Source organism: Litoreibacter ascidiaceicola, assembly GCF_900129235.1.
GTDB lineage: Bacteria > Pseudomonadota > Alphaproteobacteria > Rhodobacterales > Rhodobacteraceae > Litoreibacter > Litoreibacter ascidiaceicola.
This window is the reverse complement of the sequence record NZ_FQUV01000005.1, coordinates 54,831-109,287: the sequence shown is the minus strand read 5'-3', so window position 1 is coordinate 109,287 and position 54,457 is coordinate 54,831. Positions and strand designations below refer to the sequence as shown.

General features: G+C 60.8%; 61 protein-coding genes and 1 riboswitch (2 of these 62 only partly in view). Of the genes, 31 read left to right on the top strand and 30 right to left on the bottom strand.

Going from position 1 to position 54,457, the window contains the following annotated elements; all coding sequences use genetic code 11:
* Positions 1-209, top strand: partial view of an HAD-IA family hydrolase gene (locus BUB72_RS11510; RefSeq protein WP_073143869.1) — the 3' portion only. It extends 478 nt beyond the left edge of the window; the window shows 209 of its 687 coding nt (coding positions 479-687); its start codon lies beyond the left edge, outside the window; the stop codon is at positions 207-209.
* Positions 210-297: 88 nt separating this feature from the next.
* On the opposite strand, the gene smpB is transcribed toward BUB72_RS11510, so the two are convergent.
* The 3 genes from smpB to dapA are packed head-to-tail and all read right to left on the bottom strand — an operon-like array spanning position 298 to position 2,634.
* Positions 298-783 carry an SsrA-binding protein SmpB gene (gene smpB, locus BUB72_RS11505; RefSeq protein ID WP_073143867.1) on the bottom strand — a complete coding sequence of 162 codons (486 nt, stop codon included), beginning with the start codon at positions 781-783 and terminating at the stop codon, positions 298-300.
* Between the two features lie 55 nt (positions 784-838).
* On the bottom strand, positions 839-1,753 hold the full coding sequence (locus BUB72_RS11500) for a glutaminase (protein WP_073143865.1): 915 nt from the start codon (positions 1,751-1,753) through the stop codon (positions 839-841).
* A gap of 8 nt (positions 1,754-1,761) precedes the next feature.
* On the bottom strand, positions 1,762-2,634 hold the full coding sequence (dapA, locus tag BUB72_RS11495; RefSeq protein ID WP_073143862.1) for a 4-hydroxy-tetrahydrodipicolinate synthase: 873 nt from the start codon (positions 2,632-2,634) through the stop codon (positions 1,762-1,764).
* Positions 2,635-2,779: 145 nt separating this feature from the next.
* On the opposite strand from dapA, the gene BUB72_RS11490 reads away from it, so the two are divergent.
* Positions 2,780-4,720: a lytic transglycosylase domain-containing protein gene (locus BUB72_RS11490; protein WP_175549155.1), complete on the top strand. Its 1,941-nt coding sequence runs from the start codon at positions 2,780-2,782 to the stop codon at positions 4,718-4,720.
* Here the strand turns inward: BUB72_RS11490 and BUB72_RS11485 are convergent.
* Positions 4,710-5,579 carry a DMT family transporter gene (locus tag BUB72_RS11485; RefSeq protein WP_073143857.1) on the bottom strand — a complete coding sequence of 290 codons (870 nt, stop codon included), beginning with the start codon at positions 5,577-5,579 and terminating at the stop codon, positions 4,710-4,712. The two genes, BUB72_RS11490 and BUB72_RS11485, sit on opposite strands and share 11 nt — an antisense overlap.
* Positions 5,576-6,223: a tRNA (5-methylaminomethyl-2-thiouridine)(34)-methyltransferase MnmC2 gene (gene mnmC2, locus BUB72_RS11480; protein ID WP_073143856.1), complete on the bottom strand. Its 648-nt coding sequence runs from the start codon at positions 6,221-6,223 to the stop codon at positions 5,576-5,578. The genes BUB72_RS11485 and mnmC2 overlap by 4 nt, the downstream gene beginning before the upstream one ends.
* Positions 6,224-6,274: 51 nt before the next feature.
* Here mnmC2 and BUB72_RS11475 point away from each other — a divergent pair, with 51 nt between their 5' ends.
* A complete protein-coding gene (locus BUB72_RS11475; RefSeq protein ID WP_073143855.1) occupies positions 6,275-7,309 on the top strand; it encodes an NAD(P)/FAD-dependent oxidoreductase in 1,035 nt (344 codons plus the stop codon).
* 2 nt (positions 7,310-7,311) lie between these two features.
* Here the strand turns inward: BUB72_RS11475 and BUB72_RS11470 are convergent, their stop codons facing one another.
* Positions 7,312-8,097: an HTD2 family dehydratase gene (locus BUB72_RS11470; protein ID WP_083588659.1), complete on the bottom strand. Its 786-nt coding sequence runs from the start codon at positions 8,095-8,097 to the stop codon at positions 7,312-7,314.
* A 43-nt stretch (positions 8,098-8,140) separates the two neighbouring features.
* Here BUB72_RS11470 and BUB72_RS11465 point away from each other — a divergent pair, with 43 nt between their 5' ends.
* Entirely contained in the window at positions 8,141-8,557 is a 417-nt protein-coding gene (locus tag BUB72_RS11465; RefSeq protein ID WP_073143853.1) for a VOC family protein, read from the top strand.
* Here the strand turns inward: BUB72_RS11465 and BUB72_RS11460 are convergent.
* The gene (locus BUB72_RS11460) at positions 8,548-9,087 is read right to left on the bottom strand and encodes an NADPH-dependent FMN reductase (protein ID WP_073143852.1); all 540 of its coding nucleotides are present in this window, start codon (positions 9,085-9,087) and stop codon (positions 8,548-8,550) included. The genes BUB72_RS11465 and BUB72_RS11460 overlap by 10 nt on opposite strands.
* An 85-nt stretch (positions 9,088-9,172) precedes the next feature.
* Here BUB72_RS11460 and BUB72_RS11455 point away from each other — a divergent pair, with 85 nt between their 5' ends.
* Positions 9,173-10,837 (top strand): thiamine pyrophosphate-binding protein, encoded by a 1,665-nt coding sequence (locus BUB72_RS11455; protein ID WP_073143851.1) that lies wholly within the window; start codon positions 9,173-9,175, stop codon positions 10,835-10,837.
* A gap of 271 nt (positions 10,838-11,108) precedes the next feature.
* Here the strand turns inward: BUB72_RS11455 and cobO are convergent, their stop codons facing one another.
* A complete protein-coding gene (cobO, locus tag BUB72_RS11450) occupies positions 11,109-11,729 on the bottom strand; it encodes a cob(I)yrinic acid a,c-diamide adenosyltransferase (RefSeq protein ID WP_073143850.1) in 621 nt (206 codons plus the stop codon).
* Positions 11,730-11,860: 131 nt separating this feature from the next.
* Here cobO and BUB72_RS11445 point away from each other — a divergent pair, with 131 nt between their 5' ends.
* Positions 11,861-12,151, top strand: a complete 291-nt coding sequence (locus tag BUB72_RS11445; protein ID WP_073143849.1) for a hypothetical protein — start codon at positions 11,861-11,863, stop codon at positions 12,149-12,151.
* 24 nt (positions 12,152-12,175) lie between these two features.
* Here the strand turns inward: BUB72_RS11445 and cobN are convergent, their stop codons facing one another.
* From cobN to BUB72_RS11420, 5 genes are all read right to left on the bottom strand, one after another.
* Entirely contained in the window at positions 12,176-15,859 is a 3,684-nt protein-coding gene (gene cobN, locus BUB72_RS11440; RefSeq protein WP_073143848.1) for a cobaltochelatase subunit CobN, read from the bottom strand.
* Positions 15,860-15,920: 61 nt separating this feature from the next.
* Positions 15,921-16,367, bottom strand: coding sequence for a GNAT family N-acetyltransferase (locus BUB72_RS11435; RefSeq protein ID WP_073143847.1), 447 nt, complete (start codon positions 16,365-16,367; stop codon positions 15,921-15,923).
* On the bottom strand, positions 16,364-17,425 hold the full coding sequence (gene cobW / locus BUB72_RS11430; protein WP_073143846.1) for a cobalamin biosynthesis protein CobW: 1,062 nt from the start codon (positions 17,423-17,425) through the stop codon (positions 16,364-16,366). The genes BUB72_RS11435 and cobW overlap by 4 nt, the downstream gene beginning before the upstream one ends.
* Before the next feature lies 1 nt (position 17,426).
* Positions 17,427-18,110 (bottom strand): CbtA family protein, encoded by a 684-nt coding sequence (locus BUB72_RS11425; RefSeq protein ID WP_073143845.1) that lies wholly within the window; start codon positions 18,108-18,110, stop codon positions 17,427-17,429.
* 15 nt (positions 18,111-18,125) lie between these two features.
* Positions 18,126-18,314 carry a CbtB domain-containing protein gene (locus BUB72_RS11420; RefSeq protein ID WP_073143844.1) on the bottom strand — a complete coding sequence of 63 codons (189 nt, stop codon included), beginning with the start codon at positions 18,312-18,314 and terminating at the stop codon, positions 18,126-18,128.
* A 35-nt stretch (positions 18,315-18,349) separates the two neighbouring features.
* Positions 18,350-18,566: riboswitch (cobalamin riboswitch) on the bottom strand.
* Between the two features lie 195 nt (positions 18,567-18,761).
* On the opposite strand from BUB72_RS11420, the gene smc reads away from it, so the two are divergent.
* Positions 18,762-22,217, top strand: a complete 3,456-nt coding sequence (gene smc / locus BUB72_RS11415) for a chromosome segregation protein SMC (protein WP_073143843.1) — start codon at positions 18,762-18,764, stop codon at positions 22,215-22,217.
* Positions 22,218-22,276: 59 nt separating this feature from the next.
* Here smc and BUB72_RS11410 read toward each other — a convergent pair whose 3' ends face one another.
* From BUB72_RS11410 to BUB72_RS11385, 6 genes are all read right to left on the bottom strand, one after another.
* Positions 22,277-23,089: a PRC-barrel domain-containing protein gene (locus tag BUB72_RS11410; protein WP_073143842.1), complete on the bottom strand. Its 813-nt coding sequence runs from the start codon at positions 23,087-23,089 to the stop codon at positions 22,277-22,279.
* Between the two features lie 181 nt (positions 23,090-23,270).
* The gene (locus BUB72_RS11405; protein ID WP_073143841.1) at positions 23,271-23,597 is read right to left on the bottom strand and encodes an H-NS histone family protein; all 327 of its coding nucleotides are present in this window, start codon (positions 23,595-23,597) and stop codon (positions 23,271-23,273) included.
* Positions 23,598-23,676: 79 nt separating this feature from the next.
* Positions 23,677-24,840: a lytic murein transglycosylase gene (locus BUB72_RS11400; RefSeq protein WP_073143840.1), complete on the bottom strand. Its 1,164-nt coding sequence runs from the start codon at positions 24,838-24,840 to the stop codon at positions 23,677-23,679.
* Between the two features lie 31 nt (positions 24,841-24,871).
* Positions 24,872-25,771, bottom strand: a complete 900-nt coding sequence (gene cbiB / locus BUB72_RS11395) for an adenosylcobinamide-phosphate synthase CbiB (protein WP_073143839.1) — start codon at positions 25,769-25,771, stop codon at positions 24,872-24,874.
* Positions 25,768-26,706 carry a threonine-phosphate decarboxylase gene (locus BUB72_RS11390; protein WP_073143838.1) on the bottom strand — a complete coding sequence of 313 codons (939 nt, stop codon included), beginning with the start codon at positions 26,704-26,706 and terminating at the stop codon, positions 25,768-25,770. Before BUB72_RS11390 ends, cbiB begins: the two co-directional genes overlap by 4 nt.
* Entirely contained in the window at positions 26,699-27,073 is a 375-nt protein-coding gene (locus tag BUB72_RS11385) for a DUF1636 family protein (protein WP_073143837.1), read from the bottom strand. Before BUB72_RS11385 ends, BUB72_RS11390 begins: the two co-directional genes overlap by 8 nt.
* Positions 27,074-27,280: 207 nt before the next feature.
* On the opposite strand from BUB72_RS11385, the gene BUB72_RS11380 reads away from it, so the two are divergent.
* The gene (locus tag BUB72_RS11380; protein WP_073143836.1) at positions 27,281-27,643 is read left to right on the top strand and encodes a response regulator; all 363 of its coding nucleotides are present in this window, start codon (positions 27,281-27,283) and stop codon (positions 27,641-27,643) included.
* Between the two features lie 3 nt (positions 27,644-27,646).
* Here the strand turns inward: BUB72_RS11380 and BUB72_RS11375 are convergent, their stop codons facing one another.
* Positions 27,647-28,621: a glutathione S-transferase family protein gene (locus tag BUB72_RS11375; protein ID WP_073143835.1), complete on the bottom strand. Its 975-nt coding sequence runs from the start codon at positions 28,619-28,621 to the stop codon at positions 27,647-27,649.
* A gap of 296 nt (positions 28,622-28,917) precedes the next feature.
* On the opposite strand from BUB72_RS11375, the gene BUB72_RS11370 reads away from it, so the two are divergent.
* The 8 genes from BUB72_RS11370 (at position 28,918) to BUB72_RS11335 (ending at position 35,954) form a co-directional block, all read left to right on the top strand.
* The gene (locus BUB72_RS11370) at positions 28,918-29,139 is read left to right on the top strand and encodes a DUF6732 family protein (protein ID WP_073144371.1); all 222 of its coding nucleotides are present in this window, start codon (positions 28,918-28,920) and stop codon (positions 29,137-29,139) included.
* Positions 29,136-30,362 (top strand): sirohydrochlorin chelatase, encoded by a 1,227-nt coding sequence (locus BUB72_RS11365; RefSeq protein ID WP_073143834.1) that lies wholly within the window; start codon positions 29,136-29,138, stop codon positions 30,360-30,362. The genes BUB72_RS11370 and BUB72_RS11365 overlap by 4 nt, the downstream gene beginning before the upstream one ends.
* Positions 30,363-30,424: 62 nt before the next feature.
* The gene (locus BUB72_RS11360; RefSeq protein WP_073143833.1) at positions 30,425-31,063 is read left to right on the top strand and encodes a precorrin-8X methylmutase; all 639 of its coding nucleotides are present in this window, start codon (positions 30,425-30,427) and stop codon (positions 31,061-31,063) included.
* Complete coding sequence (cbiE, locus tag BUB72_RS11355) at positions 31,060-32,262, top strand: precorrin-6y C5,15-methyltransferase (decarboxylating) subunit CbiE (protein ID WP_073143832.1); 1,203 nt, start codon at positions 31,060-31,062, stop codon at positions 32,260-32,262. The genes BUB72_RS11360 and cbiE overlap by 4 nt, the downstream gene beginning before the upstream one ends.
* Positions 32,259-32,960 carry a precorrin-2 C(20)-methyltransferase gene (gene cobI, locus BUB72_RS11350; RefSeq protein ID WP_073143831.1) on the top strand — a complete coding sequence of 234 codons (702 nt, stop codon included), beginning with the start codon at positions 32,259-32,261 and terminating at the stop codon, positions 32,958-32,960. The genes cbiE and cobI overlap by 4 nt, the downstream gene beginning before the upstream one ends.
* The gene (gene cobJ / locus BUB72_RS11345) at positions 32,951-34,762 is read left to right on the top strand and encodes a precorrin-3B C(17)-methyltransferase (RefSeq protein WP_073143830.1); all 1,812 of its coding nucleotides are present in this window, start codon (positions 32,951-32,953) and stop codon (positions 34,760-34,762) included. The genes cobI and cobJ overlap by 10 nt, the downstream gene beginning before the upstream one ends.
* Positions 34,759-35,529, top strand: coding sequence for a precorrin-4 C(11)-methyltransferase (cobM, locus tag BUB72_RS11340; protein WP_073143829.1), 771 nt, complete (start codon positions 34,759-34,761; stop codon positions 35,527-35,529). The genes cobJ and cobM overlap by 4 nt, the downstream gene beginning before the upstream one ends.
* Before the next feature lie 74 nt (positions 35,530-35,603).
* A complete protein-coding gene (locus BUB72_RS11335) occupies positions 35,604-35,954 on the top strand; it encodes a hypothetical protein (RefSeq protein ID WP_073143828.1) in 351 nt (116 codons plus the stop codon).
* On the opposite strand, the gene BUB72_RS11330 is transcribed toward BUB72_RS11335, so the two are convergent.
* Complete coding sequence (locus BUB72_RS11330) at positions 35,951-36,820, bottom strand: LysR substrate-binding domain-containing protein (protein WP_083588641.1); 870 nt, start codon at positions 36,818-36,820, stop codon at positions 35,951-35,953. The genes BUB72_RS11335 and BUB72_RS11330 overlap by 4 nt on opposite strands.
* An 80-nt stretch (positions 36,821-36,900) precedes the next feature.
* Between BUB72_RS11330 and BUB72_RS11325 the strand changes: the two genes are divergently transcribed.
* The 5 genes from BUB72_RS11325 to BUB72_RS11305 all read left to right on the top strand — a co-directional run bounded on the left by BUB72_RS11325 (position 36,901) and on the right by BUB72_RS11305 (position 41,691).
* The gene (locus BUB72_RS11325) at positions 36,901-37,884 is read left to right on the top strand and encodes a fatty acid desaturase (RefSeq protein ID WP_073143827.1); all 984 of its coding nucleotides are present in this window, start codon (positions 36,901-36,903) and stop codon (positions 37,882-37,884) included.
* A complete protein-coding gene (locus tag BUB72_RS11320) occupies positions 37,881-38,723 on the top strand; it encodes a sugar phosphate isomerase/epimerase (RefSeq protein ID WP_073143826.1) in 843 nt (280 codons plus the stop codon). Before BUB72_RS11325 ends, BUB72_RS11320 begins: the two co-directional genes overlap by 4 nt.
* A gap of 126 nt (positions 38,724-38,849) precedes the next feature.
* Positions 38,850-39,851 (top strand): N-acetyltransferase DgcN, encoded by a 1,002-nt coding sequence (gene dgcN / locus BUB72_RS11315; protein ID WP_073143825.1) that lies wholly within the window; start codon positions 38,850-38,852, stop codon positions 39,849-39,851.
* Positions 39,852-39,863: 12 nt separating this feature from the next.
* A complete protein-coding gene (dgcA, locus tag BUB72_RS11310; protein WP_073143824.1) occupies positions 39,864-40,829 on the top strand; it encodes an N-acetyl-D-Glu racemase DgcA in 966 nt (321 codons plus the stop codon).
* A gap of 4 nt (positions 40,830-40,833) precedes the next feature.
* The gene (locus BUB72_RS11305) at positions 40,834-41,691 is read left to right on the top strand and encodes a D-amino-acid transaminase (protein ID WP_073143823.1); all 858 of its coding nucleotides are present in this window, start codon (positions 40,834-40,836) and stop codon (positions 41,689-41,691) included.
* Here the strand turns inward: BUB72_RS11305 and BUB72_RS11300 are convergent.
* The 4 genes from BUB72_RS11300 to BUB72_RS11285 are packed head-to-tail and all read right to left on the bottom strand — an operon-like array spanning position 41,688 to position 43,339.
* Positions 41,688-41,975: a hypothetical protein gene (locus BUB72_RS11300; protein ID WP_073143822.1), complete on the bottom strand. Its 288-nt coding sequence runs from the start codon at positions 41,973-41,975 to the stop codon at positions 41,688-41,690. The two genes, BUB72_RS11305 and BUB72_RS11300, sit on opposite strands and share 4 nt — an antisense overlap.
* Positions 41,972-42,232 (bottom strand): hypothetical protein, encoded by a 261-nt coding sequence (locus BUB72_RS11295; RefSeq protein WP_073143821.1) that lies wholly within the window; start codon positions 42,230-42,232, stop codon positions 41,972-41,974. The genes BUB72_RS11300 and BUB72_RS11295 overlap by 4 nt, the downstream gene beginning before the upstream one ends.
* Before the next feature lie 56 nt (positions 42,233-42,288).
* Positions 42,289-42,588, bottom strand: coding sequence for a DUF1244 domain-containing protein (locus BUB72_RS11290; RefSeq protein WP_073143820.1), 300 nt, complete (start codon positions 42,586-42,588; stop codon positions 42,289-42,291).
* Positions 42,589-42,601: 13 nt separating this feature from the next.
* Positions 42,602-43,339: an N-formylglutamate amidohydrolase gene (locus BUB72_RS11285; RefSeq protein ID WP_073143819.1), complete on the bottom strand. Its 738-nt coding sequence runs from the start codon at positions 43,337-43,339 to the stop codon at positions 42,602-42,604.
* Between the two features lie 123 nt (positions 43,340-43,462).
* Between BUB72_RS11285 and pyk the strand changes: the two genes are divergently transcribed.
* From pyk to BUB72_RS11260, 5 genes are all read left to right on the top strand, one after another.
* The gene (pyk, locus tag BUB72_RS11280) at positions 43,463-44,914 is read left to right on the top strand and encodes a pyruvate kinase (RefSeq protein ID WP_073143818.1); all 1,452 of its coding nucleotides are present in this window, start codon (positions 43,463-43,465) and stop codon (positions 44,912-44,914) included.
* A gap of 29 nt (positions 44,915-44,943) precedes the next feature.
* Positions 44,944-45,168 (top strand): hypothetical protein, encoded by a 225-nt coding sequence (locus tag BUB72_RS11275; protein ID WP_073143817.1) that lies wholly within the window; start codon positions 44,944-44,946, stop codon positions 45,166-45,168.
* Positions 45,169-45,299: 131 nt separating this feature from the next.
* The gene (gene rpmI / locus BUB72_RS11270) at positions 45,300-45,500 is read left to right on the top strand and encodes a 50S ribosomal protein L35 (RefSeq protein WP_073144367.1); all 201 of its coding nucleotides are present in this window, start codon (positions 45,300-45,302) and stop codon (positions 45,498-45,500) included.
* A 12-nt stretch (positions 45,501-45,512) separates the two neighbouring features.
* A complete protein-coding gene (rplT, locus tag BUB72_RS11265) occupies positions 45,513-45,875 on the top strand; it encodes a 50S ribosomal protein L20 (RefSeq protein WP_073143816.1) in 363 nt (120 codons plus the stop codon).
* A gap of 191 nt (positions 45,876-46,066) precedes the next feature.
* Positions 46,067-46,501, top strand: a complete 435-nt coding sequence (locus tag BUB72_RS11260) for a BLUF domain-containing protein (protein ID WP_073143815.1) — start codon at positions 46,067-46,069, stop codon at positions 46,499-46,501.
* Here BUB72_RS11260 and BUB72_RS11255 read toward each other — a convergent pair.
* Genes BUB72_RS11255 through BUB72_RS11245 form a run of 3 tightly spaced genes read right to left on the bottom strand, consistent with a single transcriptional unit; the run spans position 46,498 to position 47,817 of the window.
* Positions 46,498-46,719, bottom strand: a complete 222-nt coding sequence (locus BUB72_RS11255; protein WP_073143814.1) for a hypothetical protein — start codon at positions 46,717-46,719, stop codon at positions 46,498-46,500. The genes BUB72_RS11260 and BUB72_RS11255 overlap by 4 nt on opposite strands.
* 15 nt (positions 46,720-46,734) lie before the next feature.
* Positions 46,735-47,571, bottom strand: coding sequence for an OmpA family protein (locus BUB72_RS11250; RefSeq protein ID WP_083588640.1), 837 nt, complete (start codon positions 47,569-47,571; stop codon positions 46,735-46,737).
* Positions 47,572-47,592: 21 nt separating this feature from the next.
* A complete protein-coding gene (locus BUB72_RS11245) occupies positions 47,593-47,817 on the bottom strand; it encodes a hypothetical protein (protein WP_175549154.1) in 225 nt (74 codons plus the stop codon).
* 204 nt (positions 47,818-48,021) lie between these two features.
* Here BUB72_RS11245 and pheS point away from each other — a divergent pair, with 204 nt between their 5' ends.
* A complete protein-coding gene (gene pheS / locus BUB72_RS11240; RefSeq protein WP_073143811.1) occupies positions 48,022-49,095 on the top strand; it encodes a phenylalanine--tRNA ligase subunit alpha in 1,074 nt (357 codons plus the stop codon).
* A 1-nt stretch (position 49,096) separates the two neighbouring features.
* Positions 49,097-49,489, top strand: a complete 393-nt coding sequence (locus BUB72_RS11235; RefSeq protein ID WP_073143810.1) for a hypothetical protein — start codon at positions 49,097-49,099, stop codon at positions 49,487-49,489.
* On the opposite strand, the gene BUB72_RS11230 is transcribed toward BUB72_RS11235, so the two are convergent.
* Complete coding sequence (locus BUB72_RS11230; RefSeq protein ID WP_073143809.1) at positions 49,459-50,160, bottom strand: hypothetical protein; 702 nt, start codon at positions 50,158-50,160, stop codon at positions 49,459-49,461. The two genes, BUB72_RS11235 and BUB72_RS11230, sit on opposite strands and share 31 nt — an antisense overlap.
* A 61-nt stretch (positions 50,161-50,221) precedes the next feature.
* On the bottom strand, positions 50,222-50,416 hold the full coding sequence (locus BUB72_RS11225; RefSeq protein ID WP_073143808.1) for a hypothetical protein: 195 nt from the start codon (positions 50,414-50,416) through the stop codon (positions 50,222-50,224).
* A gap of 219 nt (positions 50,417-50,635) precedes the next feature.
* Here BUB72_RS11225 and pheT point away from each other — a divergent pair, with 219 nt between their 5' ends.
* From pheT to BUB72_RS11210, 3 genes are all read left to right on the top strand, one after another.
* Positions 50,636-53,026, top strand: a complete 2,391-nt coding sequence (pheT, locus tag BUB72_RS11220) for a phenylalanine--tRNA ligase subunit beta (RefSeq protein WP_073143807.1) — start codon at positions 50,636-50,638, stop codon at positions 53,024-53,026.
* A gap of 158 nt (positions 53,027-53,184) precedes the next feature.
* Positions 53,185-53,943 (top strand): calcium-binding protein, encoded by a 759-nt coding sequence (locus tag BUB72_RS11215; RefSeq protein WP_073143806.1) that lies wholly within the window; start codon positions 53,185-53,187, stop codon positions 53,941-53,943.
* A 175-nt stretch (positions 53,944-54,118) separates the two neighbouring features.
* Positions 54,119-54,457 carry the 5' portion of a YtoQ family protein gene (locus BUB72_RS11210; protein ID WP_073143805.1) on the top strand. 111 nt of this gene lie beyond the right edge of the window, so the window shows 339 of its 450 coding nt (coding positions 1-339); its start codon is at positions 54,119-54,121; its stop codon lies beyond the right edge, outside the window.

Sequence of the window (54,457 nt, the reverse complement as noted above, 5' to 3'; positions counted from 1 at the left end):
GAACGATTGAATTAGCTGGTGGACGTACTGATCTAGCCGTGATGGTCGGGGACACGATAACTGACATACTCGCCGCTCAGAATGCTGGTATTCCAGTGGTGGCGGTTGATTTCGGGTATTCAGATGTCCACGTCAAGACGCTCGCGCCAGATCGTGTGATATCCAGCTTTGATGACCTTTATTCGGAAGCAACTTCTCTGATAATCTAAGCTAGAAAATTCCTAAAGCAGACATTCGTCGTCGGCGCAGCATCGGTCAAAGTGGACTCAAAGCCGACATTTACCCCGAGCCCCGCCTCTAGCGGTTTTCCTTCATCAGCCGCGCCTTGGAGCGTTGCCAGTCGCGTTTGGCGGAGGTTTCGCGTTTGTCGTGTAGCTTCTTGCCCTTGGCGATGCCGATTTTGATTTTGGCGCGGCCCTTGTGGTTAAAGTAGAGCACCATCGGGACCAGCGTCATGCCCTCGCGCTGGGTGGCGGACCAGAGCTTGGCCAGCTCTTTTTGCTTCACCAACAACTTGCGGCGGCGGCGTTCCTCGTGCTGGAAGGTTTTGGCCTGCGCGTAGGGGGGGATATAGCTGTTCACCAACCACAGCTCGCCCTCCTCCACGGCGGCGTAGCTTTCCGCGATCTGGGCTTGGCCGGTACGAAGGGATTTGACCTCGGAGCCTTCGAGCATGATGCCACATTCGAGGTCATCCTCGATCGCATAGTCAAAGCGCGCGCGGCGGTTTTCCGACACGACTTTGTAGTTCCGCTCTTCAGCTGATTTGGGTTTATTTGCCATAGTGCTCTTTAGGTAGGGAGGGCGGGTCTTGGGGTCAATCCCAAGAGGCGTTTGGTCAGGTGGACTCGAACACCGACCAGCCCATCGTGCGGGACAGCTGCTCCAGCGCGATGGTGCCCAGCATGGAATTGCCGAAACTGTTGAGCCCCGGCGCCCAGACCGCGATGGAGGCGGTACCGGGCACGATGGCCAGAATGCCGCCGCTGACGCCGCTTTTGCCGGGGAAGCCCACGCGGTAGGCGAATTCGCCCGATCCGTTGTAATGGCCGCAGGTCATCATCAGCGCGTTGATGCTGCACACATGGCGCTTGGCGATCATGTCGTCATCGCTGCTGAGACCCGCCAGAAAGCGGCCTGCGCGGGCGAGTTGCTGGCAGTTCACCTCGATGGCGCATTGGTGGAAATAGGTGCCGAGGGTCAGGTCGCACTCATGCTCCAGATTGTCGGCGGATTTCAGGAAATGTGCCAGTGACCAGTTGCGGTGGCCGGTGATGTTCTCGGAGCGCGCCATTTCGTGGTTGATGTAGATTTTCTCGTCCCCGATGGCGGCCTTCACGAATTGCACGATTTCGGCCAGCGTCTCTTTCGGGCTGCGACCGGCGAGAAGCGCGTCGGTGACGACGATGGCACCCGCGTTGACGAAGGGGTTGGGCGGCCTGCCGCCTGCGAGTTCCAGATCAACCACGGAATTAAAGGCGTTGCTGGTCGGCTCCCGCCCGACACGCTTCCAGAGGCCGTTACCGAAACGGCCGAGCGCCATGGCCAGCGTGAACGCCTTGGACACGCTTTGCAGGGAGAAATCGGTGGTTGAATCGCCGCAGCTGATCTGCTGGCCGTCGGCCAGACAGATCGACATGGCAAACTGGTTCGGATCGACACCGGCCAGTTCGGGGATGTAGTTCGCGACGAGGCCCTTGTCGGGGGCCTCGCGCATGTCTTTTTCGATACGCGTAAGCGTCTGCTCAAGCATACCTGATCCTAATTGATCAGCCCTGCGTGGATCATCGCGTCTTTGATCATCAGGCGGGTGCCCTCTTCCAGCTTGGTCAGCGGGGAGCGCACCTCGTCAGAGCATTTGCCCAAGAGAGACAATCCGTATTTGGCCCCTGCAACGCCCGGTTCGGTGAAAATCGCCTTATGGAGCGGCATCAGGCGGTCGAGCTGGGTCAGCGCGGTCGCATAGTCGCCGTTCAGCGTGCTGGCTTGGAACTCGGCGCAGAGCTTCGGCGCGACGTTGGCGGTGACCGAGATGCAGCCGACGCCGCCATGGGCGTTGTAGCCAAGGGCGGTTGCGTCCTCGCCGGACAACTGGATGAAGTCGGTGCCGCAGGTCATGCGCTGTTGCGGGACGCGGGACAGATCGCCGGTCGCGTCCTTGACGCCGATGATGTTCGGGTTCTTCGCCAGCTTGCCCATGGTTTCCGGCGTCATGTCGACGACGGAGCGGGGCGGGATGTTGTAGATGATGATCGGCAGACCCACGGCGGCGGCGGCCTCGAAATGCGCGATCAGGCCGCGCTGGGTGGGCTTGTTGTAATAGGGCGTGACCACCAATGCGGCATCAGCACCGGCTTTTTTGGCGTGCTCGACCAAGCGCACGGTTTCGACCGTGTTGTTGGAGCCCGCGCCTGCGATGACAGGAATGCGGCCAGCGGCGGTTTGGACCACGGCGTCGACCACGGCGTCATGCTCGGCATGGGTCAGGGTCGGGCTTTCGCCGGTGGTGCCTACGGGAACGAGGCCGTTGGAGCCTTGTTCTATATGCCACTCAACCAAGTGTTTGAGCGCGTCAAAATCCACCGAGCCGTTTTTGAACGGCGTGACCAGTGCGGGCATTGAGCCTTTGAACATGACACGTTCTCCTTTGATTAAGATGTCTCTTTGCTCCGATACCGTTGGCGGAACGTCGCTGCAAGGGGGCAGATGCCATCTTAGTGAGTTGCAAGGGGCGGATACGCGCCTACCTAATGGGGATGAGTCGCGCGAAAGGTTGGTTGTGATTACACGGTTTTGTGGTGCTGTTCTGGCGGTCTGGATGGGCTGTGTGGGCGGCGTGGCGGCACAAGACGCGCCTCCTTTGGCCAAAGCGATTGAAGCCGCCGGATCCCGCGACTGGGACAAGGCGGCGGAGTTGCGGGCCGGACTCTCTGATCCGGTCTCGCGCGAGGTTCTGGACTGGATGCGGATGCGCGGACGGCAGGGCAGCTTTAGCGAATGCGTCGACTTTTTGAGCCGCAACAGCGACTGGCCCGGACTTCCTTTGCTGCGCTTGCGGTGCGAATATTCCATCCCCAGAAGCGGTGTTGCCCCACAGCTGGTGCTGGATTTCTTTGCCGCCACGATCCCGCAAACGGGCACCGGATCGCTGCGCCTGATCGAGGCGCTGAACGCATCGGGCCGGAAAGATGAAGCCGTTCAGGAGGCGCGTCGGGCGTGGCAGGTGTTCAACCTCGCACAGGTCGAGCATGACGCGTTTATCGAGCGCCATGGCGACCACCTGAAGGATTTGCACACGGTCCGGCTTGACCTGCTGCTGTGGCGCGGCGAGGAGAAAGCCGCGCGCCGGATGTTCAATCTGGTGTCCGAGGACTGGGCGAAGCTGGCGGTGGCGCGCCTTGGACTGCGGGGGCTGGATCGCGGTGTCGACAACATGATCGAAGCCGTGCCCGCGACCTTGGCAGAGGATGCAGGGCTTGCCTATGAGCGGTTCTTGTGGCGGGCGCGGAAGGGCCGGACCGAGGGGGCGGTTGAAGTTTTGTTGCAGCGGTCGTTGTCGGTGCAAGACCTTGGGCGACCGATTGAATGGGCGGACAGGCGGCGCTCGATTGCGCGCCAGCTTATGCGCGACGGAAAACATGCGGAGGCCTATGCCATCGCGTCCCAACACTTTCTGACGGCGGGGTCGGCCTATGCCGATCTGGAATGGCTGTCGGGGTTCATTGCGCTGCGGAAGCTGAACGCGCCGAAGCAAGCGCTTGTGCATTTCAATAGCTTTCAGGAAGCGGTGGAGACACCGATTTCCCTAGGCCGTGCCGGATACTGGCTGGGGCGGGCCTATGAGGCGGACGGGAACGCGGAACTGGCCAAGGCGGCGTATGAGTTCGGAGCGCTTTACCAGTCGTCATTCTATGGTCAGTTGGCGGCGGAGCGTGGGGGCGTCCCGCGTGACCCGAAGATGACAGGTGCGGAAGAGTTTCCGGACTGGCGCACGGGCGAATTCACCAAGTCCTCGGTCTATGACGCGGCGGTTACCTTGCATCTGGCGGGGCTGCTAAGCCTGTCGGAGCGGTTTTTGGTGCATCTTGCCGAGAGCCAGACACGTGACGGCATTGGCCAGATGATTGACATGGCGCTTGAATGGGACGAGCCGCATATCGCGTTGATGCTAGCCAAACAGGCGGCGCGGCAAGGCTACGAGATTTATCACGGCTATTTCCCGTTATCGGTGCCAAAGGGTATCAAAATGGAGATACCGGAGGAGTTCGCCCTGTCCATCGCGCGGCGTGAAAGCGAGTTCGACCCGTCAGTGGTGAGCGGCGCTGGCGCGCGCGGCTTGATGCAGTTGATGCCCGGCACGGCGCAGGAAGTGGCAGGCGAGATTGGCGAGGATTATGAGCGGTCCCGCCTGACGGACGACCCCACCTACAATGCACGGCTTGGCACGGCATATCTGCGGTCCTTGTCGGAGCGGTTCGGGGCCAATCCCGTCCTGATGTCGATCGGCTACAATGCCGGCCCAAGTCGGGCGGAGCGCTGGCCCGCGATGTTTGGCGACCCGCGCGGGTCAGATGTGGATGTGGTGGACTGGATCGAGGGCATTCCGTTCCGCGAGACCCGAAACTACGTGATGCGGGTGACGGAAAGTTTCGCCCCGTACCGTGCGCGGTTGAACGGCAAGGTGGACGACATCAAGCTGAGCGACCAACTCAAGCAGTAGCGCGGCGCGCCCGCCACAGAGTGAAAATCCCTGCCGCGATCACCAGACCCGCGCCGACGACCACATTGGTGCGCAGGTCCTCGTTGAACACGAACAGCCCGATCACCGAGACGAACACCAGTTGCAGGTAGGCGAAGGGCTGCACGGCGGAGGCCTCGGCCACCTCGTAGGTTTTGATCAGCAGGTAGTGGCCGGTGGCGCCGGATATGCACAGTGCCAGCATCCAGAGCCAGTCGCCGCGTGCCATGGGTTCCCAGAACCAGATGCCGATTGCCGAAATCGCCACGGCGCCAGCGACCCCCGTCCAGAAGAAACTGGTCGCGGCGGTATCCTTGCGGGCCACATAGCGGGTGAGCAGGGTGTAGAGCGCGAACATCATCGCCGACACAACCGCCAGCAGCGCGTAGGGGCTGAACACGCCCCCGCCGGGTTGCAGGATGACCAGAACCCCGATGAAGCCGATGCCAATCGCGGTCCAACGATAGAGGCCGACCTGTTCCCCCAGAATAGGGCCGGACAGGGCCGCGACGATGAGCGGGTAGGAGATGAAGATCGCCATGCTCTCGATCAGGCCCAGCAAGGTGAATGCGGCGACGAGGATGCAGACTTCCAGCGCAAGAAGCACACCGCGAAAAATTTGCAAAACGGGTTGCTTGGTGCGGGCGGCGTTGGCGATGGAGCCTGCACGTTTTGCCGAGACGGTCAGCACGAAGGCGGCGAAGAACCAGTAGCGGATCATCACCACCATCAGCACGTTGTATTCGCCCGCCAGATAGCGGGAGATGCCGTCTTGCGAGGCGAAGATCAGCATGGTCAGCGACATCAGCATGATGCCGCGTTTGGTGTCGTTGCCGCTCATCTCAGGCGCCCGACGCTCATATGACGTTTGCGCCCGAAGCCTTGCACGCGCTCCACGTCGAAGCCCGCATCGGTGAGGCTGCGGCGCACATGGCCTGCGGCGGTGTAGGTGGCGAATGTGCCGTTTGGGGCCGTGTGTGTGCCGACCTCAAGCATCAATTCGGGGGACCAGAGTTCGGGGTTTTTAGCGGGTGAAAAGCCGTCGAGGAACCACGCATCGGCTTTGCCAGTCCAGCTTGGCAGGGTTTCCCGCGCGTCGCCGATGATGATGTCGGCATGCAGGCGGTCGGTGCGGATCGAGGTTGCGGGCCAATGGTCCAGCAGGGGCGCGGGGTCAAGGTCCGGGAAGGCCTTTAGGGCGGCTTCGATGTCGGTGCGGGCCATGGGGTAGGCCTCGAAACTGGTGAAATGTAGCGTGCCATGGTCGAAGGCTTGCAATGCGGTCAGCATGGACAGGCCGGTGCCGAAGCCAAGCTCCGCGATATGGAAGCCGTCGCGGTAGCGGTTTGGCAAATCGTTTCCTGCGAGGAAGACGTGGCGGGTTTCGTCCAGCCCACCGGCAAGCGAGAAATAGGGATCGTCGAACCTGATGGACACGGGGATTGTGCCGTCGCGCCATTCGAGTTGTGCTGTCTGGTCGCTCATGCCGCTTTGCCTTAGGTTCCCGCAGGGCGACACTGAGTAAAGGGGACAACCTTGTCCAGAGCAGAAGTAACGGTGCTGGGGGCGGGTGCGTTCGGCCTGTCGATTGCATGGGTCTGCGTGCAGCGCGGCGCGCGCGTGCGGGTCATTGACCCGAACGGGGTCGCGGCGGGATCGTCGGGCGGGATCGTCGGGGCATTGGCGCCGCACACGCCGGAGAACTGGAATGACAAGAAGCAATTCCAGTTGGAAAGCCTGCTTATGGCTGGCCGGTTCTGGGCAGAGGTCGAGGACGCCTCGGGGATGACTGCAGGGTATGGCAGGCTTGGGCGGGTGCAACCCGTTCTGGACGCGGCAGGTCTTGCGTTGGCCAACCAGCGCGCCGAAAGCGCGCGGGTGCTATGGGGGGATGCTGCGGAGTGGCGTGTGGACCGCGCGCAGGGTGCTTGGTCGCCCGCCAGCCCGACGGGTCAGGTGATTTTCGATACGCTATCCGCGCGGGTGCATCCGCGTCAGGCTTGTTTTGCTTTGGCGGGGGCAATCGAGGCGTCCGGCGGAGAGATCGTGCGTGACGGTGCTGTAGAGGGCGCAGTGGTCCATGCCACAGGCGTGGAGGGACTGGCGGCCATGACCGCGCAGCACACGCGTCAGGTGGGCAACGGGGTGAAGGGCCAAGCGGTTCTGCTAGCGCATGAGGCGCGTGATCTGCCCCAGCTGTATTTCGACGGATTGCACGTAGTGCCGCATGCCGATGGCACGGTGGCCGTTGGATCTACGTCGGAGCGTTACTTCGAGGCGCCCGCGTCTACCGATGCGCAGCTTGATGACGTCCTCGCGCGGGCGGTGGCGGGCGTGCCGCTGCTTGGCGGGGCGAAGATCATCGCGCGCTGGGCCGGAGTACGCCCCCGTGCGCGGTCACGTGCGCCGATGCTGGGCGCGCATCCGTTCGAGGACGGGGCTTTCGTTGCCAACGGGGGGTTCAAGATCGGCTTTGGCGTTGCGCCCAAAGTGGCGGAGGTGATGGCGGATTTGGTGCTGGAGGGTGTCGACCATATCCCGCCGGAGTTTCAGGCCGCAGGTTGCCTGTAGCCCTAGCTTGCGGTTGCGGTCATGCATTGACGCCCGTCTTCCGCCCTTGCCCATAGGGTAAGGCCCCCGTCCACGGGTTTGGCGCAAAAGATGACCGGTTGGTGGTCCAGCAAGGGCGCGGTTGCGCGGAAGTCGAAGGCGGAGAGGCCGCCAAGCAAATCTTCCGCCATGATCATCAAGTATTGCGCCAGAAGTGGTCCGTGCACGACGAGACCGTCATAGCCCTCGACGTTTCGCGCGTAGTCGCGGTCGTAGTGGATGCGGTGGCCATTGAAGGTGAGTGCGGAATAGCGAAACAACTCGGTGGTGGTGAAGTTGTGCGATCTGACTTCGGTCTCGTCCGTTGCTGCGTGCGGTGGGGTGCCGGATCTGGCATCAGCCTCGCGGTAGATCAGGTCCTGCTCTTCCGAGACGAGGAGGGTGCCGTCTTGGGATATCTCGTGGTGCAAAGTGACAAGCCCAAGCGCGCCGGTGCGACCTTGCTTACGGTTTGCGTTTAGCAATGTGGTGGATTTTCTGGCGGTCTGACTCAGTTTCGGGGTTGTGTGGAACCGGAGCCTGCCACCCGCCCACATGCGGCGCGGCAGCCCCATGTCGGGGATGAGCGCGCCGGTTTTGGGATGGCCATCCACGCCAAGTTTGCTGCCGGGTTGCGCATCCCAGAAGTATATCTGGTGCCAGAACGGGCGTATTGCCTCGCCCGACAGACCAAGCGTCGCCGCAAGGGCCGAGAGGCGCGCGGGGTCCAGAATGTCGTCACGAACGGTGCGGTCTTGATCTTGGGTCATGGGCATATCATCCTCCGCTCGAACGGCGAAAGGCAAGCGTGTAATGACCCCAAAACTGACCGGGCTCGACCATTTGGTGCTGACGGTGCGCGACATCGGGAAGACCGTCGCGTTCTATCGCGATGTTCTTGGGATGGAGGTGCAGGAATTCCAACCTGCGGACGGCTCCACACGGACAGCCCTGCTGTTCGGGCAGCAGAAAATCAACCTTCACGTGGCCGGGGCCGAATTCCGCCCGCATGGCCGCTGCCCCATGCCGGGCAGCGCGGATTTGTGTTTGCTGACTGACGGGCCGTTGGAAAGTTGGGCGCGGCATCTGGACAATGCGGGTGTCGACATCGAGGAGGGGCCGGTGGCGCGGAGCGGGGCGCAAGGGCCGATCCAGTCCGTCTATATTCGTGATCCGGACGGCAACTTGATCGAAATCTCTGTGTATCTGCCCCAGGACGCTCAGGCCTGACCGCTCACCTCCGCCGCGAGGTCTGCCATCAACTGCGTCAGGGTTTTGACGTATAGGTCGTTGGTTAGCCTTCCGGCGTTATCAAACTCGTTTGACGCGCCGCCGACCAGAACCTCCGGCCCTTGCAGAATGCGCGGTCGAAACGCCACCATGCAGAGTCTTAGGTTGAACTGCGTCCGCTCCCCGCCTGCGCGGCCTGCAGTGGCCGACATGATCGCGACCGGCTTGCCGAGCCACGGGTTGCTTTCCGTCCGGCTGACCCAGTCGAGCGCGTTTTTCAGAACGCCCGAGATGCCCTTGTTGTATTCGGGAGTGGAGATGACGACGGCATCGGCATCCTTGATTTGACCGGCAAGGGTTTGGACACTCTCGGGGATGCCGCTGGCAGCCTCTAGATCACCGTCATAGAGCGGGACCCGCAAGTCTGCCTCGATGAAGCTTGCAGCGTTGCCAAGACGGGCAGCTTCACGGATGAGTTTTCTGTTGAAGCTGTCGCTGCGAAGCGATCCGGAGATGCAGAGTAAATTCATTCATCGCTCTCTTTCGTTATGGGATTGCCGTTGCAAATAGTGCTTACCTGTCGAAAGACTACGCGCAAATGACACGGAGGTTCCAATGGCGATCAGACATGGCGGCGCAATTCTTGCGGACCAGTTGAAAATTCAGGGCGTGACGCGGGTGTTCTCCGTCCCGGGCGAGAGTTTTCTGGCGGCGTTGGACGGGCTTTATGAAAGCGGCATCCAGAATGTGGTGTGCCGGCAGGAGGGTGGCGCGTCGATGATGGCGGAGGCGCATGGGAAGCTGACAGGGCGCCCCGGCGTGGCCTTCGTGACCCGCGGGCCGGGGGCGACCAACGCGTCGTCGGGGCTGCATGTTGCCATGCAGGACAGCACGCCGATGGTGCTGTTCGTCGGGCAAATCGCGCGGGATCATCGCGACCGCGAGGCGTTCCAAGAGGTCGACTACCGCCAGTTTTTTGGCGGGTTGGTCAAATGGGTTGCCGAGGTTGATCAAACCGAACGGCTGCCGGAATATATCTCCCGCGCGTTCCAGATTGCGCAGTCGGGCCGTCCGGGGCCGGTGGTTTTGGCGCTGCCCGAGGATATGTTGTCGGCGGTGGCAGACGTGGCCGATCGCCCCGAAGTTCAGGTGGCCCGCGCGATGCCGTCGGCGGGCGATGTTGCGCGGGTCATCGACATGCTGGGGCAGGCAAAGCGCCCCTTGGTAATTGCCGGCGGGCCAGGGTGGTCGGCGCAGGCCGCCGCTGATCTGGAGCGCTTTGCGGGTCGCATGGATTTGCCCGTCGCGGTTCCATTCCGGCGGCAGGATTACCTGAACAATGACAGCCCGAACTACGTGGGTGATCTGGGTGTAGGTATGAATCCGGCGCTGGCGAAGCGACTGCAAGCCGCGGACTTGCTGCTGGTGATCGGCGCGCGGGTTGGGGACATTCTGACAAATGGCTACGCGCTGCTGGACCCGGCGGATCATGGCAAGACCCTGATCCATTCACATCCCTGCCCGGACGCGCCGGGCCATGTGTATGCACCGGACTTGGCGCTGGCCTGCGACAGTGCGGCGCTGGTCGCGGCGCTTGCGGATGCTGGCCCGCAAGCGGGCGATTGGGCCGATTGGCGGGCGCAGGCGCGGGCCGAGTATGAGGCGTGGCAGGAGCCCAAGCAGACGCCCGGCCCCGTTAAAATGGAGCAGGTCGTCTTATGGTTGGCAGACCACTTGCCGCAGGACGCAATTCTGACCAACGGAGCTGGAAATTACGCAGCATTCGTCCACCGCTATCACCGGTTCCGGAACTACAAGACGCAAGTAGCCCCGACCTCCGGGTCAATGGGATACGGCTTCCCAGCGTCGATCGCCGCCAAGCTGGAGTACCCGGACCGCACGGTTATCTGCTTTGCCGGAGACGGCTGCTTCCAGATGACCTGCAACGAGATGTCGACCGCTATCCAGCATGGAGCAGCGGTGATCGTGATCGTGGTCAATAACGGCAAATACGGCACGATCCGGATGCATCAGGAAAAAACCTATCCGGGGCGGGTGTCCGGCACGATGATCGCCAACCCCGATTTCGCCGCCTTGGCCCGCGCTTATGGCGGAACGGGGCAGACGGTGACCCGCACCGAAGATTTTGCAGCGGCGTTTGAGGTTGCGCAGAATGCCGGTGTTCTGTCTGTGATCGAGTTGCAACTGGATGACGAGGTTCTGTCAACTGGCATGACCCTGTCAGAGACCCGCGCGCTGGGCGAACAACACCGTAAATGAGTGTCCTTCAGGGGGCGCACGTGGTCCCCCTGAAGCAGTCGAAGACACTCAAACCGAGGCTTCACCTTGGGCGGCCATCGGGTTTCCACCCTGTACCGCCCCGACAGTGAGCGCGATTCTGGTTTCATCTTGGTTAAAATATTCCCGCCGGAGGCTTTACCCTGTCAGCCAAGGTGTCGTTTGAAAGTCCGGGTGCCTCCGGCGGGAATATTTGGGCCAAGATGAAACATGACTTCTGTCACGCGCCGCGCGTGTTAACCTTAATATCCGGTTAGTATTCCACGCCGATCTGCGCCTTGATACCGGAGCGGAAGGGATGCTTGATCAGTTCCATCTCGGTCACAAGATCGGCCAATTCGATCAACTCGTCCTTCGCGTTGCGACCTGTCAGAACCACATGGGTCATGTCGGGCTTTTCTTCTGCGAGGAAGGTGACCACCTCATTAATGTCGATGTAGTCATAGCGCAGCGCGATGTTGATCTCGTCCAGTAGCACCATGTGGTTCGATGGATCCCGGATCAGCTCTTTGGCTTTCGCCCAAGCCGCCTGCGCCATTTCGATGTCGCGGGATTTGTCCTGCGTCTCCCATGTGAAGCCTTCGCCCATGGTGTGGAATTCGCAGATGTCCGAGAATTTTCCCAAGATCAGATCGCGCTCGCCGGTGCTCATGCCGCCCTTAATGAACTGCACCACGGCGCATTTCATGTCATGGGCGATACAGCGGAAGATCATCCCGAATGCGGCGGAGCTTTTGCCCTTGCCCTTGCCGGTATGCACGATGATCAGCCCGCGCTTGTCAGTCTTGGTCGCCATGATCTTGTCGCGCGCGGCCTTTTTCTTGGCCATTTTGGTGGCGTGGCGGGTTAGATCGTCTGGGGTCTCGTTGGTCATGATGCGCTCCGGAATTGGGTTGCGGGTAGCCTGTTGGACTGGCCTGCCTGATGCAAGCCTAAAGGCGGTAAGGGATTGTTAATCATGCAGGGCCTAGGATGGCCTTTTTCCGCCAATAACGGGACTTGGTCATGCGCTTGTTGCTTTGTGTTCTTTTGCCTCTTCTTTCGGCCTGCGCGGCGCCCGGCGTCGGCGCGATGGGCGGCTCCAAGGGGGCTGCGACCGTCGGGGCGTATTCATTTGACGTGAAATTCAGGGGCGGGCATGCCGAGGCGTATCGCTCCAACATTGCCCTTAAACCCAAGGCCCGTGAAGTGTTCGCAGCCGGGACCACTGCCATTGAGCGTGTTACCGGCTGCCATGTCGTCCGGAGTTCCGTTCGGGGCGATGTGGCTGTCATTCAAGCGGATATCCTGTGCTAGGCTGCCGTTGTCCTAGGGGGGTGCTCACAGCAGCCGGTCAATCAAGGCACGTGCAGAGTTTGATTTGGGCGTCCACAGCCCCCGCTCGATAGCTTCGGTCAGCCGTTCTGCCATTTCGCGCAATGCTGCTGGGTTATGCTCTGCGATGAACTCGCGGGTGTCGTCATCCTCCAGATAGGCCTGATGCACCAAATCGAAATGATGGGACTTTGCGGCCCCCGTGGTCGCGGCGAAGGCGAACAGGTAGTCGAGCGTCGCGGCCATCTCGAACGCGCCTTTATAGCCGTGACGTTTCACCCCTTCGATCCATTTAGGGTTCACCACGCGGGAGCGCACGACGCGGCCGATTTCGTCCTCCAAGGTTCGGATGACTGGGCGTTCGGGGCGCGAGTGGTCATTATGGTAGACGGGTCGCGCGCGACCTTGGAGGGTTTCGATGGCCGCCGCCGCGCCGCCTTCGAACTGGTAGTAGTCGTCGCTGTCCAGCAAATCGTGCTCGCGGTTGTCCTGGTTTTGGACAACCGCTTCGGCTTGGCGCAGACGCGCCTCAAAGCTTGCGCGATCACGGGTGCCTTCGGCGTCCTTGCCATAAGCGTAACTGCCCCATTCCAGATAGGCCTCGGCGAGATCGGATTTGTCCGCCCAGAGCCGCTCGTCGATCATCGCCTGCAAGCCTGCCCCATAGGCACCGGGCTTGGAGCCGAAAACGCGGTGGGTCGTGCCTTCGTCGCGGAAACGGGCGGCAGCTGGGTTGTCGGCCTCCGGCTCGTCCAGTTCCATGACCGCGCGGGCAGCGCTGTCGACCAAGGCGATTAGTTGCGGGAAGGCGTCGCGGAAGAAGCCGGACACGCGCAGAGTGACGTCGACGCGCGGGCGGCCCAACACACCCATGGGCAGAATTTCGAAGCCGGTCACGCGACGGTTGGCGGCGTCCCATTTCGGCTTGCAGCCCATCAGCGCCAGCGCCTGCGCGATGTCGTCGCCGCCGGTGCGCATGTTGGCCGTACCCCATGCGTTCAGCAGCAAGGCGCGGGGCCAGTCGCCGTGGGTTTGCAGGTGTTTTTCGATCAGCAGGTTCGCGGATTTCCACCCCAAGGCCCAAGCGGTTGGCGTTGGGACGGCACGGCTGTCGACGGAGAAAAAGTTGCGCCCCGTTGGCAACACATCCATCCGCCCGCGGGTTGGGGCGCCGGAGGGCGCCGGGGCGACGAAGTGCCCCTTGAGGGCGCTGAGAAGGCCCGCCCCTTCCATGGGCCCACAGGCGGCGACGGTTGGTTGCACCTGGGTTCGGATATGCTCCATCACCGTGGCACTGGCGGGGCCGGGGGGCGTTTCGCTGTCCATCAAGCGGATCGCCAATTCCTCCAAGCGTTCCACCGTGTCGCCAGTGCTGCGCCATTTATCACCCGATAAAACCTCTGGGCGGGGGCCGGTCCAGGGCTTCGCCAGATCAGCCGAGAGCGGGTCGAAATCCAGCTCCAAATCATCCGCCAAGGCACGGATCAATGATGCGTCCGCGCCTGTGCCATCGCCGCGGGCAGCGCGGGTCAGGGCGATGGTCAGATCGCGGGCCTGAACGCCCTCGGGCGAGACCCCGAAGATGTGCAACCCGTCGCGGATTTGCGCCTCTTTCAATTCGCAGAGATAGGAATCGAGCTTGGCCAGATCGCCATCCTCGTCACCGGAAAAGCCGACATCTTCGGACAGCCCTGTGGCGGAGGTCATGGACAGGATTTCGCGGCGCAGATGCGCGATGCGGCGGGGGTCAACGCCTGCGGCCTCGTAGTATTCGTCGACCAAGGCTTCGAGGTCTTTTAGCGGCCCGTAGGTTTCCGCCCGCGTCATGGGCGGGGTCAGGTGGTCGATGATAACCGCTTGCGCACGGCGCTTGGCTTGGGTGCCTTCGCCGGGGTCGTTTACGATGAACGGGTACACGTGCGGCGTGGGGCCAAACACGGCCTCCGGCCAGCATTCCTCGGACAGGGCGAGCGCCTTGCCGGGCAGCCATTCAAGGTTGCCGTGCTTGCCCATGTGGACGATCGCGTGCGCGCCGAATTCGTGACGCAGCCAGAAGTAGAAGGCGAGGTAGTTATGCGGCGGCACGAGGTCGGGCGAGTGGTAGGTTTCGGTCGGGTCAATGTTGTAGCCACGGGCAGGTTGCAACCCGACGACCACATTTCCGTAGTGTAGCACCGACAGGGCGAAGCGCCCGCAATCGACCTCGCCTGCGGTATAGAACGGGTCGGTTTCCGGCGCGCCCCAGCGGTCCTCGATCTGCTGGCGCAGGGCGTAGGGCAGTTGCGCGTAATCGCGTTGGTAATCGGCAAGCGACAGATCAACGCCACCGGTGCGCACATGGCGGTCGGTCAGCCAGTTGGTGGGGCCTGCCATCATCGCCTTCATCAGGGCGTCGCTGTCGGGGGGCGGGTTGGCGACGTGGTAGCCTTCATCCCCCAGCAGCTTCAGCACATGGGAGGTCGCGGCGGGGGTGTCGAGGCCGACGCCGTTGGCCAGCCGCCCGTCCTTGTTGGGGTAGTTCGCGAGGATCAGCGCGACCTTGCGGTCTTCGGTTTTAGCACGGCGCAGCTTGGCCCAGTTGGCGGCAAGGTCGGCCACGAACTGGATGCGGTCGCCGCGGGCGCGGTAGGTAGCGATAGGACATTCGGTGGCCTCGTCGAAATAGGCCTCGTCCTTGAAACTGACGGCGCGGGACAGGATGCGGCCGTCGACCTCGGGCAGGGCGACGTTCATCGCGATGTCGCGGCCGGACAGGCCGGTGAGTCCATCGGCCCACGCGGCCTCGGTCGAGCTGGAGAAGATGACCTGAAAGACCGGGGCCTTGTTGGTGAAATGTGCTGCCAGCGGGTTGAAGGCCTCTGCGTCGCCTTGATGCGGGGAGCCGGTGGCGAAGGATGTGGCGTTCAGGATTACCTCGGGCGGAGCTTGCGTCAGCAGGTGCTCCAGCGTGGCCAGACTGATCGGGTCTTTCAGGGAGGCCACGAAGATTGGCAACGGGTTCAGGCCCGCGCGCAAGAGCGACTTCACCAAGCGGTTGACGGGGTTCAGGCCTGCGCCTTGGACGAGGGCGCGGTAGAAGATCAATGGCACGACAGGCGCGCCATCGGTCCATGCGCCTTTCGCGGCGGCGAGGTCGGAGATCCCCGACCCCGGCCAATAGACCCCTGCCCTCAACAAGGGGGATGCGGGGGAGGGTCGCTCGGTTCCGGCGACCATCGCTTGGGCATAGCCGAGGAAGTTTTCCGCATTAGCAGGTCCGCCTTCGACGAGATAGGCCCAGAGCGCGTCATAGTCTTCGTCTGAAACTGTGGACAATCCGCGCAGTTCGGCGTCGGGTTTGTCGTCGCCGGGCAGCAGCGCCAGAGGGACGCCTGCATCGTGAAGATGCGCCGCGTATTGCTCTGCGCCGTATTTCCAATAGCCCACACCGCCCAGAACGCGGGCAATGACCAGCTTGGACTTGGTCGCGCAGGCCTCGATATGCAGGTCCACCGACATCGGGTGGATCAGGTGCATCATGGAAGCGAGGCGCAGGCTGGGTGGGGCCGCCATTTCGCCGCGCGCGGCGGAGAGGGCAGCCAGCTCGGTATCCGCGGCGGAAATCACCACGATTTCGGCAGGCGTTTGGCCCAAATCAACCGGCTCTTGGCCGTTGTCTATCGATCCGGGGGTCGCGGCGAGTAGGTGCATGTCAGCGCCTTATGGCTGGCGGAGGATGCCTCCGGCGGGAATATTTTGGCCAAGATGAAACCTAGAGCGGCTTCTCCATGAACAGGCTGGTCTTGTTGGCCTCATAGTCGCCAAAAGGTCCGCAGGGTGTAAAGCCGTGCTTGGCGTAAAGCCTGTGGGCGGCGTCGAGGCCCTTGCCGGTTTCGAGCTTGAGTGCGGTTAAGCCCAGTGCGCGGGTATGTTTGACGATGTGATCGAGGATGGCGGATGCCGCGCCTTTGCCGCGGGCGGCCCCAGCGGTGAACATGGATTTCAGTTCTCCATAGGTGCCCATGTGCTTGACCGCGCCGCAGCCCAAGAGCGTTTCACCGTCACGGGCCACGAAGAAATGCACCTCCGGCGCGCAGAGAGCATCGATGGACAGGTAGTTGTTTTCTTCGGGCGGGAACAGGCTTTCCATCAGCGCGTGGCTGGCTTGCAAGAGCGCGGTGACCTGCGGGTCACGGGGATCTCCGCGCTCAACGATCATGCTTGCAACGCGGCCTCTATGGTCGCGTGGTCCAGACCGGCTTGGCCGATAACCACCAGCCGCGTTTCACGGGCGGTGCTGCCGAAGGGGCGGTCGAAATAGGTATCTACCCGCGGACCAACAGCCTGAAGCGTCAGGCGCATAGGTTTGCCCTCAACGGCGGCGAAGCCTTTCAGGCGCAATATGTCATGGGTGCGGATCACGTTGGCCACTTGTTCGGCGAACGCCTTCGGGTCTGTGATTTCGCCACGGGTGACGACGAAGGACTGGAATTCGTCATGGCTGTGTTCGTGATGATGGTCGTCGTGGTGGTGATCGTCGTCGTGATCATGGTGGAGGTGATGCACCTCGTGGCGGGCGTCCAGATCATCTTCTGCGCCGATGCCTTGGCCGAGCAACACATCAACGGGAAGCTTGCCCATGGAGGTGCGCACGACTTGGACGCCATCGCGGCTGTCTGCCTTCAAGGTCGCGACCAACGCGTCCGTTTCGGTGTCGCCCAACAGGTCGGATTTGTTGACCACGATCATGTCGGCGCAGGCGATTTGGTCTTCGAACAGCTCTGACAGAGGCGTTTCGTGATCAAGGTTTTCGTCCAGCTTGCGCTGGGCATCCACGGCGGCGACGTTATGGGCGAAACGGCCTTCGGAGACGGCTTTGCCATCGACCACGGTGATCACGCCATCGACGGTCACCTTGGTCGAGATTTCAGGCCAGTTGAAGGCGCGGATCAAGGGTTGCGGCAGGGCGAGGCCGGAGGTTTCGATCACGATGTGATCGGGCAGATTCTCGCGGGCCAGCAGCTTTTGCATCGTGGGGATGAAGTCGTCGGCCACGGTGCAGCAGATGCAGCCGTTGGACAGCTCCATGATGTCATCCTCGGTGCAGGTCTCGTCGCCACAGCCTTTGAGGATGTCGCCATCGACGCCAAGATCGCCAAACTCGTTGATGATCAAGGCGATGCGCTTGCCGTTGGCGTTCTCCAGCATGTGCCGGATCAGGGTTGTCTTACCGGCACCTAGGAAGCCGGTGACGACGGTGGCGGGGATCTTTTGCATGTCAGGAGTCCTTGAATTTGACCCAGAGGGTGGCGGTGAACAGGCCTAACAAGGCCCACGCAACCGCCGAAGTCCCCAAAGAGGCCGTGGCAAAATGAGCGGACAACTCGGGAGCTGCCACGCCGAAATAGGTGTCCAGATGTGGTGCGCCGACGATGTGCGGCGAGACGATGAGGGCTGCCCCGCCAATACCAGCCAGAGTTGAGCCAAAGGCAATCAGACCAAGCCCGACAGCGGTGGCAAGCACAGTGCAAATCCACCAGATCTGGCGGAGTTCCACATCTGCGGCAACGGTGCCTGGAAGCTCTGGCGGAAGGCCCATTGCAGGGGCAAGCTGCACAGCGATGAAGGCTGCGATGCCCCAGATCAGACCTTTGCGAGCGGTCACCTCATGGCCGCCGCGTTCTGTCAAGGCGAAGCCGATCGCAAGAAACAGGGCGAAGGCCGTGAAGGTCACCATGTTAAAGCCGATGCTCATCAGGTCACGCATGGGGTCGGTAAACAACGCAGGATGCCCCGCGTCACTTTGGGTGGAGCCGCCTACTGAGAAGTGCACACGGGCACCCGTTTCATACAGCTCGCCCTCTAGCAGTAAGGGTGTCACCAACCAGAATTGTAGCACGGCGGCAATCACGCCGACGGCTACGCCAGCGAACACAGCGCTGGTCAACAAATTTTTAAACATGTTTTTTGGTGGTGATTAGTGGCAGGGGAACGCCATGGCATGACGTTGGTCATGCGCGGTATCATGCATTACGGAGGCTTGTGCGAAACCGGCTGCGAACAGCAGGGACAGACCCAAAGCGGCAGCACCAAGAATGCTGACAAGGCTCATATCGGTGGTCTGGGTAGCGGTTGCGTTCAGCGTGGCTGTTTTAACGTCGTTCATGTCTGTATCTCCTTGCCCCGTCACACCCGACGGGAGGGGTTTCATTGCGCATGGCTGGTCTCCTGGCTCGCGGGTCGATGCATCCTGCCGCCTTCCCAGATTGCTCCAGTGGCTCGTTGGCAGGGTGCTCACCGCATACAGTCGCGGGGGCGGCTCCGGAGTTGCGTCCCTAATTGGGTCACGCCTACCGAATTCCCATTTTTCCCCACTGTGCTTTGCACGTCGCGGGGAACCATGCTTGGGCACAATGCGTCAGGGGCGCTGTGCGGGTCAAGGTCGATTCCGACAGCCCACATGCATTTCGCGGCACGCTGACTTAAGCGGAAATTCGCAACATCTTGGGGATAACCCTGTGTAGTCGGCCATATGCAGTGGTTTTACGTTGACTCATGGGGGCTAGGTTCAAACAATAACCCACTACACACCGATTCCCCCGCGAGGTCCGCATTGCGCTTCTCTAAACTCAGACTGAACGGCTTCAAAAGTTTCGTGGACCCCACTGAGCTGGTGATTGCTGACGGGCTGACAGGCGTTGTGGGGCCAAATGGCTGCGGCAAGTCCAACCTGCTTGAGGCGTTGCGCTGGGTGATGGGCGAGAATCGCGCCAAGTCCATGCGCGGCTCTGGCATGGAAGACGTGATTTTCGCGGGGGCGTCATCGCGTCCGGCGCGCAACTTCGCGGAAGTGTCCCTGCATATCGACAATTCGGAGCGTTTGGCACCTGCTGGGTTCAACGACCTCGACACGCTGGAGATTATTCGCCGGATTACCCGCGACGCAGGCTCTGCCTACAAGACCAATGGCAAGGACGTGCGGGCGCGGGATGTACAGATGCTGTTTGCTGATGCGTCCACCGGTGCGCATTCGCCTGCTTTGGTGCGTCAGGGGCAGATTTCCGAGTTGATCAACGCGCGGCCCAAGGCCCGCCGCCGTATTCTGGAAGAGGCCGCCGGTATTTCGGGCTTGTATCAACGCCGCCACGAGGCGGAGTTGAAGCTGAACGGGGCGGAGACCAACCTGTCCCGTGTCGATGACGTGATTGAACAGCTTGCCGCGCAACTGGCCCAACTTGCCCGCCAAGCGCGCCAAGCCGCGCGGTATCGCGAAATCGGGGAGGAGTTGCGCAAGTCCGAAGGGATGCTGCTCTACCGTCGTTGGAAAGAGGCCGAAGACGCGAACCTGACCGCCAGCCAAATCCTGACCGAGCGCACGAAGCAGGCCGCTATGTCCGAAGCGCAAGTGCGTGAAGTCGCCAAGTTGCGCCAAGCGATGGAAGACACCTTGCCTCCATTGCGCGAGGAAGAGGCCATCGCCGCCGCCGTTCTGCAACGCCTGCAGGTTCAGCGCGACACGCTGACGGATCAGGAACGTCAGGCGCAGCAAACGATTGAAACGCTGACCGCGCGGATTGACCAACTGGCCCGCGACATCGAGCGCGAAACCGCGCTGAACCGCGATGCGGGCGAGACGATTGAACGACTGGAATGGGAAGCCCGCGAGATCGCCAAGGCCTCCGAGGGGCATGTCGCCAAGCTGGACGCCGCCGCGACCGAAGCCCGTGAAGCAGCGACTGTGTTGCAAGACCGCGAGACGCAACTGGCCGAGCATACCGAGGACGTCGCCCGCCTTGCCGCGCGCCACCAATCCGCGCACCGTCTGCGCGAAGACGCGGCCAAGACATTACAGCGCTACGAGGACGAGGCGAACAAAGCCCGCGCCTCGGTTGATCACGCGCAGGCCGCCGCGACCAACGCGGATACATCGCTGATCGCGGCGCAAACGGCGTTGTCCCAAGCGTCGGTTCAGGCTGAAAAATCCGACACCGATTTGACCGCCGCCGAGGCGGCGCGTTCCGAAGCGCAGAACCGCGAAAGCGACGCCCGCTCACAACGCTCGGAGGCTGAGGGCGAAGCAAACGCCCTGCGTGCGGAGGCCACCGCGCTGTCGCGTTTGGTGGATCGGGACACGTCGGAGCAAGGCCAGCTGCTCGATGTCGTTCAGGTGAAATCGGGTTATGAGAAAGCGCTTGGTGCGGCCTTGGCCGATGACCTGCGTGCACCGCAAATCGACGACGACGAAGTCACAGGTTGGGCGCGCCTTGCGGCCTATCCGCAGCCGCAACGCCTGCCAGAGGGCGTTAGCCCGCTGACCACATATGTGACGATCCCCGACGTACTGGCCCGCCGCATGTCGCAGGTCGGATTGGTCGACGCCAATGACGGCAACCGCCTGCAAGAGTCGCTGTTGCCGGGGCAGCGTTTGGTCTCGGTGGAGGGTGACGTCTGGCGCTGGGACGGGTTCCGCACGGGTGCTGACGATGCACCTTCTGCGGCAGCGATGCGTCTGCAACAGCTCAACCGACTGGAAGAGTTGAAGCAAGCGCTTGAGGGCGCAACGGCGCGTGCAGATGGTGCACGTCAGGCGCATGAGATGCTGACCAAAGAGCTGGCGGAGGCGGCGCAAGCGGATCGGGACGCCCGCGAGGCCCGCAAGGATGCCGACCGTGCAATGGCGGATGCGTCGCGTGCTGTGTCACGTGCCGAAGGCGAGAAGTCTATTGCCGCAGGCCGCGTCGAAAGCCTTGAACTGGCCGTGACCCGCTATGAAGAAGAGGCGATGGCCGCCCGCGAACGTCTGCGCGAAGCCGACAAGGGCGTGGCGGATCTGGGCGATCTGGACGCCGCGCGCGCCGAAGTCGAAGACGTCAAAATGACCGTCGAGGCGTCGCGCATGACCATGCTGGCGAAACGATCCTCACATGATGAATTGCGCCGCGAGGGCGAGGCGCGGACCAAGCGCAGCCAGGAAATCACCACCGAAGTCAGCGGCTGGAAGCATCGTCTGGAAACCGCTGGCAAACGGATCGGCGAGCTGGAGGAGCGTAAGGTAACTTCCGAGGCCGAGCTGAAAGAAGCCTCTGCCGCGCCGTCTGAGCTGGCGGCCAAACGCGACGAGTTGACCTCTGCGATTGACGAAGCCGAGACACGTCGGAAGGCAGCCGCTGACAACTTGGCCGAGGCCGAAACGGCCCTGCGTGAAGGCGTGCAAACTGAACGTGATGCCGAACGCGAAGCGTCCGAGGCCCGCGAAGCCCGCGCCCGTGCGGATGCCCGTGCCGAGGCCGCCAAAGAGACGGTGACTTACGCGGTGGACCGTATCCAAGAAGAGATGGAGACGACCCCGCAGGCGTTGCTCGAAACCTTGGACACGAACCCGGATGACATGCCTCCGGCAGAGCGGGTCGAGGCCGACGTGAACCGCCTGAAGCGTCAACGGGACGCGTTGGGTGCCGTGAACCTGCGTGCAGAAGAAGACGCCAAAGAGGTCTCGGAAGAGCACGACCATCTGCTCAGCGAAAAGACCGATCTGGAAGCGGCAATTTCTGCCCTGCGCACGGGTATCGCCTCGCTCAACAAAGAAGGGCGCGAGCGTTTGCTGACGGCGTTTGAGGAAGTGAACTCTAGCTTTGCCACCCTGTTCAAGCACCTGTTTGGAGGCGGTGAGGCGAAGCTGGTCATGGTCGAAAGCGATGATCCGCTGGAAGCCGGTCTGGAGATCATGTGCCAACCACCCGGCAAGAAGCTGTCGACCCTGTCGCTGTTGTCCGGGGGCGAGCAAACTTTGACCGCTCTGGCGCTGATCTTCGCGGTGTTCCTTGCGAACCCTGCTCCGATTTGTGTGCTCGACGAGGTCGACGCGCCGTTGGACGACGCCAACGTGACGCGGTTCTGCGACCTGCTGGACGAAATGGCCCGCCGGACAGACACGCGCTTCCTGATCATCACCCACCACGCGGTAACAATGGCGCGGATGGATCGTCTGTTCGGGGTGACCATGGCTGAGTTGGGTGTCTCGCAACTGGTGTCTGTTGACTTGAAGAAAGCAGAGCAGCTGGTCGCGTAATGCATGAAAAAAGGGCGCGCAGAAAATCTGCGCGCCCAAATATTTTCGTGTTAGTGAGCTTAGCCTTTGTCGTTCCACTCAGGCAGCGCTTCCAAAGTTTCCTTTGTTTGATCAACGTAAACCCGCAGGTCGTCGCCATCGGTTTCGCGCAGAATGTTCAGCTCGCTCATCGCCAGTGCGACCGGCTTTTCGCCGAGGCCGATGAAGCCACCTACATCAATGACGGCTTGGGTGATCTCGCCCGCGTCATTCAGGATCAGTTTCGACACCTCACCGATATGCTCGTCGTTCTGGTCGTAGACGGCGGCACCGGTCACCATTTCAGTTGTCAGCTTCGATGGATCATAGTTGGTGTATCCGTCGCGTTCCGTAGCGAGCCGAGGTTCGGCATCATCGGTTTTCATGTCCATGTGGGCATCGGTCCACCCACCGACTGTGTCATTGTCGAACGCAGGCGCGCCTTCCAGAGCGGCACGGTTCGATGTGAAGACAACGAAGTAGTCGCCGGCATCATCGCCATCTGCCACCAGTTTAAGCTCGTCCATGTTAACGGCAACGGTCTTCTCACCAATGCCGAGGAAGCCGCCAATATCCAGAAGGATCGCGCGGGTTTTGCCATCGCGGGACATGATCACATCGTTAATCTCGCCGATGTCTTCCCAATCTGTGGACACGTCATTTGCGACGGTGTCGACATCGGTTTCGGCGGTGTAGATGCGCTTACCGATCAGGTCCGACACACGAAGTTCGGCTGCCGTCATGGTGCTTTCTTTAGCACTGTCGAGAAACGTCATGTTGCTGGAATGACCGTCTGCAAGCGCAGGCATTGCAAGGCCGGTTACGAGGGCGGTAGTAATGAGGAAAGTCTTCATCAGTCTATTCTCCTTTGTCAGATTTTACGCTCGAAGCGTGTCTGGTAGAAGAACGTGATATTGCGCTGTCCGTTCCCAAAAAATGTATGAAATATTCTTGGAACTTTAGCGCAGGCTGGGCGTTTGCGGCGTTGCTTCAGGGGCTTTGGAGAAAAGCCGAAAGCCCCTGAAACAGATTTGGTTAAACCTTGAAGTCTTCCAAAGATTTTCCGGACTTCAACGCATCTTTCAGCCAAAGCGGGCGTGCGCCGCGGCCTGCCCAAGTTTTGCTTGCATCATCAGGATGGCGATAAGCCGCTTTCGCAGGCTTTTTCGCGGCCGGTTTTTTGGCAGATGTGCCACCTGTCAACTCGTCCAGCGAGAAACCCATCTCCTTTGCCTTTGCTTTCACAACGGCCAGAGCTTTGTTTTTTTGTTTTTTGTCGTGGCGGGAAATTGCTTTTTCGACACGGAGTTTCAGCGATTTGAGTTCTGCCAGCGACAGTGGTTTTAGATCAACTTTTGCCATTTGTTTTATTTAGCTCCCCAGCTTTGTTAATGATGGAGGCATTAAAGCAATTTTTTCCCAATTCCAAGAGGTTCGTGCATTAGAGTTTTTTGAGCAATTCAACAGTTGGCCAAGCATCAGCCGGCAAGCCAAGGCGTTTTTGTTCCGCCTGCACCGCGCCGCGTGTTCCCGAGCCTAGAATGCCATCAATCTTGCCAACGTCATGCCCGCGCGCAGCCAGTTTTTTCTGAAGGGCCTTCATATTCGCGTCGGAAAGGCCCGGATCGGGATTGCCTGCATTGTAGACCGGCGCGCCGGAAAGGCGGGTGGCGAAATATGCGGCTGTCGTCACATAGACGAAGCTTTGGTTCCACTCGAAATAGACGCGAAAATTCGGATAGGCGATAAATGCCGGACCCTTCCGGCCCATTGGCAAAAGAATGGAGCCGCTGTTTCCCTGAAAACTTCCCGATCGTGGTTTGACGCCCATTGCCGCCCACTCGGTCACATCAAGCGTGCTGTCCACCCCTGTTTTCGACCAGTCCATCTGGGACGGGACCTGCACTTCTTGCAGCCACGCCTGACCGGGGGTCCACCCCAAAGACCGCAGCATTTTGGCACCGGACAGAAGCGCGTCCGGGGCTGATGTTTTCAGGCTGACCTTACCGTCGCCATCACCATCCACACCGTTTTCAATGATGTCTTCGGGCAGCATTTGCACCATACCAATTTCGCCTGCCCATGCGCCTTTGGTGGTTTTCGGATCGAAGTTGCCGCGCTCGAATAATTCCAAAGCCGCAAAAACCTGTGGGCGAAAGAGCTCGGGGCGGCGGCAATCGTGGCTTAGGGTCATCAATGCATTGAACGTGTTGAAGTCGCCTTGCACAGCGCCGTAATCGGTTTCCAGTGCCCAAAACGCGAGCAGGACACCAGCAGGCACGCCATAATCCCGCTCGGCGCGTTGGAAAACAGACGCGTATTTTTTGGCGTTGCTCCGGCCTTTATTAATGCGCGACTGCGAAATAACGCGGCGCGAGAAATCAATGAAGTCACGTTTGAACACACCTTGGGAGCGGTCGGCTTTCAGGACCTTCGGGTCCTGACGGGCGGATGAAAAGAAGCGATCAACATCGGATTTTGAATGACCCTTCGATATCGCTTCGGCCTTCATGCCGCCAACGAACGAGGCCCAGCTTCCCCCGCACGCAGCAAAGGCGGCGGGCGTGATTGAAGACAAAGCAAGGGCAAGGCAGAGGTGGCGCATTGAAAACTCCAAAAAACAATTTCGGCGCACCCTATGCAATCACCCCCCAGAGGGCAACGAACGCTAGCGTGAGGCCCCAGGCCTTCCAAAGCACTGTGACCGATGCATCGATGTCGTCTGGTCCTGCGCTGTGGCGGCCTTCGGGGTTCACATAGGGCTCGTCGCGCAAGGTTCCATCATAGCTTCGCGGACCTGACAGTGAGATACCCAGCACCGATGCCATAGCCGCTTCGGGCCATCCGGCATTCGGAGAGCGATGCAGCCCCGCGTCGCGCTGTGCCACTCCCATGGCGTTCGGTCGCAAATGCACCAACGCGATCAGGATCGCGGTAAGGCGGGCAGCGGGCCAGTTCACCAGATCGTCGAGACGGGCGGAGGCCCAGCCGAATTCTTCGTACCGGTCGTTCTTATAACCGACCATGCTGTCAGCGGTGTTGATGATTTTGTAAGCCAGCAACCCGGGAAGGCCGAGCAGCGCAAACCAGAAGACCGGCGCGATTACCCCGTCGCTCAGGTTTTCCGCAGCGCTTTCTATCGCGCCCCGCGCAACGCCGGATTGGTCGAGCGTTTTGACGTCCCGCCCGACAATCCTCGCGACCATTATGCGCCCGTCCCCAAGGCTGAGGCGCAGGGCGCGGGCGACGTCTGACACATGGTCCGCCAAAGAGCGCTGCGCGATCAGAATTGCACCGATGACGATCTCGACAAGCGGCCCAAACGCGGACAACACAGCGCCTGCGACCAGTGCGGCTGCAACCAGAAGGACAATCAGCAGGATGCCCTTCGCACGACGGTCCTTGCCGGTATTCAGCCGGGTCTCAAGCCATGAAATCCCCTGACCCATCAGCACGGCAGGATGCGGCACGCGGTCCCAAAGCCATTTCGGCTCGCCCAGAACTGCGTCGAGAAGCATCGCAAATACGACAGTCATAACGCAGCCTCCAGTTGGTCCCAGCGATCCGGTGCAGGCAGGCCAAGGCGCAGCCAGCGGTCCGAATACGGAAAGATGCGCGACCAGACGTGACCTTGCGCAAGCTTGTCCTGCCACGCCGCCGCATCGCCCACATCATAAAGGCGGAACAGTGTGGTGCCGCCTTCCAGCTTGGCTCCGGCCTTGGCCATCAGCGTATCCAGCCGCGCCGCATCTTTGCTGAGACGCGCCCGCGTGGCGTCGGCCCAAGCCAAATCCTCCAGCGCCCGTGCTCCGATTTCCAAGGCAGGCCCCGAGACGGCCCATGGCCCCAGCAGATCACCTAAGCGTTCGATGGTCGCGGGATGCGCAATCGCAAAGCCAAGGCGCAGCCCTGCCAGACCCCAGAATTTGCCGAAGCTTTTCAGCACAACCCTGTCGCTGCGCCAACTGTCGGCGACATGGCTCACCTCTGGCATGACGTCGCAAAAGCTTTCGTCGATGATGGTGTTATCGGTGATGTTTTCGGCGCGCCAAACTTGACCATCGGGATTGTTGGGATGCACCAAGACCGTCACGTCCGATGTGTCGCGATCCCGCACGGTCCAAGCGGCGGCACGAAAGGCGGCGGCGTGCTCGTTATAGGTTGGCGTCGGGATAGTGACGGTCGCGCCCTCAAACAGATGTGGCGCGCGCGCGATCAGGGCCGAGGCCCCTGCGGCAGCGATAATTTCCGCTTCGTCCGGCACGTCCCAAAACCTGCGTGCGGCCAGGATGATCCGATCGTGCGCGGTGCGGTCGGGCAGGGCGGTCCATGCCTCGGAGTGAACGGTGCCTATCGGGTAGGGAACGGGATTGATGCCCGTCGACAGATCCAGCCATTGCGCCCGCGATCCGCCATAATGTGCAACGGCGGCGTCTAACCCGCCACCGTGGTCGCGGGAGGGGTTATTCATCGGTCGGCAAAGGTGGATGGCGGGTTACGAAATGGCCTTTAATGGCCTGAGGCCATTGCTTGTACGGCACTTGCCCGCTCTCGCTTATCGCATGCAGGGCGGCATATCCGACGACGGCTTCGGCGGCTTCTTGCGACGGTTCAAACTCACCGACGGTGTAGTTCAGCTTGTTCGCCCCCTGGATTGCCACATTGCAGCCGCGCGCGCAGCCCATCAGGCAGGAATGGCGCCGCGTGCGAACGCCTGCGGTTCCCATGGCGGCGGCCTCAATGAGGTCTGCGAACACTTCGCCGTCGGTCACCCCCAGCGCACGGGCGTCCCAGTCGTCGCGTTTGCAGGTGTCGCAGATGGTGATCCAAGTGGTCATCGGGGGTCTCGCGTTGCAATTCGGTTCAGGGGACCATGAAGCGGAAAATCGTAAAAGACGCAAGAAGGTCGCGGTGGCCACCGTTTTGTTAACCATTCGTTAGGGAGTCGGAGCGCAATATAGGGTGTCCCTCAAGCACAGGGACCAAAAAGAATTGAATTTTGCGGGAAGCGTACCGGCCAATCCTCGCCTAGGTCGGAGTAGTTAATGGAAGTTCTCATTGTTGAAAATGGGGGTGGCCTCGGCCAGCTCTGGGCTGATCATGTTGGTCGGCTCGGGTGCGAAGTTGCCCTCGTTCATACCCAAACGGAAGCAGAAGCGCTGTTGCGACAGCAGTCGTTCGATGTTCTCGTCATAAATCTCAACCTTCACCCGCGTGCGGGTGATGCGTCAGCCATCGCGGATTATGCAAATTTCCGGCGGCCGGAAGCCAAGGTGGTCTTCGTGACCAGCAACAGCTTCTTTTCCGACGGATCTATTTTCCGCTACATGCCAAATGCGTGCGCGATGGTACCCACCAACACCTTGCCGTCAGACTTGGCGGCATTGGTGGAGTATCACGGCCGCTAGGCCCTAGCCCCGACCGTGTGGCTCCTGCCAATCCAGAACCGGATTGATGGGAATGATGCGGTTGGGGTTAATCGTCTCGTGGCTGTAGTGATAGTGGCGCACGATGTGATTGAAATTCACCGTCCCTGCCACACCCTCCCATTGATACAATTCGCGCGTGTAGGCCCATAGGTTGGGATAGTCGATCAGCCGCTTGCGGTTGCATTTGAAGTGCAGGTGATACACCAGATCGAACCGCGCCAGTGTGGTGAACAGCCGCCAATCCGCTTCGGTGTTTATATCGCCCATCAGATAGCGGTTTTCGCCCAATCGGTTTTCCAGCCATTCAAGACTGTCAAAGAGCGGGCCGACAGCCTCGTCATAGGCACTTTGGGTGGTCGCAAACCCGGATTTGTAGACCCCATTATTCACCGTGCTGTAAATGCGATCGTTAACTTCTTCGATGCCATCGCGCAGCGCTTCGGGCCAGAAATCCAGAATATTGCCGGTGATCCCGTCGAAGGCCGAATTGAACATCCGAATAATTTCTGAGGATTCGTTGCTGACAATCGTCTCGCGCTGTTTGTCCCACAAGATCGGGACAGTGACGCGGCCAGACACCTGCGGGTCCGCCTTCAGATAAATGTCGCGGGCAAAGGGAAGCCCGTACAACCTGTCACCCGTCGCACCATGGCTGTCTTTTTCAAAGGTCCAACCGTCACCCAGCATGTCGGGATGAACGACCGACACGTCGATCAGGTCTTCCAGCCCTTTGAGCTTGCGGAAGATCAGCGTGCGATGCGCCCAAGGGCACGCATGGGATACATAAAGATGGTAGCGACCGGCCTCTGCCTTGAAGCCGTCCCCGCCGGATGGCCCCGCGCTGCCGTCTGCCGTGATCCAGTTGCGAAAGCAGGCAGTCGAGCGTTTGAACGCCCCGCCCGTCGATTTCGTGTCATACCAAGTGTCGTGCCAAACGCCGTCTACGAGTTGTCCCAAAGAAATACCCTCCACTTTCGCCCCGCACGCTAGCCCGCGCCGCCGCACCCGTCACCTCGCGTGAATGCACAGAAACTGCGCATCACGCCGGTTTTGGAACGTCGCTCGCCGCTCTGCCCCATTGCGGCGGGCGGTCTTGCCCCATATACCTTCGACTCGAAAGACGAGGGCGAAAAGCCCAGAGAGGTTGGCGGCCTTAGGATCGACCCAGATAGGGGGTCCAACGGTTGCATCGTCACGATGCGGGTGCGTGCCCCGATCTCTCCCCTATGGAAGTTTGGATGAAAGGCGCCGCAATGACCCGACTGATTTTCACCTCAATTCTAATGCTGCCGGCGTCTGCCGCCTCAGCCCATGTGGGCCATGTGGGCGAGTTTGCCGGTCACGATCACTGGGTCGCCGGTGCCGCTTTGGGGGCCGCATTGGCGGTGTCTATCTGGGGGGCCCTGAAGGGCAAGAAAGACACCGACAAAGCAGAGGTGGACACGTCCGACGACGCTGAAGAGGAAGCAGCATGAGCAAGATCGGTGTGATGATCTGCGGCCACGGCTCGCGCTCTCAGGCAGCGGTGGACCAGTTTTCCGTCCTCGCAGAAAAGCTGCCATCCTATCTGCCCCCCGAGTGGCAGGTCGAATACGGCTATCTCGAGTTTGCCAACCCTGTAATTCGCGATGGCCTAGACAAGCTGCGCGCGCAGGGCTGCGATAAAATTCTGGCCGTGCCGGGCATGCTGTTCGCCGCGATGCATTCCAAGAACGACATTCCCACCGTGCTGAATACCTATGCCGTCAAGCATGACATCGAAGTCAGCTATGGTCGCGAATTGGGCGTCGACCCCAAGATGATCGCCGCCGCAGGCGCGCGCATCCAAGAAGCCGTCGATGCTGCCAACGCGCAGAAGCATGTGCCGAACGAGGAAACCTGCCTCGTGGTCATCGGCCGTGGGGCCTCCGACCCTGACGCCAATGGCAACGTCGCCAAGATCGCCCGCATGCTGCATGAAGGCATGGGCTTCGGCTGGGTCGAAGTCGGCTATTCCGGCGTCACCTTCCCGTTGGTCGAACCCTGCCTGAGCCACGCCGCCAAGCTCGGCTACAAGCGCATCGTGGTGTTCCCTTACTTCCTGTTCACCGGCATCCTGATCGACCGCATCTACGGCTTCACCGATCAAGTCGCGGCACAGCATACCGACATCGAGTTCGTCAAAGCTGGCTACCTGAATGACCACGCCGCCGTGTTGGCCACTTTTGCCGAACGTATCACAGAGCAGATGGGCGCGAACCCGCCCCCCAATTGCGGCATCTGTGCCTATCGCACGCAAATACTGGCAGGCGAGAACGGCGCGTCCGTGACCATCCCCGCCGAAGCGCGCCAAGGCCATCCGGCCTTCTCCGACACGCCCCCGCCGACCTGCGTTTTGTGCAAATACCGCGTGCAGGTGCTGGGCTTCGAGGGGGAAGTCGGTGCGGTTCAGGAATCGCACCACCACCATGTCGAAGGCCAGGGTGCCAACGCACCGGGCTCAAATGTCGCAGATTGTGCGCTGTGCGATACCTTCTGCACCGGCATGTGCCGCCTTCAGGATGCAGGTCACCACCACCACCACCATCATCATCATGACCATGCGCATGGCCATGATCACCACGACCATGATCACGATCACGATCACCACCATCACGCACCCTATCCCCATGCCAAACACCCGCATGGACCGGAAAGTGCGCGTAAGGCAAAGATCTGACTGTTTCATCTTGGTCAAAATATTCCCGCCGGAGGCTCCGCCCTCACAACCCGAGAACGCCCGTGAGACCCTACGAAAAAGACCCTTCGGCGATCTACGCCCAAAGCTTCGCCACGGTCCGCGCCGAGGCCAATCTGGACCGTTTCCCGAACGGTCTCGACTGTCTCGCGACACGGGTGATCCACGCCTGCGGCATGGTCGAAATCGCGGACCGTTTGGCTTTCTCGGATAACGCCTATACCGCAGGCCATCATGCGCTCGCCGCTGGCAAACCGATCCTGTGCGATTGCGAAATGGTCGGCGCAGGCATCATCCGCCGCTACCTGCCCGCGGAAAACGAGGTCATCGTGACCCTCAACGACCCCTCCACCCCCGACCGCGCTGCCGCGATGCGCAACACAAGGTCGGCCGCGGCGGTGGAATTGTGGGAGCCGCATATCGCAGGCGCGGTCGTTGCCATCGGGAACGCGCCGACCGCCTTGTTCCACCTGCTGGACCTCATCGATCAGGGCTTCCCAAAGCCCGCTGTGATCCTCGGTTTCCCCGTGGGCTTTGTCGGCGCAGCTGAGTCCAAGGCAGAACTTGCCGCCAACCCGCGCGGCTGCGAATTCGTCGCCCTCAGAGGCCGCAAAGGCGGCTCCGCCCTTGCATCCGCCGCCGTTAATGCCCTTGCCGCTGGCCTGCCGGAGGATCAAACGTGACCGATAAATGGCTCCACATCGTCGGCATTGGCGAGGACGGCATGGACGGTCTCACCCCCGTCACCCGCGCGGTGGTCGAGGCGGCGGAAGTCATCATCGGCGGGGATCGCCACCACCAGTTGTCTGACAACATCACCGCCTCCCGCGTGGCGTGGCCATCGCCCTTCGACGCACTGATCGAGACGCTGCAAAGCTACAATGGCAAGCGCGTCGTGGTGCTGGCCACCGGCGATCCGCTCTGGTTCTCGGTCGGGGCGCGCATCGGGCGCTCCATCGACCCGTCGCAAATCGTCTACCACCCGCAACTGTCGGCTTTTCAACTGACCGCCGCCCGCATGGGCTGGAGCCTCGCCGACGTCGAAACCCTCACCGTGCATGGCCGCCCCGTGCAGCAGATGGTGGCGTTCATCCAGCCTGACCAGCGCTTGATTATTCTGACCACCGGCGCGGACACCCCTGCGCAAATCGCCAAGTTCCTGACGGAGCGTGGTTTTGGCCAGTCGCAGATGACCGTGCTGGCCTCCATGGGCGGCGACAAAGAACAACGCTTCGATGGCACCGCCGCCGATTGGTCCCACGAGGTGCCCGCCTTCAATACGCTCGCCGTGCATTGCATCGCCGCCCCCGATGCGGCGCTTTTGCCGCGCGTGCCGGGGTTGGATGACAGCCTGTTCCAGTCTGACGGCACTATGACCAAGCAAGAGGTCCGCGCCGCGACAGTTGCCAAGCTGATGCCCATGCGTGGTGCGCTGCTCTGGGATATCGGCACAGGCTCCGGCTCCGTCGCGATCGAATGGATGCGCGCGGCGCGCTATGCCCGAGCGCTGGGGATCGAGCCTCGTGCCGACCGCCGCGCCATGGCTGCCGAAAACGCGCTGGCTCTTGGTGCCCCCAAGCTGGAGCTGATCGACGGCGAAGTTCCCGCAGCCCTGCACGGCCTCGACGCGCCCGATGCGATCTTCATCGGCGGCGGTCTCAGCCACGAGACCTTCAACATCGCTTGGAACAACCTGCGCCCACTGGGTCGTTTGGTCGCCAACGCCGTGACGCTGGAAAGCGAGGCGATACTCATTGACCTGCACAAGAAACACGGCGGCGATCTGGTGAAAATCAGCGTGCAACGCGCCGAACCCGTCGGCCGCCTGACAGGCTGGCGCCCGTCGATGACCGTCACCCAATGGAGCTTGGTGAAGCGATGAGCGGCACGCTCTATGGCGTCGGCCTCGGCCCCGGTGACCCTGAGTTGATCACCCTCAAGGCCGCGCGCCTGATCGAAAATGCGACCACCATCGCCTATCCGACGCTGGCGGGCGGCGACAGTTTCGCCCGCTCAATCGCGGCAGACCTCATTGCAAAAGGCACCAATGAGATCCGCATGGACGTGCCGATGAGCACCGAACGCCAGCCCGCCCAGGACGCCTACGACACCGGCGCTGCGGAAATCGCCGCAGTGCTGGAAACCGGCGAAGACGTCGTCTGCCTGTGCGAAGGCGATCCGTTTTTCTACGGCTCGTTCATGTATCTCTTCGCGCGGCTCTCCAGTCGCTTCGACACGCAAATCATCCCCGGCGTCACCTCCGTCACCGCCTGCGCCGCCCGCGCCGCGATGCCGCTTGCCGCCCGCAACGAACGCCTGACGATCCTGCCCGGCCCTCTGCCCGAAGACGAACTGCGCACCCGCATCGACGGGGCGGAAAGCGTTGTCATCATGAAGGTCGGTCGTCACTTGCCCAAGATCCGCGCCGTGATCGACGACCTCGGGCTGACTGATCAAGCCATGTATGTCGAACGCGCCACGCTGCCAGAAGAGGTGGTTTTGCCGCTCTCTCAAGCGCCTGAAAAAGCGCCGTATTTCTCAATTATTCTGCTGACCAAAGGGGCCGATCCATGGCTGTAAAACCCGTCATCCTGTGCCTCAACCGCGCGGGCGAGGCCACCGCACACCGCATCGCCAAGCTGCTGGACGCCCCCGTGCATGGCCGCGAAACCCGCGTGGATCAGGCGGATGTGTTCTTCGCCAACGCGCTGGATCACACGCGGATGTTGTTTCAAGCAGGCACTCCAATCATCGGCGTCTGTGCCTCTGGCATCCTGATCCGCGCCGTCGCCCCCGTGCTGGCCGATAAAACCGCCGAGCCGCCCGTGCTGTCCGTCTCCGATGACGGCGCAGTGGTGGTGCCGCTCTTGGGCGGTCACCGTGGCGCGAACCGTCTGGCCGCGCAAATCGCTCAAGCCTTGGGTGCCACCGCTGCCGTCACCACCGCAGGCGACGTGGCGCTTGGCGTGGCACTCGACGAGCCGCCCGCAGGCTACCGCCTCGCCAACCCCGAAAACGCCAAAGACGTCATGGCCAAGCTGCTCTCCGGCGCAGGTGCAACCATAGAAGGCAACACCCCGTGGCTGGCGGACCTGCCCAAAGGCGACGCTGTGACCATCGCCTGCACCACGGCACCCGCCACGGCAGACCTCGTGTTCCACCCGCAGCAGGCCACCCTTGGCGTAGGCTGCGCCCGCAATTGCGCACCGGAAGAATTGCACGACCTCGTTATGAAAACCCTAATCGAGGCCAACATCGCGCCAGCCGCGCTCAAGGCGATCTACACGCTGGACCTTAAAGCCGACGAGCCCGCCGTCCATGCCTTGTCCCGCGCGCTCGACATCCCCGTGCGCGTCTTCGACGCTGCGACGCTGGAGGCAGAGACCCCGCGCCTGCAAAACCCGTCCGATGTGGTCTTCGCCGAGGTCGGCACACATGGCGTGTCTGAGGCCGCAGCACTGGCAGGGGCGGGCGACACGGCCACCCTGATTGCGCCCAAGCACAAAACCAAAAACGCCACCTGCGCTGTAGCATTGGCCCCCCAGCCCATCACCGAACTGCGCGGTCGCGCACGCGGCAAGCTGTCGATCATCGGCATCGGTCCGGGCCAGCATTCGTGGCGTACGCCCGAGGCGTCGCAACTTGTAAACGAGGCCGAAGAGCTGGTCGGCTACGGCCTCTATATCGACCTGCTCGGACCGCTGGCTTACGGCAAGCATCGCTCCGACTTCCCGTTGGGAGGCGAGGAAGACCGCTGCCGCTACGCGCTGGAGCGCGCGGGCGAGGGCCGCAACGTGGCGTTGATCTGCTCCGGCGACGCGGGCATCTACGCCATGGGCGCGCTGGTGTTCGAACTGCTCGACCGTAGCCCAGAAGACCTCGGCGTCACCGACGCCGCACGCCGTGTTGAAGTCGTCTCCACCCCCGGTGTCTCGGCCTTGCAAGGCGCCGCTGCCCGCGCGGGCGCACCCTTGGGTCACGACTTCTGCGCCATCTCGCTGTCGGATCTGCTGACCCCACGCGAGGACATTGTCAAACGCCTGCACGCCGCCGCCGAAGGCGACTTCGTCATCGCCTTCTACAACCCCGTCTCCATGCGCCGCCGCACGCTTTTGGCCGAGTCGCGGGACATCCTGCTGAAACACCGCCCCGCCGACACGCCGGTCATGCTGGCATCGTCGCTGGGCCGCCCCGAAGAACACGTGCGCTACCGCCGCTTGGACGAATTGGAGGTCGACGAGGTCGACATGCTGACCGTCGTGCTGGTCGGCTCCAGCCACTCCAAACTGGCGCAGCTGGGCGAAGGCCCGCGCATGTATACCCCGCGCGGCTATGCGCGCAAAATTGACGGCGATTTGGCCAAAACAGGAACTGACCTATGACCGTATACTTCATTGGCGCAGGCCCCGGTGATCCCGAGCTGCTGACCATCAAGGCGCAGAAAACCATCGCCCGCTGCCCAGTGTGTCTCTACGCGGGTTCGTTGGTTCCCGAACAGGTCGTCGCGGGCGCACCCGACGGCGCGCGCGTCATGGACACCGCGCCCATGACGTTGGACGATACCCACGCTGAGATCGTCGCGGCCCACGCCAAAGGCCAAGACGTCGCCCGCGTCCATTCCGGTGACCCGTCACTATACGGGGCTATTGCCGAGCAAATCCGCCGCCTGAAAACCGAGGGTATCCCTTACGAGATTATTCCGGGCGTCCCGGCCTATGCCGCTGCCGCCGCCGCGTTGGGGCAGGAATTGACCGTGCCGGAAATCGCGCAATCCATCGTGCTGACGCGTATGTCGATGAAATCGACCTCCATGCCCGCAGGTGAAACGCTGGAAAACTTCGCCCGCACAGGCGCCACTTTGGCGATCCATCTGGGCATCCGCGCGCTGCGCGAGATCGAGCGCCAGTTGATCCCGTACTACGGCGAGGACTGTCCCGTGATCGTCGCCTATCGTGCCTCGTGGCCTGACGAGCTTTACCTGCGCGGCACGCTCAAAGACATCCGCGAAAAGGTCCGTGCCGAGAAGATTACCCGCACCGCGCTGATCCTCGTTGGCCCCGCATTGGCGGAGGTGAAGGACTTCCGGGACAGCGCTTTGTACGATCCCGAAACGCCCCATGTGCTGCGCCCGAAGGTCAAAGTTTCATAAAATTGTCGTAAAAACTTGATGTTAACGGGTTCGATGCTCAATATTCCCCGAGGGAGAGTAAAGGAATCGCTGCGATGATCGAATTTTTGCCCAAAGACATTGAAGACGGATTGGCTAAGGCGCGGCTGAAAGCCGCCTCCAAAAAGACCCGCCTTCGCGTGCAATCGGGGGAGGATATGATCCCCTTGGTGCGCCTGACCAGCAGCAATTTTGCGATCGAGCGGGAGCTTGCGCCGCGCTTGCGTGGTCTTGTCGACATCTACGATGGGTCGCGTCATTTGTATCAGGCTCTGGTCGTCGCTACGTCATTCGACGGCGAAGCCGTTGTGTTCGAATTCAAGCGCAATACCGCAACCGCCAAAGGCCCCGCGCTGGACTTCGTGCAGGAAGAGGACGCGCCGGTCGCTCTTTTGCCGAGCCACTAAAGCTCCGCCAGCAACCACGCTTCGAACGCCCGCGCGCTCTCGCTGGGCAGTGCATTACCATGCACCAGCCAGTAGGCGCGGGGTGACGGAAGCTCGAACGGATGCACCTGCATCAACTCCCCCCGCTCCATCGCCGCACGACTGGTCAGGCGGTCGCCCAGCGATACACCCTGTCCGGCCTTCGCGGCCATCTCCATGATTTGCAAATCCTGAAACACCACACCGGCATCGGGTGTTTTAGTACTACCTGCCGCGCTGATCCAGCGTTGCCAGTCCTGACGGTTGTCGAGATGCAGCAAGGGAAATCGGGTTAAGGCGGTGGCATCATGCACCATTTGCCCGCCGACCATGGACGGGGCAGCGACTGGAAAGAACCCGACATCGACGAGCTTGGTAGACCCCGGCGGCACCTCGTCAGGAAGCAGGAAGCTGATGTAGAGATCGTTTCGCCGCGCGCCCAAGTCACCATAGCCACGCGGGGTGTTGATCCGAAGCGCAACGCCGGGATGCTTGGCCAGAAATCCACCGATGCGCGGGGCAAGCCAGCTAGCGGCGAAGCCGGAGGCGACGTTTAAAGTCAGCGATCCGGTCAGGGCCTGCGTTTGCGACGCGCGTGCAAGCACCTCAAGGGCGGGGCCGATCTCCGATATATATTGGCGCGCGCGCTCCGTCAGCCGCACTCCGCGCCCTTCGCGGCGGATCAGCGGGAAACCCAACTGCTCCTCCAAAGCCTTCAATTTATGGCTGATCGCGGACTGCGTCACCGACAATGCCTCCGCCGTGCCGGTGATGGAGCCGGTACGGGTCAGCGTCACCAAGGCGCGCAGGGCAGAGGTCGACGGGATCGGTATATGAATCCATTTCATGCGATAGCTGAATAATTATCGTATGACATGAGAAAAAATACAGGTCAAACTGGCGCCTTACTTTTAGATGGGGACAATTCATGGAAGCCAGCTTCTCACGCCGCAAACTCGTCACGCCTCAGGAACTCCGCGCGCTCAACGAACGGTCCGACCTGAAGGGTGCCATGCAGATGGCCAGCCATCTCGGTGCGATTGCCCTCGTGGTCATTCTCCACGCGCAAGCCATGGGCACTGCTTGGGTTTGGCTCACCGGCGCGGCACTCGGCATTTTGCTGAACGTCCTCTATGCGGCGCAGCACGAACTTAGCCATGCCACCGTCTTCAAAACCCGCAGGGCAAACGAGGTGTTCGGGCGCATCATCGGCTTCATCCAGCTGTTCCCGCGTGACTTTGATCAGGTGATGCACTTCGCCCACCACACCTATACGCAGGATTGGGAGCGCGACGGCGAGTTGGTCCGCGAGCCCTATACGCTGACCACCTACCTGCTCTGGCTCAGCGGCATCACCTATTGGCGCAACCGCATTTTCGGCAACATTCGCCGCGCCCGCGGGATCATTCTGGAGCCGTTCATCCGCGCCGAGGAAGAGTCCAAGATCATCCGCGAGGCGCGTATTCACGTCGCCCTCTACGCCTTGATTGCCGTCCTCTCCATCGCTGCCGGCTCTTGGGTCGCCGTTACATTCTGGCTGCTGCCAATGGTGCTGACCAAGCCCATCCATCAGTTGCAAAACACCATCGAACATCTGGGCCTGAGCCACGAGGATGACATCCTGGAGAACACCCGTTCGACCCGCACCAACGCCGTGATCCGCTGGCTGTGCTGGCAAATGCCTTACCACACCGCGCACCACGTCTTCCCCGCCGTACCGTTCTGGAAGCTGCGGGACTTGAACGAAAAAATCGAAGCGCAAGCGGGCGAGGTGCATCGCATGGGCTGGATCGAATTCCAGATCGAGGTGATCCGCAAGTTGATGGCAAAAGACGAAAGCCAATACCCGATGGACGAGGTCTGGGTCGTCCCCACCTCCGGCGGCCGCGCCGCGCGGATACCGGCTGAATGAGGCGGCTACAGGTCTACACCTCCCTCTGGGCGATGCAGCCGCATGACCAGACGGGGGTGAAACTGCCCTACGATCAGGTCTGCGACATGGTCGCGGGCGCGGGCTTCGACGGCATGGCGATTGATCTGGGCGCGTCCGATGTGGAGGTCGCGCACGCCGTCCGCCCGCATATGGAGCGCAACAACCTCACCCCCCTGATCGTCGCCTTCCCCAAGACGGTGGAAAGCCTCGAAGACACGCTGAAAATGGCCAAGGACTTCGGCGCGCCGTTTGTCGACGTCATCGGGCAGGTCATGCCGATTGCACTTGATGACATGGTGCCGGTGATCGAGACGTGGATGGAGATGTCCGACAAAATCGGCATGCCGATCCAGTTCGAGACTCACCGCAACTGCATCACCAATGACCTCTACACCATGCTGCAACTTCTGGGCCGCATCCCCGATATGCGGGTCTGCGCCGACCTCAGCCACTACGTCGTGGACCGCGAATTCTGGTATCCACTATCCGACCACGACCTTGGCCTGATCAGTCGCGTTCTCGAACGCTCCGACAGTTTTCAGGGCCGCGTCGCGTCCCGCCAGCAAATCCAGTTGCCGCTGGATTTCCCGCAGCACCAGAAATGGGTCGAGCTGTTCAAAACCTGGTGGCGCGAGGGCATGACAAGCTGGCGCGACCGCAACGCAACCGGCGACTGCATCTTCCTGTGCGAGCTTGGCCCGCCCGAATACGCGATGACGGGCGCGGACGGCAAAGAGCTGTCTAACCGCTGGGAGGAATCGCTGCAAATCAAAGGTTGGGTTGAAGATATCTGGTCCGACTTGGGTGGCGACGAATAATCTTCGATAAATCAGCACCTAAGTGGAGGTTTCTCCCACCTCATAGCTGCAAGTCAGGATATCGCGGACAAAATCCGCCAAACAGCCTCCTATGCTGCCTCCAAATCACGTATACGGAGACCTGCCATGATCCAGACCCCTTACCTCCTATTCCTCGGCGACGCACCTGACGCCCTGTCCGCAAAAGTCGCCCAAGGCATCAAGGACTGGCGTCCGGAAAACGCCGTGGGCCAGTTCCGTATGGAGGGCTGCGGCACCACCGTGGGCCTGACCGACATGAGCTTGCAAGAGGGTCTGGACGCAGGCGCTAAAACACTGGTGATCGGGGTGGCAAATCGGGGTGGTTATATCTCCGACGCATGGAAAGAGGTGCTCGTTCAGGCGCTGGAAATGGGCTACGACATCGCGTCGGGCCTGCACAACCTGCTGCGTGACGAGAACGAAATCCAGCGCGCCGCCAAGGTCCACGGCGGTACCCTGCATGACGTCCGCATCCCCTCCGTCGCCTATCCGATCGCCAACGGCGTCAAGCGCACGGGCAAGCGGTGTCTTGCGGTCGGCACCGATTGTTCGGTCGGCAAGATGTATACGGGCCTGTGCATGGATGCCGAGATGGTCAAGCGCGGGATGAAATCCACCTTCCGTCCCACCGGCCAGACCGGCATCCTGATCACCGGCGGCGGTGTGCCGCTGGACGCGGTGATCGCCGACTTCATGGCGGGCGCGGTGGAATATTTGACCCCCGACAATGACGACGACCACTGGGACCATATCGAGGGGCAGGGCTCGCTTTACCACGTGTCCTATTCCGGCGTGACCATGGCGCTGATCCATGGCGGTCAACCGGATGCGCTGGTGTTGTGCCACGAGCCAACCCGCAAGCACATGCGCGGCTTGCCGGACTACCAGCAACCGTCGCTGGAAACTCTGCGCGAAACCGCGTTGACCATGGCGAAGGTGGCGAACCCCGCCTGTCAGGTCACCGGCATTTCCATCAACACCCAGCACATGACCGAGGACGAAGCCCGCGCCTACATCAAGCAAGTCGAGGACCGCATGGGCCTGCCCACCACCGACCCGTTCCGCTTCGGGGCGGAGCGTCTCGTGGATGCGCTCGAAGCACTTTAGGGGGATCGCGCCATGAGCATCACAGTCACCAAGGACGTGTTCCAGCTGGCCGAGGTGTTCACCATCTCGCGCGGCTCCCGCACCGAGGCACAAGTCTTGACCGTCCGCGTCGAGCGCGACGGCGTGGTCGGGCAGGGCGAATGCGTCCCCTATGCCCGCTATGGCGAGACGCTGGATTCCGTGATCGCGGAAATCCTGTCGCTGCCGTCCGAGATCACGCGCACTGCCTTACAAGGCGTGCTGCCCGCAGGGGCGGCGCGCAACGCGGTCGATTGTGCTTTGTGGGATTGGGAGGCCAAGAAAGCTGGCGTCCGCGTTTGGGACTTGCTGGGTCTGCCCGCGCCCAAGCCCGAGATCACCGCTTACACCCTGTCGCTGGCTGATCCCGCCGCGATGGAAGCCAGCGCGCGCAAGCATAACCACCGTCCGCTGCTCAAAATCAAACTCGGCACACCCGACGACATGCCCCGACTAGAGGCCGTGCGCCGTGGTGCGCCTGATACTCCGATTATCATCGACGCCAACGAGGGCTGGACGGCGGACGTTTACTCCGACCTCGCCCCGCATCTGGTGCGCCTTGGGGTGAAGCTGGTGGAGCAACCCTTGCCCGCAGGCAACGACGACATGCTGGCCGAAATCGACCGCCCGCTGCCTGTCTGCGCCGACGAGGCCTGCCACGACCGCGCGTCGCTGCCGTCCCTCAAGGGCAAATATGACGTGATCAACATCAAACTCGACAAAACCGGCGGCCTGACCGAGGCGCTCGCCTTGAAGGATGCAGGGCTGGCGCAGGGCTACGGCGTGATGGTCGGCTGCATGGTCGGATCGTCGCTGGCGATGGCTCCGGCGACCATTTTGGCGCAGGGCGTGGCCTTCACCGACCTTGACGGCCCGCTTCTTCTGGCCGAAGACCGCGATGAACCTTTGATTTTTGACGAGGCCGGGGTCCACGCGCCCAAGCCCGAGCTATGGGGATAACAAAATGAGCCGCATCGTTTACGTGAACGGAGAGTACCTGCCGGAAGAAGAGGCCAAGGTCTCGGTCTTTGATCGCGGCTTCCTGTTCGCCGATGCGGTCTATGAGGTCACGTCGATCCTCGACGGCAAGATCATCGCCTTTGATGGTCACGCGAAACGCCTGAAACGCTCGCTCGACGAGTTGCAAATGCAGAACCCGATCTCGACCGAGGATCTGCTGGAGGTGCATCACCAACTGGTCAAGCGCAACGAGCTGACCGAGGGCATGATCTATCTGCAAATCTCGCGCGGCAATCCCGGCGACCGCGACTTTGCCTTCCCGTCCGAGGATGTGACGCCGACCATTGTGCTGTTCACCCAAACGGCCAACTTGCTGAACAACCCGAAGGTGGGAACCGGCATGAAGGTGATCTCGGTCGAAGACCAGCGCTGGGCGCGCCGCGACATCAAGACCACGCAGCTACTGTTCCCGTCCATGGCCAAGATGATGGCCAAGGCTGCTGGGGTCGATGATGCGTGGATGGTCGAGGACGGTCACGTGACCGAAGGCAGTTCTAACAACGCCTATATCGTGAAAGACGGCAAAATCATTACCCGCAATCTGGGCCACGAAATCCTACACGGGATCACCCGTGCCGCCGTGCTGGCCTATGCCGAAGCGGCGCAAATGCAGGTCGAGGAACGGCCCTTCACCATTGACGAAGCCAAGAACGCGGACGAGGCGTTTATCACTTCGGCCTCGACCTTCGTTATGCCCGTAGTGGAAATTGACGGGGTGACGTTGGGCGACGGCAAGCCGGGCAAGTCAGCCCTACGCCTGCGCGAAATCTATCTGGAAGAAAGCATGAAGCAGGCGCTTTAGTCTGACTTGTTGAGCGAGTAGTTCTTTTCGCTGCCATCCCATCGCAGAATTGTCAGCAACTCCTGGCGGAACATATGTGACCGCCCGGAGAAGCGCGATGGGGCGTTGCTCAGCTTCATATGCAAAGCCGCGGCCTGAGAGGTCGTCAGCGCCTTGTAGTCCACAGGGCCGACATTCCAGAACGCCAACCGATGCTCGATCGAGCGCAGCAACTGCTCGTTCGGCGCGGCACTCACGGGTGCGGTCAACGCCAGTAGCGCGACAATGGCGCAAGCGCGGATCATTGGCGTCCGAACAGCGTCTTCAACAAGCTGTCACCCAAAACCGCACCGATATTGCCGCGAATTTGCGCCGGTGATTTGTTGCTATGGAGAAGGTGGTTGATATGCACGACCTGCGCACGGGTCAGCCCGTCCACATCCACGTCGGAATAGCCCCAAGTGGGCAGCTCTTGCTTCAGGTGTTCGCGCATAGGCGTCTGGCTGGCGGCCACGGGCAGGGCCAACGCGGTCAGCAGGGCGGCTAGGGTCAGGCGTTTCATCTTGGTCTCCTTTGCGGTCATCCTATCACATAAGGATGCTGCGACCCAATTCACAGTTAAGTGGCGTCTTTGTGGGAAATCTCGAACGCTGCTTTTTGCGTGTCATTCGCCTCGGTCTGGAATTTCTCGCGCCAGTCGCTGTAGGGCATGCCGTAGAACTCCTCGCGGGCCTCGTCTTTGCTCATCTCGATCCCACGCTCATTCGCGGCTTCCTGATACCAACGGCTCAGGCAATTGCGGCAAAACCCCGTCAAATTCATCATGTCGATATTTTGCACATCCGTGCGTTTTTGCAGGTGGGCTTGCAGGGTGCGGAAAGCGGCGGCTTCCAGTTCCAGCTTGGTTTGGGCGTCCATGGTCAAGGCTCCTTTAGCGTTCGGCATCCGCAACGGCTGCGGTGATCATGGGCGCCAATCGCGCGGCCCATGCCTGTTGTTGTGTCTCACTAGAGATGAGGTCGTTGCGCAGTTCAATCAAGACATGCAGATGCCCGTGCGTCAAAGCGTGGCGCTCCATCGTGTCGCCGGGAAGGCGTCCGGTATAGGGTTCGTTGTCACCGACACACAGATCGCTTTCGGCGCGCAGGCGCGACAGCAGTGGCGCGGCCAGCCGCTCGTCACGGGCATACAGCACGCCCACATGCCAAGGGCGCGGAGGACGGCCTGCTAATTGAGGCGTAAAGCTGTGGACCGACACGACCACAGGCGCCTCGCGTTGGGCAACAAGGGCTGTGGCTGCATTGTGATAGGGCCGATGATAAACGTCGAGCCTGCGTTCACGTTCCATATGGCAGGCGTCGCGGTTCGCCGGAATGATCGAGCCGTCATAAAGGCGCATCAAAAGCGTCGGGTCGTCCTCGCCGCGGTTCGGGTCAATCACCAATCGCGAGAATCGTGACATAAGCGCAGGCCCGTTAAAGGCATCCGCGAGGGCGCGGGTCACACCCTCCGCGCCGATGTCATAGGCAATGTGGCGGGCCATGTCGCTTTCCGGAAGTCCAAGACGCGGGGGCAGGCCGTGGGGGACTGTGTTTGTTGCGTGGTCACACAGGCAGACCACGCGCGACGGGCGGGTCTTGCCCACAATTTCGTAGCTTTCAGCGGTCACGGGATATTTTGCCTGTTACAATTTGGCCCATAATAGCCTTGAATAGAGCAAAGCGCCAGTTGCGGTGCGGTGCGAAATCCGTCATATGATACCGCTAACATTTATGCTGACCGAGGGACAATTATGCAAAGACGACTACGCAAGGTTAAGATCGTGGCCACCCTTGGTCCGGCCTCCAATGACTACGACATGATCCGCGCGCTGTTCGAGGCGGGCGCAGATGTGTTCCGTTTGAACATGTCCCATGGCGACCACAGCGAAATCCGCGTGCGCCACCAGATCATCCGGCAGATCGAGAAAGATCTGGGGCGGCCGATCTCCATTCTGGCCGACCTTCAGGGGCCGAAACTGCGCGTCGGCGTTTTTGCGAATGAAGAAGAGGAGCTTGTCGTGGGCGCCCCCTTCCGGCTTGACCTTGATCCTGCCGAAGGTGACGTAAACCGCGTGCAGCTGCCCCATAAAGAGATTTTTGCAGCGTTGGAGCCCGGCTCTAGCCTGCTGGTGAATGACGGCAAAATCCGCCTCAAGGTGAAAGATTGCGGTGCTGATTTCGCCAATTGCGAAGTTGTTGTTGGCGGCACAATCTCCAACCGCAAGGGCGTGAACGTACCGGACGTTGTGCTGCCTTTGGCGGCGCTGTCCGACAAAGACCGCAAGGATCTGGAATTTGTGTGCCAGTTGGGCGTCGACTGGTTGGCCTTGTCTTTCGTGCAGCGCCCCGAGGACGTAGAAGAGGCCCGTAAACTGGCCGATGGCCGCGCTGCTCTCATGTCCAAGATCGAGAAACCCGCGGCGGTAAAGGCATTTGACGAAATCCTTGCCGTGTCCGACGGCATCATGGTCGCCCGTGGCGATTTGGGGGTCGAGCTTCCGGTGCAAAACGTGCCGCCGATCCAGAAGCGCCTGATCCGCCGCTGCCGCACAGTTGCCAAGCCGGTAATCGTGGCGACGCAGATGCTCGAATCGATGATCGACAGCCCCATGCCGACCCGTGCCGAAGTCTCGGACGTGGCGACGGCCATTTACGAAGGCACCGACGCGATCATGCTGTCGGCTGAATCTGCCGCTGGCAGCTTCCCGATCGAAGCGGTGACCACGATGAACAACGTGGCCATCGAGGTTGAAAGCGACCCGAACTATCTTGAAATCATCGCGGCGCAACGCGGCGGCAAGAAAACGACGATTGCAGATGGCATCGTGGTGGCTGCGCGCGAGATTGCGGAGACGACGAATATCAAGGCCATCTGCTGCTTTACCCAGTCCGGCACAACCGCGTTGCTGGTTTCGCGGGAACGGCCGCATGTCCCGATCATCGCGCTGACGCCGCTGGTCGGCACCGCACGGCGCCTTGCGCTCAGCTGGGGAACGCATTGTGTCGTTACCGCCGGCGTGGTCGAGCGGTTCAAGACCGCCGTGGTCAGCGCCGCACGTGCCGCGCGCGAGGATGGTTTCGCGTCGGAGGACGACCAGATCGTGGTCACCGCCGGTGTTCCGTTCAACCAACCGGGCACAACCAACATTCTTCGCGTGGCCCCATGCGAGGAAAGGTTGATTTACAGCTCCGACCCTGAGTAAATCGTTACATTCCTGTTTAGGAGACGATTATGGACTACGACCTGATCCTTGTTCTGGGTATTATTATCGGCGTGCTGACGGTCCCGGCCATGCTTTCGGCGTTCTTGGATGGCAGCGCCCCGCGGGTGGCGACCATCGCAGCCGTGGTGTCGGGCGGGATGATCGTCTTCGCCGCCTATAATGCGCCGGGCGGGTACACCTTTGCGGAACTTCCCGACGTATTCACCAAGGTTGTGGCAGGGTTTGTGCGCTAAACCGGCCACAAGGTAATCCTTATGCTTGCAATGGGTGCGCTTTGGTCCTACGAAGCGCGCTCAAGCCCGTGCGTCCGGCGAATGGCATGCCGAGTCGCGCGTTTTACCACTCGATCTTTGAGGAGATGGAAATGCCGAAGATGAAGACAAAATCAGGCGCTAAAAAGCGCTTCTCGATGACGGCCTCCGGTCGCGTCAAAGCTGGTCAAGCAGGCAAACGCCACGGCATGATCAAGCGCTCGACCAAGTTTATCCGCACCGCCCGTGGCACCACGATCCTCTGCGCAGCAGATGAGAAAATCGTGAAAAAATACATGCCGTACGCGCGCTAAGGAGAATTTGAAATGTCCAGAGTTACATCCGGCGTCGTAACACACGCCCGCCACAAGAAAATCATCAAAGCCGCCAAAGGCTACCAAGGTCGCCGCAAGAACACGTTCCGCGTTGCTACGCAGGCCGTGGACAAGGCGAACCAATACGCGACACGTGACCGCAAGAACCGCAAGCGCAACTTCCGCGCGCTGTGGATCCAGCGGATCAACGCAGGCTGCCGTGCTATCGACGAAGCGCTGACATACTCGCGCTTCATCAACGGCCTGTCGCTGGCTGGTATCGAAGTCGACCGCAAAGTTCTGGCCGATCTGGCCGTGAACGAGCCTGACGCATTTGCCGCAGTGGTCGAAAAAGCGAAAGCCGCACTGGCCTAAGACACTCCGCCATCTGAGGGACAGATGACGACGCGCCGCTCCGGGAAACCGGGGCGGCGTTTTCTATTGGGCAGGTTTGGGCGGTTTATCTGTGGATAAACTGATTGTACGGGCAGGTTTCACTTGATCTTGTCGTATGTGGCTTACAACACTACTAAATGTGGTTTTAACGATTACCTAGGGAGGCCAGCATGAACCTCACCCGCCTCGTGTATTATAGCCAGCGAAACCCGTCCGAGGATTTGGACATCAATTCGCTGATCGAGACCTGCAAGCGCAACAACCCGCGCCAGAACTTGACGGGTTTGCTTCACTATAATGGTGACCACTTTATTCAGGTGATTGAGGGTGGACGCGTTGAGGTGTCAGCGTTGTACCATCGCATTGCCCGAGACCCGCGTCATTCCAACATTATTTTGCTGTCTTGCACCGATGTCCGTGAGCGCATGTTCCCGACATGGTCGATGGCCTTGCATCAAGGCATGGATGCGCAAACGCGGAAGGTGTTCCTGCGCTACTTCGCCACCGATATGATGAATCCCGAGGCGGTGAATGTCGACACATTGCTCGACGTTTTGCAGGATCTGATGATGGAAACGCCGACCAAGTTGACGATTTCCGTTTAGCGCCGCTTGCCTGCGGTTCGCTTCATCTTGTCACGCTCGAATTTGGATCGGGCGCTTTGCGCCTCCGCATCGCGCGTGCGTCTGCGCATGCGTAGAACTTCCGATCCCAACACGCGCAATTGTTTGTCGCTTTGCCCCAGATAGCGGTCACGGGCCAAAAAGTATCCGATCGCGCCACTGGCGGTCATGGCGAACAGCAGGATCAGGAAATTTAGCATGAAACTCGTCCTTCTTTAGCTGTCGGGATCGTTGCGCAGGATCACAAACTCAACGCGGCGGTTGCGGTCGTCGTCAGACGCGTCGCCCTGAGAGAGTGGCATACGCGCGCCAAAGCCGACAGGCTCGAACTGTGACGTGTCCAATCCCAGCTGCGCAATCGCGTTCATAGTGCTGTCGGCGCGCTTCCAGCTCAGATCAAAGTTGATCAGATCGCTGCCAGTGGTATCGGAATGCCCTGTGATCTGGATTTTCGCCTCGGGGCAAGCATTGGCCATCCGCCCCAGTTGCGAAAGGCGGACCAGATCCGTGCCATTGAGTTGGGCGCTGCCTACCCCGAAATAGAACGTCGCGTTGCCCGCAATCTGCCGCAACTCGACAAGGCAATCCGGGGCCTCTGGCACGGTTGACGCCATTTGCGGCGCCGGGGCCGATGCGACGACATCGACGGGTGCGGTTTCCACTACGGCGGGGGCAGGTGCCGCTACAGGTTCCACTAGGGCTGGTGTCGGTGGGGTGGGCAGTGTCAGCGAGGCTTGGATCACAGAGGCGTTTTGGGTTGCGGGCGCATTTGCCAGTGGCTCGAGCGTGGTATCTGCGATGCGTGGTTGATCCAGAACTGCGGCGGGCTCTGCCTGTGCCGCGGTGACTTGTTCGGAGGGTTCGCTTGCCCCCCCGACCGATTGCATCGCGATGAAAGACAGGCTGCCTACCAGCATGAAGGCAAGGGCGGCTACGACCTCTGTGCGCTTGAAATCGAGCTTCGCAAGGCTTGTTTCAAGTCGAAACGCCTGCATGAGGTTCAGCCCCTCGGCACGGTATTTCGCTGCGTTAATTGTACTGAATAGTCCCATTTAAGTCACCCACACACTGTACTACCGATAAAAAGTCACCGTTGTCGCGTTCGTCGATTTTTGAATGTCCACCTGAATCCCAAGCGCGGACGCCGTCTCCACCAACACGGCATCATTGTCTGACAAAGAGACCTTGGCGGTCTCGTCGTCGATCGACATGGTTAAGCCCAGATCAACAACAGTGTGTTGCAGCACCGTCTTGAGGCGATGGGCATAGAGCGTGGCCTGCATTGCTTTCCCCAGCAACTGCTGTGTCTTTTGACAGCATTCAATGTATGCCTACACACATTATTTAGTATTTTGAACCTCAATCGGCTCTTAGTTTTGTGATATTCGAACTTTTCACGGGGAATGAGTCCTCTTTGCAACCCCTCAGCCGTGCCGCGCCGTCCACTTGCAATCGGGCCATGTGGCGGATAGCAGAGCGGTAACACCAAATCGGGGGCCGTCATGGACGATCTTAAAGCCAAATATCTAAGCCAAATTGCTGACGCAGCGGATGAAGCCACGCTCGAAGACCTGCGGGTTTCCGCGCTTGGCAAAAAGGGCGAAATTAGCCTGCGGATGCGCGAATTGGGCAAGATGACCCCGGAAGAACGCCAAGTGGCCGGCCCAGCTTTGAATGCGTTGAAGGATGAAGTGAATTCGGCGCTGATGGCCAAGAAGGCAGGTCTTGCGGATGCCGCTTTGGATGCCCGCCTGCGTACCGAATGGCTGGACGTGACCTTGCCGGGGCGCGGACGCCCCGCTGGCACCATCCACCCGATTTCTCAAGTCACCGAAGAGGTCTCCGCCATCTTCGCCGATCTGGGCTTTGCGGTTGCCGAAGGCCCGCAGGTTGAAGACGACTGGCACAATTTTGACGCGCTGAACATTCCAAGCCACCACCCCGCACGCGGCGAGATGGACACGTTCTACATGCACCGCGACGAAGGCGATAACCGCCCGCCGCATGTACTGCGCACGCATACGTCGCCGGTGCAAATCCGCTCCATGTTGGGGCAGGGCGCGCCGATCCGTATCATCTGTCCGGGCCGCGTGTACCGCGCTGACTATGACCAGACCCACACGCCGATGTTCCATCAGGTCGAAGGCTTGGCGATTGATACCAACATCTCCATGGCGAACCTGAAATGGGTGCTGGAGGAGTTCTTTAAAGCGTTCTTCGAGATTGAGGGCATCAAGACCCGCTTTCGTGCATCGCACTTCCCTTTCACAGAGCCATCCGCCGAGGTGGATATCCAGTGTACTTGGAAAGATGGTCAGCTGAAGATCGGCGAGGGCGACGATTGGATGGAAGTGCTAGGTTCCGGCATGGTGCATCCGAAGGTGCTGTCCGCTGCTGGCATCGACCCCAATGAATACCAAGGCTTCGCCTTTGGCATCGGGATCGACCGGCTTGCGATGCTAAAATACGGCATCCCCGACCTGCGCGCCTTTTTCGACAGCGACCTGCGTTGGCTGCGCCACTACGGCTTTGCGTCGCTGGACCAGCCGAATTTGGCGGGCGGCCTTAGCCGCTAGAATGACCCTCGTCTGGGCGGCTCTACTGAACCTGCATTATGTGACAGCCTTCATCTTCGCTGTGCTCTATTATTGCCTGCGCGTTACCCGCGATTACCGCTTGCGTAGGCGATTGTACGACGCCACCGCCGGGTTGGATGCCGATGCACTTTATTCGCAATTCCGCCGCGCCATGTGGATCACGGGGCTCTACGCCGCTAAACCGTTTCGACCCGTCCTGTCGCATCGCAGGGCCGAGGTGGCGCTGGTGCTCGCGACGGTTCTTCGGGAGCGCATTCTTGAACAGTCGGGAGAGCCGCTTCCGCGCAGCTATCTGCGCTCGCGAAGGCAACTTATCCGCGAGGCCAAGCGGTATGCGCTCAGTTACGCGCCTGCAGGACCAAACCCCAACTGACGCGCGATATCGCAGGCGGTTTCATAGAGTTCAAATTCCTCGGCCCAATGTGCGCGCAGGGCGGCCTCAGCACGTGGGCTTAAATTAGGTATCTGGTTGGGTGAATTATGGGTCTTGGGGTTGGGCGGCATGACGTAATCGGGGACGCCAAGGCATGCCATAATCTTGGGCAGGTGTGCATCCAGATCGGGCAGGTCCACGCAGATTGCGATGTTGTCTTGCGCCGCCAGCAGCGTGCTCACCCCGCCAAGATAATGGCGCAGATCGCCTTTCAGGTGCTGGATTGCGTCGAAGGCAAAGAGTGCTGCAGACTTCTCCCGCTCGTTTTTAGAGGCCAGTGCGAGTGCCAGCTCCTCCGCCGTCTCAAACCACAAGAAGGCGGCGGCTTCTTCGGCGCTCCATTGGGACTGGTAGGTCGGGCGGCCTTGCCGCTGGCGCGAGTAGAATGCGGATGAAAAGCGGACCAATGGATCACGCACGACGAAGGCCAGTTGCCGGTCCGCCCCGAACCGTTTCGCGGTGCCTTTCAGCGTCGCGCCATGCCCCAGCAGGTGCAGGGGGAGGGTCCACCGCGCTTCATTATATTTGAGGATGGAACGCAAATAGCTGCCACCGGTCTTGCCGATATGCAGCATGCAAATTGAAGGAGTGCTTTTGCTCACGATGCCCATTCAGCGACGCCCTTGGAACACGATGCGCCGGGACCCTGAGCCCTTAACAAAAACCTGCGCCTTAGCGCAGGATACCGTTCGGGCCGCAAACAACGCTCAACAGGCTTGGGCAGCTCAGGTTGCCCAGATCAATCGAGTTCTTTTTGACGGAATATGGCGAGTCGTTGAACGAGATGACAGCCAATCCAAACGCGATGGAAAGGGCAATGATCGACGGTTTGAAAACCGAGGCCATGATGTCAAACAAAAAGTGCATAACTTTTACCTTAGAACTTAAGAATCACAGTTGTATGCCCCACTTGTGGCTAAGTTGGCTCCAAATTGTGGCGAGAATATGGCCAGAACCCACAATCCTCAACGCCTGCGCAGTTTCGGATTGGTGCCGAGGCACTTTCACTTGCCTTATTGATGGGGTAGCACGGGGCCAACCGGGCCTGATGGCTCCGACTGGTATATATAGACGAAGGCGCGTGGCATGAAATTCACCCTCTCTTGGCTCAAGGACCACCTCGAAACCGAGGCCAGCCTTGACGACATTCTTTATGCTTTGACTGACTTGGGACTTGAGGTCGAAGGCGTCGAGAACCCGTCCGAGCGCCTGTCCGCCTTTACCATCGGCTACGTGAACTCCGCCGAGAAGCATCCCGATGCGGACAAGCTGCGGGTGTGTCAGGTGCAAACTGACGAGGGCGAGATGCAGATCATCTGTGGTGCGCCCAACGCGCGGCAGGGGATCAAGGTCGTCGTGGCCAAGCCGGGGGTTTATGTGCCGGGCATCGACACCACCATCGGCGTCGGCAAAATCCGCGGCGTGGAAAGCTACGGCATGATGTGTTCCGAGCGCGAGATGGAGCTGTCGGAAGAGCATGACGGTATCATCGAACTGCCGTCGGGCGAGGTCGGGCAGAAGTTCACCGACTGGCTGGCGGAGCATGACCCGTCCAAAGTCGACACGGTGATCGAGATTGCCATTACCCCGAACCGCCCCGACGCTTTGGGCGTGCGCGGCATCGCCCGCGATCTGGCGGCGCGGGGGCTTGGTACCTTGAAGGCGCGCGACACCGATCCGATCAACGGCACCTTCCCGTGCCCGATCAGCGTGACCATCGACGACACCGACGCCTGCCCTGTTTTCTATGGCCGCGTCATCAAAGGTGTGAAAAACGGCCCCAGCCCCGCGTGGCTGCAAGACGTGTTGAAGGCCATCGGGTTGCGCCCGATTTCGACGTTGGTCGATATCACCAACTTCTTTACCTATGACCGCAATCGCCCGCTGCACGTGTTCGATGCGGCGAAGGTGAAGGGCAACCTGCGGGTGCATCTGTCTAAGGGTGGCGAGACATTCGCGGCGCTGGACGACAAGGAATACACGCTGGAAGAGGGCATGACCGTGATCTCCGACGATGGCGGTATCGAAAGCCTTGGCGGCATTATGGGCGGCTTGAATTCCAGCTGCGACGAGACCACAACCGACGTGTTCCTTGAAGCCGCGTTCTTCGATCCGATCCGCACGGCTCATACGGGGCGCAAGCTCAAGATCAATTCCGATGCGCGGTACCGGTTCGAGCGGGGGATCGATCCCGAATGGACTCCGGAAGGGATTGAACACGCGACCCGCATGATCATGGATCTGTGCGGTGGCGAGGCGTCCGAGGTCGTGATGGCGGGTGCGATGCCCGACCACTCCCGCGCCTACAAGCTGGACACCGACCGCGTGCAGTCGCTGGTGGGCATGGAGATTCCCGCTGCAACCCAACGCGCCTCATTGGAAGCTTTGGGCTTCGTGTTGGATGGCGACATGGCGCAAGTGCCGTCATGGCGGCCCGACGTGATGGGCGAGGCTGATCTGGTGGAAGAGGTCGCCCGCATCGCGTCGCTGACCAAACTCGAAGGCCGACCGCTGCCCCGCGTAGATGCAGGCATCCCGAAGCCGATCCTGACACCGATGCAAAAGCGCGAACAGGTCGCGCGGCGCACGATAGCGGCGCTCGGGTATAACGAGTGCGTTCACTATTCCTTCATCGACGCTAAATCTGCGGCGATGTTTGGTGGGGGCACCGATGCAACCAAGCTGGAAAACCCGATCAGTTCGGAAATGTCCCATATGCGGCCCGCGCTGTTGCCCGGCCTGTTGCAGGCTGCGGCCCGCAATCAGGCGCGCGGCTTCAGTGACATGGCGCTGTTCGAGGTCGGACCCGCCTTTCATGGCGGGGAGCCGGAAGAACAGCACCTGTTGGCGAGCGGTTTGTTGATTGGTCACACAGGTCCGAAAGACGTGCATGGCACCCGCCGTGCCGTCGACGTGTATGACGTGAAGGCAGACGCCGAGGCGGCCTTGTCCGCAATGGGCGCCCCCGCCAAGGTGCAGATCCTGCGCGGGGCGGACGACACATGGCATCCCGGTCGCCACGGTAAAATCTGTCTTGGCCCGAAAAAGGTGCTGGGCGTGTTCGGCGAGGTTCACCCGAAGGTGCTGGCCGCCTACGACATCAAAGGCCCCGCGATGGCGTTTACCTTGTGGCCCGCCGAAATCCCGTTCCCGAAATCGAAAACCGCCACCCGCGCGGCGCTGACCTTGCAGGACTTGCAAGCGGTGGAGCGTGACTTCGCCTTTGTGGTCGATGCCGAGGTCGAGGCCTTGACGCTGGTCAACGCTGCGGCCGGCGCCGACAAGGCCCTGATCGAAGAGGTCCGTGTGTTTGACGAGTTCATCGGCGGTAGTTTGGGCGAGGGGAAGAAATCCCTGGCGATCACGGTGCGCATGCAGCCGGCTGACAAGACCCTGAAGGACGATGATATCGAGGCCGTGAGTGCCAAGATCGTCGAGAAGGTCTCGAAGGCGACTGGTGGCACTTTGCGTGGCTAATTCCGGCTTTCCCGCCTGATTGGGTGGGGAATTCGGGACACATCCTAAAATTGTCTTAAAATTGCTCAGATGTCGCCATGGTTTGGTGGTGAATGTGCCGTGATCCGATGTGTCTGGGGGGCGTGCGTCGATTCTGTGAACGAAGTAAGGATTATGTAATGGTAACGACAGTTTTAGGCACGTCCGGAAACGACGACATCAGCATCCCGCTCCTTGGTCTTGAGGATGAAGACGGGTTTCTGGTTCGCGCGGGCAAAGGTAACGACCGGGTCGTTGGTAGCGCTGAAGATGATGTTCTGAGGGGTGGCAAAGGCGAGGATACGCTGTTGGGCGGCTTCGGCGACGACACGATCATCGCGGGCAAGCATGACGACTTCGTCAATGGCGGCGATGGTGCGGACGATATTTCCGGCAACCTTGGCAATGACACGCTGTATGGTGGCAAGGGTGCCGACGTGATCGACGGCGGGGCAGGCGACGACTTTATCTTCGGGGTGAAAGGCAACAACACTCTGAATGGCGGCGCTGGCAGGGATACGATCGACACGGGCCTGAACGGCTCGGTTGTGGATGGCGGGTCCGGTCAGGATCACATCATGGCAAACGCCACAAAGGGTGGCTGGCATACATTGACCGGTGGTTCGCAGGCAGACACGTTCGAGTTCTACGGCATGGGGGCCAAGAAACGCTCCCTCGTGACGATTACCGATTTTGAGATTGGCTTGGATGACTTTGTCATCGCGGGCGTGTCGGATGATGACTACATGGCAAGCCTGCTGGCAGGGGAAGCTGATGCGACGCTGACCCAAAGCGGTGATGATCTGGTCTTGCGGCTGGATAGGGGGCTGACGCTGACCTTCGCGGATACCGACATGGATGATTTTGTGGCCGAGTACAGCGCGCCGATGATCGGCTAAGTCTAACCTGAAATTTTGTGAAAATGCCCGTCTCTTGCAAAGGGGCGGGCGTTTTTTTAGAGATATCGCGTAGCGGTGTCCAAATGTTGCGACCCGATGGCTATCGCCTAAAAGTCCTTGCCTTCAGCGTCGATCACGTCACCTTTCTGACAAAGCAGATCGAGGAGGACGGAACATGACGCTGAAGGTTTACCTGTCGGGCGAGATTCACACAGATTGGCGCGAGCAGATTATCGCAGGCTGCAAAGGACTTGATGTGAGCTTCGATGCGCCGGTGACGGATCATGACGCCTCGGATGATTGCGGCGTGGCCATTCTGGGAGCCGAGGATCAGAAATACTGGCATGACCACAAGGGCGCGATGGTCAATGCGATCCGCACCCGCAAGGGCATCACCGATGCTGACGTGGTCGTCGTGCGCTTTGGCGAGAAATACAAGCAATGGAACGCGGCGTTCGATGCGGGTTTTGCCGCGGCGCTGGGCAAGTCGTTGATCGTGGTGCACGGGGCGGAG

Excerpts from the sequence above, each read along its gene's own strand:
- smpB (WP_073143867.1), bottom strand. The coding sequence starts at position 783 with ATGGCAAATAAACCCAAATCAGCTGAAGAGCGGAACTACAAAGTCGTG.
- BUB72_RS11500 (WP_073143865.1), bottom strand. The coding sequence starts at position 1,753 with ATGCTTGAGCAGACGCTTACGCGTATCGAAAAAGACATGCGCGAGGCC.
- dapA (WP_073143862.1), bottom strand. The coding sequence starts at position 2,634 with ATGTTCAAAGGCTCAATGCCCGCACTGGTCACGCCGTTCAAAAACGGC.
- BUB72_RS11485 (WP_073143857.1), bottom strand. The coding sequence starts at position 5,579 with ATGAGCGGCAACGACACCAAACGCGGCATCATGCTGATGTCGCTGACC.
- mnmC2 (WP_073143856.1), bottom strand. The coding sequence starts at position 6,223 with ATGAGCGACCAGACAGCACAACTCGAATGGCGCGACGGCACAATCCCC.
- BUB72_RS11470 (WP_083588659.1), bottom strand. The coding sequence starts at position 8,097 with ATGACCCAAGATCAAGACCGCACCGTTCGTGACGACATTCTGGACCCC.
- BUB72_RS11465 (WP_073143853.1), top strand. The coding sequence starts at position 8,141 with ATGACCCCAAAACTGACCGGGCTCGACCATTTGGTGCTGACGGTGCGC.
- BUB72_RS11460 (WP_073143852.1), bottom strand. The coding sequence starts at position 9,087 with ATGAATTTACTCTGCATCTCCGGATCGCTTCGCAGCGACAGCTTCAAC.
- BUB72_RS11455 (WP_073143851.1), top strand. The coding sequence starts at position 9,173 with ATGGCGATCAGACATGGCGGCGCAATTCTTGCGGACCAGTTGAAAATT.
- cobO (WP_073143850.1), bottom strand. The coding sequence starts at position 11,729 with ATGACCAACGAGACCCCAGACGATCTAACCCGCCACGCCACCAAAATG.
- BUB72_RS11445 (WP_073143849.1), top strand. The coding sequence starts at position 11,861 with ATGCGCTTGTTGCTTTGTGTTCTTTTGCCTCTTCTTTCGGCCTGCGCG.
- cobN (WP_073143848.1), bottom strand. The coding sequence starts at position 15,859 with ATGCACCTACTCGCCGCGACCCCCGGATCGATAGACAACGGCCAAGAG.
- BUB72_RS11435 (WP_073143847.1), bottom strand. The coding sequence starts at position 16,367 with ATGATCGTTGAGCGCGGAGATCCCCGTGACCCGCAGGTCACCGCGCTC.
- cobW (WP_073143846.1), bottom strand. The coding sequence starts at position 17,425 with ATGCAAAAGATCCCCGCCACCGTCGTCACCGGCTTCCTAGGTGCCGGT.
- BUB72_RS11425 (WP_073143845.1), bottom strand. The coding sequence starts at position 18,110 with ATGTTTAAAAATTTGTTGACCAGCGCTGTGTTCGCTGGCGTAGCCGTC.
- BUB72_RS11420 (WP_073143844.1), bottom strand. The coding sequence starts at position 18,314 with ATGAACGACGTTAAAACAGCCACGCTGAACGCAACCGCTACCCAGACC.
- BUB72_RS11410 (WP_073143842.1), bottom strand. The coding sequence starts at position 23,089 with ATGAAGACTTTCCTCATTACTACCGCCCTCGTAACCGGCCTTGCAATG.
- BUB72_RS11405 (WP_073143841.1), bottom strand. The coding sequence starts at position 23,597 with ATGGCAAAAGTTGATCTAAAACCACTGTCGCTGGCAGAACTCAAATCG.
- BUB72_RS11400 (WP_073143840.1), bottom strand. The coding sequence starts at position 24,840 with ATGCGCCACCTCTGCCTTGCCCTTGCTTTGTCTTCAATCACGCCCGCC.
- cbiB (WP_073143839.1), bottom strand. The coding sequence starts at position 25,771 with ATGACTGTCGTATTTGCGATGCTTCTCGACGCAGTTCTGGGCGAGCCG.
- BUB72_RS11390 (WP_073143838.1), bottom strand. The coding sequence starts at position 26,706 with ATGAATAACCCCTCCCGCGACCACGGTGGCGGGTTAGACGCCGCCGTT.
- BUB72_RS11385 (WP_073143837.1), bottom strand. The coding sequence starts at position 27,073 with ATGACCACTTGGATCACCATCTGCGACACCTGCAAACGCGACGACTGG.
- BUB72_RS11380 (WP_073143836.1), top strand. The coding sequence starts at position 27,281 with ATGGAAGTTCTCATTGTTGAAAATGGGGGTGGCCTCGGCCAGCTCTGG.
- BUB72_RS11370 (WP_073144371.1), top strand. The coding sequence starts at position 28,918 with ATGACCCGACTGATTTTCACCTCAATTCTAATGCTGCCGGCGTCTGCC.
- BUB72_RS11365 (WP_073143834.1), top strand. The coding sequence starts at position 29,136 with ATGAGCAAGATCGGTGTGATGATCTGCGGCCACGGCTCGCGCTCTCAG.
- cobI (WP_073143831.1), top strand. The coding sequence starts at position 32,259 with ATGAGCGGCACGCTCTATGGCGTCGGCCTCGGCCCCGGTGACCCTGAG.
- cobJ (WP_073143830.1), top strand. The coding sequence starts at position 32,951 with ATGGCTGTAAAACCCGTCATCCTGTGCCTCAACCGCGCGGGCGAGGCC.
- cobM (WP_073143829.1), top strand. The coding sequence starts at position 34,759 with ATGACCGTATACTTCATTGGCGCAGGCCCCGGTGATCCCGAGCTGCTG.
- BUB72_RS11335 (WP_073143828.1), top strand. The coding sequence starts at position 35,604 with ATGATCGAATTTTTGCCCAAAGACATTGAAGACGGATTGGCTAAGGCG.
- BUB72_RS11330 (WP_083588641.1), bottom strand. The coding sequence starts at position 36,820 with ATGAAATGGATTCATATACCGATCCCGTCGACCTCTGCCCTGCGCGCC.
- BUB72_RS11325 (WP_073143827.1), top strand. The coding sequence starts at position 36,901 with ATGGAAGCCAGCTTCTCACGCCGCAAACTCGTCACGCCTCAGGAACTC.
- BUB72_RS11320 (WP_073143826.1), top strand. The coding sequence starts at position 37,881 with ATGAGGCGGCTACAGGTCTACACCTCCCTCTGGGCGATGCAGCCGCAT.
- dgcN (WP_073143825.1), top strand. The coding sequence starts at position 38,850 with ATGATCCAGACCCCTTACCTCCTATTCCTCGGCGACGCACCTGACGCC.
- dgcA (WP_073143824.1), top strand. The coding sequence starts at position 39,864 with ATGAGCATCACAGTCACCAAGGACGTGTTCCAGCTGGCCGAGGTGTTC.
- BUB72_RS11305 (WP_073143823.1), top strand. The coding sequence starts at position 40,834 with ATGAGCCGCATCGTTTACGTGAACGGAGAGTACCTGCCGGAAGAAGAG.
- BUB72_RS11300 (WP_073143822.1), bottom strand. The coding sequence starts at position 41,975 with ATGATCCGCGCTTGCGCCATTGTCGCGCTACTGGCGTTGACCGCACCC.
- BUB72_RS11295 (WP_073143821.1), bottom strand. The coding sequence starts at position 42,232 with ATGAAACGCCTGACCCTAGCCGCCCTGCTGACCGCGTTGGCCCTGCCC.
- BUB72_RS11290 (WP_073143820.1), bottom strand. The coding sequence starts at position 42,588 with ATGGACGCCCAAACCAAGCTGGAACTGGAAGCCGCCGCTTTCCGCACC.
- pyk (WP_073143818.1), top strand. The coding sequence starts at position 43,463 with ATGCAAAGACGACTACGCAAGGTTAAGATCGTGGCCACCCTTGGTCCG.
- BUB72_RS11275 (WP_073143817.1), top strand. The coding sequence starts at position 44,944 with ATGGACTACGACCTGATCCTTGTTCTGGGTATTATTATCGGCGTGCTG.
- rpmI (WP_073144367.1), top strand. The coding sequence starts at position 45,300 with ATGCCGAAGATGAAGACAAAATCAGGCGCTAAAAAGCGCTTCTCGATG.
- rplT (WP_073143816.1), top strand. The coding sequence starts at position 45,513 with ATGTCCAGAGTTACATCCGGCGTCGTAACACACGCCCGCCACAAGAAA.
- BUB72_RS11260 (WP_073143815.1), top strand. The coding sequence starts at position 46,067 with ATGAACCTCACCCGCCTCGTGTATTATAGCCAGCGAAACCCGTCCGAG.
- BUB72_RS11255 (WP_073143814.1), bottom strand. The coding sequence starts at position 46,719 with ATGCTAAATTTCCTGATCCTGCTGTTCGCCATGACCGCCAGTGGCGCG.
- BUB72_RS11250 (WP_083588640.1), bottom strand. The coding sequence starts at position 47,571 with ATGGGACTATTCAGTACAATTAACGCAGCGAAATACCGTGCCGAGGGG.
- pheS (WP_073143811.1), top strand. The coding sequence starts at position 48,022 with ATGGACGATCTTAAAGCCAAATATCTAAGCCAAATTGCTGACGCAGCG.
- BUB72_RS11235 (WP_073143810.1), top strand. The coding sequence starts at position 49,097 with ATGACCCTCGTCTGGGCGGCTCTACTGAACCTGCATTATGTGACAGCC.
- BUB72_RS11230 (WP_073143809.1), bottom strand. The coding sequence starts at position 50,160 with ATGGGCATCGTGAGCAAAAGCACTCCTTCAATTTGCATGCTGCATATC.
- BUB72_RS11225 (WP_073143808.1), bottom strand. The coding sequence starts at position 50,416 with ATGCACTTTTTGTTTGACATCATGGCCTCGGTTTTCAAACCGTCGATC.
- pheT (WP_073143807.1), top strand. The coding sequence starts at position 50,636 with ATGAAATTCACCCTCTCTTGGCTCAAGGACCACCTCGAAACCGAGGCC.
- BUB72_RS11215 (WP_073143806.1), top strand. The coding sequence starts at position 53,185 with ATGGTAACGACAGTTTTAGGCACGTCCGGAAACGACGACATCAGCATC.